Below are 55653 nucleotides of genomic sequence, written 5' to 3' on the forward strand. Positions count from 1 at the left end.
CGATGTCCGGTTGGTCGGTGAGCACCCGGGAGCCCATCGCGTGCAGGGTCTGCTGCAGCGAGAGGCTGTGCGTGTCGGCGAAGGCGGCCAGCAGCGCGGCCCTGGCCCGCCGGTGCGACTCGCCCCAGTCCCGCGCACCGGCGTCGCGGTGCCGCCACTGCGCGGAGACCGCGGTGGCCAGGATGCGGTCCTTGGCTTCGGGCAGGGTGGTGTACTCGTCCTTGGCGTAGCCCCAGAACTCCGAGCCGGTGGAGTTGAGCACGGTGAGGTCGGCCAGGCCGGAGACCACCCAGGCGGTCGAGCCGTCGTAGGTGATGGTGGCGGTGCGGGTGCCGTCGCCGGTGCGGTGGAAGGAGTGCGAGGCGGGCTGACCGTCCACAGTGGTCCGCTGCCAGCCGTACCGCTCGATCCGCACCCTGGCCCGGTGGATGGCGGGCTGGGAGTCCACGAAGTGCCGGGCCAGCCGCAGCCCGAAGTCCTCGATCTCGCCGATCCCGTCCCGGGCGAAGGCGTAGACGGTGTTCTTCTGGCTGTCGGTGGGCAGCACCTTGGCGTTGTCACCGGTCAGGTGGGTGTCCGCGAGGTCCCCGGACAGGGCCACGCTCACATTCAGATCGGTGATGCGGTGCTCGGCGGCGTCCCGGTCGATCCGCACCAGGCGGACCTCGGCCTTGCCGTACTGGTTGGGGCCCAGCACGATGCCCATCTCAGCTCCCCCGATAGGTCGAGTAGGCGAACGGGCTCAGCAGCAACGGCACGTGGTGGTGCGCCTCGGTGTCGGCGACCAGGAAGGTGACCACCACCTCCGGGTAGAACACCGGCCGGTCGGTCGCGGCCAGGTAGGGACCGGTGTGGAAGACCAGCCGGTGCGTGCCCTCGGCCACGGGCAGGTCCTTGAGCCTGCCGTCGCTGTCGGTCACGCCCTCGGCGACCTGGGTCCAGACCGCGCCTGCCAGGTGTTCCAGGTGCACCCGGACCCCGGCGGCCGGGCGGCCCAGCGCCGCGTCCAGCACGTGCGTGGAGATCGCCATCAACCCACCATCTTGTTCAGTCGCAGCCGCACGATCCCGGCCAGTTCGGCCTTGACCACCTCGCGTTCGGCGTAGGGCTCGTTGCCCAGCCGGTGCCGCAGCGCGGAGAGGATCTCGCCTGCCGACTTGCCGGTCGCGCAGATCAGGAAGACGTGCCCGAACCTGGCCTCATAACGCTGGTTGCCCTCGACGAGCTGCCGCTGCACGTCGGCCGCGACGGTCTTGGCCGCGGCCTGCTCGCCCCGGGACCAGCGGGCCTCCTGGCTGTCCCCACCGGCGCGCTGGCCGATCCGCGGGTGCGCGTCCAGGGCCTGCCGGAGCTGGGTCCAGTCGAGGGATTTGAGCGCGTCGGCCGAGGCGGTCTGCAACGCGCGCAGGTCCCGGTAGGGGCGCCCGGCCAGCACCCGGCGCACCCACACCGGGCTGGCGCAGCAGGCGCGCAGCCCTTCGGCGGCCCTGGACTCGGGCAGCTTGTTGAACTCCTCCAGCAACTCCCGGACCCCCGTAACACGGTGCTCACCAGGTGGTGTCGGCCAGTACACCCAGGTTGGCCCGGCTTCGACTAGGTATGAGAAGCATGAAAACGCCGTCTTGTGCGAGCCGGTCTTTTGTGGCTTCCTCCAATGCGGTGGTGAAGTCAGTGGAGGCGACGCGGATGCGGTTGCGCACGGTGCTGGCGGTTTCGGAGCTGAAGCTGGTCCTGCTGACCGGCCGGGAGCACCTGGACCGGCCGGTGCGCTGGGTGTACACCACCGATCAGCGCGACCCGAGCCGGTATCTCTCCGGTGGGGAGCTGGTGCTCACCGGCATGGTGTGGCGGCGCGGCCCGGCGGACGCGGAGGCGTTCGTCTCGGCCATCGCCGCGGCCGGGGTGGCCGGACTGGCCGCGGGCGACGCCGAGTTCGGCTCGGTGCCCGCGGACCTGATCGAGGCGTGCGCGCGGCACGGGGTGCCGCTGTTCGAGGTGCCCATCGACGTCTCCTTCGCCACCATCACCGAGCGGATCGTGCTGACCCTGGCCGCCGACCGGTCGGATGGCGCGGCCCGCGCGCTGGACCGGCACCGCCGCCTGGTCGAGGCGGTGGCCGACGGCGCGGGCCTGACCACGTTGCTGGAACTCGGCTCGACCGGGATCGGCGCGCATTGCTGGGTGCTCTCCCCGACCGGTCGGGTGGTAGCGGGCAGTAGCCGCCCACCGTCACCCGCCCGGCGGGAACTTCTGGTCCGCCAGTTCCTGCAGGCCGACCGGCTGCCGCGGACGGTCCGGCACCGGGACAGTCCGCCATGCACGTTGCTGCCGGTGCCCGGCCGCGGCGGCCAGCGGATGGCGAGCTGGTTCCTGGTGGTCGACGGCGATCAGGAGCAGTGGGATCCGGGGCAGCGCGAGGTGGCGGGCGAGCTGGCCACGCTGATCTCCCTGGACCGCACCCGGCTGGAGGAGCGGCGGCGGGTGGAGAACCGCGCGTTCGCGCCGCTGCTGCACGCGATCACCGCCGGCCGGGCCGGTCCGGGGGAGATCGAGTCCAGGCTGGCCGCGGCCGGGCTGGCGCCGGGCGATCCGGCCTGCGTGCTCTTCGCGGCCACGATCGGCGGCGGACCAGGGCTGGCCGCGCTGGTGCTGGGTGAACTGGCCGCCGAACGCGCCAACCGGGTGCTGCTGGGCACGATTGGCGAGGAGGCGTGCGCGGTGCTCTCGGGGAGCGCGGAGAAGCTGACCGCGGCGCTGCGTGAGCTGCGCACGGCGGTGGAGATCGTGGAGCCCGGTCTCGGGTCGGCCCGGCTGGTGATCGGGATCAGCGGGATCACCGGTGCGGCCGGGCTGGCCGGGGCGGTGGAGGAGGCCCGGCACGCGCGCACGCTGGCCGAGCACCGGGACGGGCGGACCGCGGTGGTGGCGGCGGAGGAGATCGCCTCACACCTGTTGCTGCTGGCCACCGTGCCCGAGGAACTGCGCCGCTCGTTCGCGCAGCGGCTACTCGGCCCGTTGCGTGCCTACGACACCGAACACGGGTCCGACCTGCTGGCCACGCTGCGGGTTTTCCTGGAGTGCTCGGGCTCGCCGACCAAGACGGCGGCCAAGCTGCACGTGCACGTCAACACGTTGCGGTACCGGATCGCCCGGATCGAGGAACTCACCGGTCGCGATCTCGGCTCCTTCCCCGATCGGGTGGATCTTTACCTCGGGCTGAACCTCTCACCCGGCTGACCCCCGGTCGTGGTCGGCTGGGTGGGGGAAACCGGCCTGTCCAAGATCACTCCGGTCCGGTTTTGTGGCACTGTCGAAGGCATGACTCCCACGTCGGTTCTGAGTCCGCAGGGGGATGCCTTCGACGCCGCGGTGGAGACATTGGCGGTGGCCTTCCTCGACGATCCGTTGGTGGCGTGGCTGTTTCCGGAACCGACCGGGAGGTTGCGATTCCAGCGCGGGTTCATCCGGTTCTTACTCGCCACGGGTGAGGCCGAGCTGGACACCACGGGGGATGGCGCGGCGAGCGCGTTGTGGCTGCGGGTGGAGCCGAACGGGGAGTTCGCCGGGCTCAGCGAGGGGGACCTGGACGCGTTGCGGGCGGCGTTCGGGCCCGCGGCGGAGCGGTTGATCTGGGTGGGCGGGGAGTTCAGCCGGCGGCATCCCCGGGGAGAGCGGCATGTGTACCTGGCGTTGCTGGGGGTGTTGCCGGAGGCGCGGGGGCTGGGGCATGGCGGGCGGCTGCTGGCGCATCGGCTGACCGAGGCGAGGTTGCCGGTGTATCTGGAGGCGACCACCGGGCGTAGCGCCGGCTTGTTCGCGCGGCACGGATTCGCGGCGCTGGGCGATCCGATTCACGTGCCCGGCGGGCCGTCCTGCCTGCCGATGTGGCGCGCGGCCCCCTGATCCGGGTCAAGGGCGAACCACTTGGGCCAACTGGTACGCCCACTTGGGCCAAACCGGCGTACCAGTTGGCCCAAGTGGGCGGAAGATTCGGTGTCTCAGTACATCGTGCGGCGGCTGATCTGCTCGGTGAGCCAGGCGAAGCGGGAGCCGAGCAGGGCCTGTAGCGCGTTGAGCGCGTGTGCGTCCGGGCCGATCAGGATGCGGGCCTGGTCGCGCTGGATGCCGCGGATGATGGTCTTGGCCGCGCCGCGTGCGCTGGTGCCCGCGATCCGGTCGAAGGCGGTGCTGAGCGCCTTGCCCGCCTCCGGGGTCTGGTGCCGGGCGTTGTTCACGATGTTGGTCTTGATCCCGCCGGGGTGCACGCAGCTCACGCCGACCGGGTGGCCGTCGATGCGCAGTTCCTGGCGCAGCGACTCGGTGAAGCCGCGCACCGCGTACTTGGCCGCGTGGTAGGCCGTCTGCCTGGGCACGGTCATCAGGCCGAACAGGCTGGAGATGTTGACCAGGTAGCCGTCGCCGGAGTCGATCAGGTGTGGCAGGAACGCCTTGGTGCCGTTGAGCACGCCGCCGAAGTCGATGTTCATCACCCAGTCGAAGTCGGCGATGTCGGTCTCGGTGAAGCTGGAGGTCGCGGTCACCCCGGCGTTGTTGATCACCAGCTCGACCCGGCCGAACTCGGCCAGCACCTCATCCGCGTGCGCCAGCACCGCGGCCCGGTCGGCCACATCCAGGTGGTAGCCCTGGGTTTTGGCGCCGATCCGGGTGCACTGGCGGACCGTCTCACCGAGGCCGTAATCGTCCACATCGGACAGTGCGAGCAGGCTGCCCCGGCTCGCCAGGTCCAGGGCCAGCGCCCGGCCGATACCCGAGCCGGCGCCGGTGATCACCGCTACCCTGCCGCGGAACTCCCGCATGTCAGCGCACCGCCTTGTCGGCCGGGTTCAGCGCGGTCACGTCGGTGGTGGCGCGCAACCGGATCGAGTAGGCGTGCGCGTCGAACTTGCGGGTGAGCTGCCGGTAGGTCCAGGTGAAGGTGGGCCACAGCGTGGTGTTGCGGCCCTTCTGGTCCAGGTACCAGCTTTCGCAGCCGCCGGTCAGCCAGACCGTGCCCTGCATCTGCTTCTGCACCCGGTCGTTGAACTTCTGCACCCGGTCCACCCGCGGGTCGATGTCCACGACCTCCTTGCGCCCCAGCACCTTCAGCGCGTCCATCACGTAGTTGACCTGCGACTCGATCATGAACACGATCGAGTTGTGGCCGAGGCCGGTGTTCGGGCCGACGAGCATGAACAGGTTGGGGAATCCGGCGATCGTGGTGCCCTTGTACGCCTCCATGCCCTCCCGCCACGCCTCGCCGAGCCGGACCCCGCCCTTGCCGTAGACCTTCTCCATCGCGGGCGGGTCGGTGGCGTGGAAGCCGGTGCCGTAGATGATGGTGTCCACCGGGCGCTCGGTGCCGTCCGCGGTGACCACGGAGTTGGCCCGCACCTCGGTGATCCGGTCCGTCACGACGTCCACATTGGACTGCGCCAGGGCCGGGTAGTAGTCGTTGGAGATCAGCACCCGCTTGCAGCCCATGGCGAAGGCAGGCAGCAGCTTTTTGCGCAGTTCCTTGTCCTTGATCGCGCGGAACAGGTTCTTCTTCGCGAACCGCTCACCCATCCGCAGGATCTTGGGCTGCTTGGTGAAGCCGACCACGTAGCTTTCCCGGCCCCAGTAGATCGCCGCGCGCACCAGGCGCTGTAACGGCGGGAAGGCGCGGAACAGGGCGCGCTCGATCGCGGTGATCGGCCGGTCCCGGCGCGGCATCACCCAGGGCGCGGTGCGCTGGAACAGGTGCAGCTCGGCCACCTCGGGCTGGATCTTCGGCACGAACTGGATCGCCGAGGCGCCGGTGCCGATCACCGCCACCCGCTTGCCGGCGAAGTCGTGCTCGTGGTCCCAGCGCGCGGAGTGGAAGGCGTTGCCCTGGAAGGTGTCCAGGCCCTTGATGTCGGGCAGCTGCGGCTCGCACAGCGGGCCCATGCCGGAGACCAGCACCTTGGCCGCGAACGTGGCCTGGCTGGTGCGCACGATCCACCGGCCGCGCTGCTCGTCCCAGTCGGCCCGCTCCACGTCGTGGCCGAACCGGATGTGCGGGTACACGCCCTGGTCCCGCGCGGTGCGGCGCAGGTAGCGCCAGATCTCCGGCTGCGGGGAGAACGAGCGGGTCCAGTCCGGGTTGGGCGCGAAGGAGAAGGAGTACAGGTGCGAGGGCACGTCGCAGGCCGCACCCGGGTAGGTGTTGTCCCGCCAGGTGCCGCCGACCTCCTGCGCGCGTTCGAGCAGGACGAAGTCGGTGATGCCGCGCTGTTTCATCCGGATGGCCATGGCGAGGCCGGCGAATCCGGTGCCGATGACGGCTACGTGCACCTCGTGCATGGGTCCGCCTCCTTATTGAGTGCTATTCAATAAGCTACTGGTGTTGTTGAACCGAAGTCAATAAGCTGGTCGGCGTGGCCCAGCGCACTCGTCTCAGCCCCGACCTCCGGCGGGCTCAGCTGCTCAAACTCGGTGTGGAGCTGCTCAGCACGCGCACCCTGGACGAGCTGTCCATCGACGACCTGGCCGCCGAGGCAGGCATCTCCACCGGCCTGCTGTTCCACTACTTCGGCTCCAAGCGCGAGTTCCACCTGGCCGTGGCCAGGGCCGCCGCCGCCCAGCTGCTGGACTTCCTGGCGCCCGACCCGGCGCTGCCGCCGGTGCCCCGGATGCGGCAGAGCCTGATCGGCTTCGTGGACTACGTGACCCAGAACCGGGACGCCTACACCTCGCTGGTGCGCGGCGCGGCCACCGGCGACGAGGCCATGCGCGCGCTGTTCGAGCAGACCAGGACCGCGATCGCGGAGATCGTGCTGCACAACGTGGACGACCTGGGCATCGAGCCGACCCCGAAGCTGGCCATGACCGTACGCGGCTGGGTCGCCTTCGCCGAGGAGGTCACCATCACCTGGCTGCGGCAGGAGGAGGTCGACCGGGACGGGCTGCTGGAACTCCTCGAACGCGGGTTCTTCCAGCTCGCCATGGTCGCGGTCGGGGTGGACGCGGTCGCGCCGTACCTGCCTGATCTGTCCTGATTCAGCCGGATCCGGGCAACCGGACCGCTCATCCGGTCGGATGAGTCGCGGTGCTACCGTCAATGCCGTGCGCAGCCGGTACCTGAGCCCTGGATGGCTGGCCGGGCATGTCCTGGTGCTGGTGGTCGCGCTGGTGTGCGGCTGGCTCGGCTGGTGGCAGCTCGAACGGGCGCTGTCCAGCACCGGCAGCGGCCTGAACCTGGGTTACGCGTTGCAGTGGCCGCTGTTCGGCATCTTCGGCATCGTCGGCTGGATCCGGTTCCTGCGCATGGAATCCACTCGCGCGGACGAGGACGAGGCCCCCGAAACGTCCGAACCCGCGGCGGAGCAGCCTGCCGAGCCGGTGGCGGAGAAGTGGCTGCCAGGGCGGCCCAAGCCAGCGGCCCAGGACGCGGACATCGACCCCGAGCTGGCGGAGTACAACCGCTACCTCAAGCAGAAGGCGGAACAGTGGCAACAAAGGTGAAGCCCGGAACCCTGTCCCGGTTCCGGATCATGGCCTACATCGTGGGCGTCGGCCTGCTCGCGCTGGTGCTGGTGGCCATGCCGTTGAAGTACTTCGCGGACATGCCGCTGCTGGTCGCCTTCATCGGCCCCATTCACGGCTTCCTCTACGCCGTCTACCTGGTGCTGGCCTTCGACCTGGCGCTCAAGGGCAAGTGGTCGATCGGCGGCACCCTGCTGGTGCTGCTGGCCGGGACGGTGCCGTTCCTGTCCTTCGTGGCCGAGCGCTGGGTGACCCGCAAGGTCCAGGCGGGCGAGAAGATCTAGCCGGGTCGCGGTCTAGCCGGCGGCCCGCTGGCGGACCAGCACCTCGACCCCGTCGAGGACCCTGGCCAGCCCGAACTCGAAGGCGTGCGCCGGGTCGACCGCGCCGCCGTGCTGCATGCCCGCGGCCTGGCCGACCCGGCTGGCCACGGGGTAGCGCGCCGGGTCCAGGACCTTGCTCAGCAGCGGGGCGTGCGCCTGCCACCACTGCTCGTCGGTGACGCCGCTGCGCTGGTTGGCCACCTCGATCTCGGCGGCGTTGCGCACCGCGCTGTGCACGTAGTCCAGGACCAGCCACAGCACCGAGTCCATCTCGACGTCGCTGAGGCCGATGCCGTCGATGGCGCTGAGTTCGTGGTCGTACTTGGCGGTCACGTTCGGGCCCAGCACCGGGCGGCTCATCAGCACGTGCGGCAGCCAGGCGTGCCGCTGGTAGAGGGCCTGGTTCTGCCGGGCCACGTGTTCGAGCCGGTCGCGCCAGCCGCCGTCGGGGTGCGTGTGGGGGAGTTCGCCGAAGACGGTGTCCAGCATGACGTCGATCAGCTCGCCCTTGCCGGGCACGTAGGTGTAGAGCGACATGGTGCCCACGCCCAGTTCCTCGGCCACCCGGCGCATGGACAGCGCGCTCAGGCCCTCGGTGTCGGCGACCTCGATCGCGGTGCGCACGATCCGGTCCACGTTCAGCTCGGGTTTGCCCTTGCGGCTGGCCCGTTCGCTGGTGCGCCACAACAGGGCCAGGCTGCGCGCCGGGTCCCCGTGGCCGCTGTACTCGATGTTCGCCATGGCCGGATCAGCCTAGCCGGAGCCGGGCCGGGCCCGGTTCAGATCGGCGCGGCCAGCGCCTCTTCCAGGGTTTCCCGCAGGTCGAACAGGGTGTTGAGGCCGGTGGTGGCCAGCGGCCGGAACACGGTGCGGTTGCCGGCCACCAGGCGCAGCGCGGTGCCCTTGCCCTGCGCCGCCTCACGTGCTTCGACCAGCGCGGCCAGTCCGCTGGAGCCGAGGAAGGAGACCCCGCTCAGGTCGATCACCAGCAGCGGGCGGCTGGTCGCGAGCTGTTCGTCGATGCCGGACTTGAGCAGCGGGGTGGTCAGCAGGTCGACCTCGCCGCCGACCTTGAGCACCCCGGCTGACTCGGTGGAGGCCGCCGAGTCCAGGTTGATCAGCGCTGCCGCGCGGGCCTGGTCCTCTGGGTACTCGCCGGCCGTCGCCACTGCGTCCTCCACTGAAGCTTCCCGAAGTGAACAGGCGTTTCACTTTTACCGTAGGCAGCTACGGGGTAAGGCACAACATAGCCGGGGCAGGTGCCACCGGTGTGGTCGGTGGGCGAACCGCCGCGCAGGAAGGCCGGGATGGTGACTGGTGAGCGGGTGGGGCGCGAGGACGCCGAGGGTGACCTGCCGCGCGGGCTCCGGCCGGATCTGACCAGGGTCCTGCAGGACAGCCTGCTGCCCACCGCGCTGCCGGTGCTGCCGGGGGCCCGGCTGGCCGCCCGCTACGCCACCGCCGGTTCGGCGCTGAGCGCGGGCGGGGACTGGTACGACGCGATCAGCCTCGGCGACGGCAGGCTGGCGCTCAGTGTCGGCGATGTGGTGGGCAGCGGACCGGCGGCGGCCGCGGTGATGGGCCAGCTGCGCAGCGCGCTGTCGGCCTACCTGCTGGCCGGGATGGAACTGGCCGAGGTGATCACCCGGCTGGGTGAGTTCGCCCGCCGGGTCCCGGGGGCCGCCGGCGCCACCGCCTGTGTGGCCGTGCTCGATCCGGCCCTGGGCGAACTGAGCTACACCAGCGCCGCGCATCCGCCGATCGTGCGGGCCCGGCCGGGTGCCAAGGCCGTTTTCCTGCCCAGGGCCGCGGGCAATCCGCTGGCGCTCGGCGACGGCGATTTCGAGCTGCGCCGGGCCCTGGTCGAACCCGGTGACCTGGTGGTCCTCTACTCCGACGGCGCGGTGGACCGCTCCGGCAGGCCGCCGCAACGCGGCGCGGCCGGACTGCTGGCCTGTGCCGCGGAGATCGCCGCCGACCAGGAGGCCACCGTGGACGCCTGCTGCGACCGGCTGCTGGGCGCGCTGCTGCCCGCCGGCCCGCCGGTCGACGACCTCGCGTTGCTGTTGCTGCGGGTGCGCGAACCGCATGCCCCGCTGAACCGGACCGTGCCCGGCCGTTCCGACCAGCTGGGCGTGCTGCGCCGGGAGCTGCGGGACTGGCTGGCCGAGCGGGAGATCGACGGCGAGGACGCGCTGGCGGTGCAGATCGCGGTCGGCGAGGCCACCGCGAACGCGGTCGAGCACGCCTACACCGGGTCCGAATCCGGCCCGGTCACGCTGACCGCCGAACTGGATCCGGCCGGCACCCTGCTGCTCTCGATCACCGACGCCGGGAGCTGGCGGGTGCCGGAGGAGGACCCGCGCGGGCGGGGCCGCGGACTGCTGCTGATGCAGGCCGCGATGGATTCGGTGCGGGTGCGGCACAGCGAGGCGGGCACCACGGTGGAACTGCGCCGCAGGCTGGGCGCCGGGCCTGGCCGGGAGGTCGAACCCGGCCTGGACGAGCTGGCCGTGGCGATCGAGACCGGCCCGGACGGCCCGGTGGTGCGGCTGCGCGGCGTGGTCGACTCCACCACCGTCGACCTGCTGCAGCCGGTGCTGCGCCGGACCGGCCGGGGCGGCGCGCTGGAGCTGACCGTGGACCTGGCCCAGGTCGGTTACCTGGCCAGCGCCGGGGTCAAGATGTTCTTCGAGCTGGCCGCCGAGGCCGCCGCGGCAGGCGGTCGGCTGGTGCTGTGCGCCCCGCCGGGGACCTCGGCAGGCTACGTCGCCCGGCTCACCGGCCTGGACGCCTACGTCGAGGTGCGGACACGCTGAACGCGACACCGGCCGGCGAGGCCGCATCCAGCGTGCCCACTCCCCGCACCGGCTCAGTCGGTGCCGAAGGTCTGGTCCCCCGGGGTCTGGCTGCTGCGGAAGTCGGTGATGGCCGTCTTGGCCGCGAACACCGCCGCGACCGCCTGCCCCACGGCGACCGCCCCCTTCACGCTGACCAGGTTCTTCTCCTTGGTCAGCCGGATCAGCAGCCGGACCGTGTTGATCGCCGAGACCGCGGCGAAGGCCAGCTTCAGCACACCCTGGAGCAGTTCGAGCTTGTCCACAGTGGACTTGGCCTTGTTTTCCATCCGGCTCCTCCTATGACGACGGCTACAGAAAGCTCGGGTACCCCCATGGCCGGCCCGCACTCCGCTCCGGCACTCGCGTCACCCGCTGCGTATTCTCCGGGGGACGAGGGAGGCAGGCCGGAGGTGGGTGACCCACGGGGCGACGGGCGGCTCTCGATCGTGCTGGTCGAGGACGATCGCGGGGACGCGTTCCTGGTCGAGGAGCTGCTCGCGGAGGCCGGGCTGAGCGTGGACCTGCACTGGGCGCGCAGCGTCACGGACGCACGCCCGTACCTGCGGCCAGGCGTGCACTGCGTGCTGCTGGACCTCAACCTGCCCGACGCCGAGGGACTCCAGGCCCTGCACACCGTGCTGGAGCGGGTGCCGGGCGCGGCCATCCTGGTGCTCACCGGGCACAGCGACGAGCAGCGCGGCGTGCGCGCGGTGGCCGCGGGCGCGCAGGACTACCTGGTCAAGGGGCAGGTCGACGGTGTCCTGCTGGCCAAGGCGATCCGGTTCTCGGTGGAGCGCAAGCGGGTCGAGGAGGGCCTGCGCAAACTGCGCGAGGCCGAACTGCTCGCCCAGGAGAACTCCCGGCTGGAACGCGGTCTGCTGCCCACCCCGTTGCTGGCCGACCCGCGGATCGGCCACCGCACCCGGTACCGGCCCGGCCGCAGTCAGACCCTGGTCGGCGGCGATTTCTACGACCTGGTCGAGGCCGACGACGGCACCCTGTTCGCGCTGATCGGCGATGTCTCCGGGCACGGGCCGGACGAGGCCGCGCTGGGCGTGTGCCTGCGCGCGGGCTGGCGGACCCTGGTGCTGGCCGAGACCCCGCCGGAACGGATGCTGCCCGCGCTCAACCGCAAGATCATCCGGCATCCGTACCCGCGGCTGGTGTTCGCCACCGTGTGCATGCTGGTCATCTCGCCGGACCGGCGGATCGCGCAGCAGTACCTGGCCGGGCACCCGCCGCCGATCGCGCTGGCCGGTGCGGACACCCGGCAGTTGCCGGAGCGGCCGAGCGGGCCCGCGCTGGGCATCTTCGAGCGCGGCGAGTGGCCGGCGCTGCGGCTGGAGCTGCCGCCGGAGTGGACCCTGCTGCTCTACACCGACGGGCTGTTCGAGGGCCGGACCGGGCGGGGCCGGGAACGGCTCGGCGAGGACGGCCTGGTCCGGTTGCTGCGGGCGCGCCCGCGACCCGGCCCCGATCCCGCGCACTGGCTGGACGAGGTGATCAACGAGGTGCAGCAGCTCAACGGCGGCCCGCTCACCGACGACGTGGCGCTGCTGCAACTGTCCTTCCGTCCCGCCGCCGGATGAGCACGGCCGGGGTCACCACGCTGTCCACTGTGGACGAACGTCGGCGGTGGTCGTTGCGGCGGCGGCTCGCGGTGTCCTTCGGCGTGCTGGGCGCGTTGCTGGCCATCGGGGTGCTGGCCGGGGTGCTGGCCGCCTCCCGGCTGTTCGCCGCCAGCACCGAGGTGGTCGATGACGTGTCCCCGGCCCGGATCCGCTCGGCCATGCTGGGCCAGACCTACGGCGCCCAGCAGCTGGCCGTGCGCGACTACGTGCTCAGCGGCACCGAGAACCGCCTGGAGCGTTACCAGGCCGAGCGCAACCAGGAGTTCGTCACGCTGACCCGGCTGCGCGAGCTGCTCGACGGCCGGGCCGAGCTGCTGTCCAAAGTGGACACCGTTGCGGCTGCGGCCCGGCGCTGGCAACGCGAACTGGCCGAACCGGCCATCAACCAGGTCAAGCGGAGCGGCGCCAGCGGGGCGCTGCTGGGCGGCCTGGACTACACCGAGCCGCGATTCGTGGCCCTGCAGGACTCGCTGACCCAGCTCGACGGCGCGGTCGGCGCGCAGCGGCTGGCCAGCAAGGCCGCGATGGAGCGCGCGCTGTGGGTGCTCACCGGCCTTGGCGTGGGGTTCGTGGGCTTCGCGCTGGTGTGCGCGCTGGTGCTGTGGTTCGCGTTGCGGCGCTGGGTGACCGGGCCGCTGCACGTCCTGGGCGAGGAGACCACCAGGGTGGCGCAGGGCGATCTGGCCCGGCAGGTCGGCAGTGACGGGCCGCAGGAGATCGCCGCGCTGGCCGCGGACATCGAGGCCATGCGGGTGCAGATGTTCACCGCGCTGATGACCGCGGTGCGGGTGCAGGAGACCTTGCGGGAACAGGCCCAGCAGCTCGCCGAGTCCGCCGAGGAACTGCGTCGCTCCAACGCCGAACTGGAGCAGTTCGCCTACGTCGCCTCGCACGACCTGCAGGAGCCGCTGCGCAAGGTGGCCAGCTTCTGCCAGCTGCTGCAACGCCGCTACGGCGGGCACCTGGACGCGCGCGCGGACCAGTACATCGAGTTCGCGGTGGACGGCGCCAAGCGGATGCAGCAGCTCATCAACGACATGCTGGCCTTCTCCCGGGTCGGCCGCGCCCTCGGCGAGTTCACCCCGGTCGAGCTGACCGAGGCCCTGGACCGGGCCAGGACCAGCCTGACCGCCGCCCGCGAGGAGACCGGCGCGGTGATCGAGTCCGATCCGCTGCCCAGGGTGCTCGGCAACCTCACCCTGCTGGCCCAGGTGTTGCAGAACCTGCTCGGCAACGCGATCAAGTTCCGCGGTCCGGACACCCCGCTGATCCGGATCACCGTCGAGCGACACGGCGGCGAGTGGCTGTTCCGCTGTGCTGACAACGGGATCGGCATCGAACCGCAGTACGCGGAGAAGATCTTCGTGATGTTCCAGCGGTTGCACGCCAAAGCCGACTACACCGGCACCGGCATCGGCCTGGCGCTCTGCCGCAAGATCATCGAACACCACGGCGGCCGGATCTGGCTGGACACCGAGGTCCGCGCAGGCACTACGGTCAGCTGGACCCTGCCCGCGCTCGCCGAGGAGTCCGTGTGATCGATCCGTCCATCAGCCGCCCCATCGAGGTCCTGCTGGTCGAGGACGATCCCGGTGATGTGCTGATGACCACCGAGGCATTCGAGGAGAACAAGGTCGGCAACCGGCTGCACGTGGTCAGCGACGGCGTGGCCGCGATGGCCTTCCTGCGCCGCGAGGGCGAGTACGCCCAGGCCCCGCGTCCGGATCTGGTGCTGCTGGACCTCAACCTGCCCAAGATGGACGGCAGGGAGGTGCTCTCGGAGATCAAGAACGACCCGGCGCTGCGCCGGATCCCGGTGGTGATCCTGACGACCTCGGAGGCCGAGGAGGACGTGCTGCGCAGCTACCAGCTGCACGCCAACGCCTATGTCACCAAGCCGGTGGACTTCGAGCAGTTCGTGAAGGTGGTCCGGCAGGTGGACGACTTCTTCCTCACCGTGGTCCGGCTGCCCCGCGGCGACTGAGGTTCAGACGCCGAGCACCCGGCGCAGCCCGGCGTCCACATCGCGCATCAGCCCGCTCGGCACCTGACCGACCCCGTCGTCCAGGTCGGTCTTGTTCAGCGTGACCAGCGCGGTCACGTTGACCACGGAGTCCTTGGGCAGCCCGGAGGCGGCCGCGGGCAGGAACACATTGCCTGGAGCCACGGCCAGTTTCGTGTTCGAGCTGACCACCGCGACGAGCACGGTGGCCAGTCTGCTCGCGTTGTAGGGGTCGGACTGCACCACGAGCACCGGGCGGCGCTTGGCCGGGCGGGAGCCCTCGGCCTCGCCCAGATCGGCCCAGTGCACGGTGCCGCGTTCGATCACCACTCGTCGTCCGTCCCGGCCAGGTGGCGGCGACCGGCGGCGACCGCGGCCCCGGTGGCCTCGTCCTCTCCCTGGATCAACCGCAGTGAGCCGTTGATCTGATTGGTCAGTGATTCGTTGTCGAGTTGATCCAGATAAAGGCGTGCGGCTCGGGTGAAGAACTCCGACCGGGTCACACCCAGCCGGTTCGCGTACACCTCTACCTGGAGAAACGTCTCCCGTGGCACAGAGATCGCAGTTTTAGTGCTTAACTTCGTCATGGCACGAGTATAACCAAGTTATACCGCTGATGACACCCCCGTCAGGCTGCGACGGGGGTGCCGCCGATCAGCGTGTCAGCGGGCGAACTGGAACCAGTTCACGTTCACGAAGTTCGCCCCACCGCCACCCGCGGCCACCAGGTACAGCCGCTGCACCCCGGTGGGATTGCCGCTGACGGTGGCCACCCGGCTCTGCCAGGTCTGCCAGCCGCCCGTGCTCGACCCGGACACCGTGGCGACCACCGGGCCGGTCGGCGAGCCGAGCCGGTATTCCAGGGTCCCGGCGCCGGTCGCGCCGGAGGCGACCCGGGTGGTCACCGTGCGCGGGGCGGTGGCGCCGAAGTCGACGTCGGCGTAGGCCAGGTAGTCGCCGGCGGCCAGCCAGCCCACGTTCTGCCCGCAGCCGGAGTCGGTGCAGCGCTGCACATCGGTGCCGCGCTGCTCGTCGTAGTAGGAGGCGCCGACGATGCCGTACGGGCTCTGCGTGGCCGGGAACCGTTCGCCGAAGCCGTAGCCGAACAGCGGGGTCTTGCCGTCGCCGACGTTGACCGGCTGCTGGGCGGCGCTGGCCATCCAGCTCACCGGCAGGGTCGCGATCGGTTTGTGGTCGCCGAAGAGCACGTCGGCCACGCCGTTGCCCTCGGTGCCGGGCAGCCAGGCGGCCACCAGCGCGGTCCAGTCCGGCAGTTGCGGGGCGATGTCCAGCGGGCGGCCGGAGACCAGCACGGTGACCACCGGGATGCCGGCCGCCTTCAGCCGGTTCAGTGTGGCCAGGTCCTCCGCGTCCAAACCGAGACCGCCGGGGCGGTCGCCGTTGAACTCCGCGTATGGGGTTTCGCCGACCACCGCGATGGCCGCCTGGTAGCTGCCGTCCACGCCGTTGCCGCCGCGGTCGTAGGTCACCGTGGTCTGTGGCGAGACCGCGGCCCGGATCCCTTGCAGCACAGTGGTTCCCGGCGTGATATCACCGCTGCTGCCCTGCCAGCCGATCGACCAGCCGCCGCTCTGGTTGCCGATGTCGTTGGCGTTCTTGCCCGCCACGAAGACCTTGCTGGCGGTCTTGGGCAGCGGCAGCACGCCGTTGGCGTTCTTCAGCAGCACCTGGGACTTGCGCACCGCCTCCCTGGCCAGCGCGCGGTGCGCCGGGCTGCCCACGGTGCCGGTGAAGGAGCGGTCGGTGAGCGGCTTCTCGAACAGGCCCAGCTCGAACTTCTTGGTCAGGATGCGCCGGTTGGCGTCGTCGATCCGGGACATCGGCACCCGGCCCGCCTGCACCTCCGCGCGCAGCAGATCGATGAACTTCCGCCACTCCGACGGCACCATCACCATGTCGATGCCCGCGTTGATCGACTGCCGCACCTCGGCCGCGGTGAAACCGGGCTGGCCGTCGATCTGGTCGATGGCGTTGTAGTCGGAGACCACCAGGCCGGCGAAGCCCAGCTCGTTCTTGAGCAGGTCGGTGATCAGGTACTTGTGGCCGTGCAGCTTGGCGCCGTTCCAGCTGCTGTAGGTGATCATCACCGAGCCGACCTTGCGCGCGATGGCCTCGCGGAAGGGCGGCAGGTGCACCGAGCGCAGTTCGGCCTCGGAGATCTGGGTGTCGCCCTGGTCCTTGCCGCCGGTGGTGCCGCCGTCGCCGATCCAGTGCTTGGCGGTGGCCAGCACCGCGCCGGGCTGGTTCAGCGCGCTGCCCTGCAGGCCGGTGATCAGCGAGGTCATCGAGGTGGCGATCTCGGGGTGCTCGCCGAAGGACTCGTAGGTGCGGCCCCAGCGGTCGTTGCGGGCCACGCACAGGCAGGGCGCGAAGTCCCAGTCGATGCCGGTGCCGGAGACCTCCTTGGCGGTGGCCTCGCCGATCCGGCGCACCAGCTCGGGATCGCGGGTCGCGCCCAGGCCGATGTTGTGCGGGAAGAGGGTCGCGCCGCGCACGTTGTTGTGCCCGTGCACCGCGTCCACCCCGTAGATCAGCGGGATGTTCAGCGGGCTGGCCAGTGCGGACCGCTGGTAGTTGTCGTACATGTCGGCCCAGGCGGTGGCCGTGTTCGGGCTGGGCGCGGAACCGCCGCCGGAGAGCAGCGAGCCGAGCCGGTAGGTGGTCACGTCGGCCGCGCTGACCGAGGCGCGTTCGCCCTGGGTCATCTGGCCGATCTTCTCGTTCAGCGACATCCGGGGGAGCAGGTCGTTGACCCGGGCCGGCACGGGCTGCGTCGGATCCTTGTAGATCGGGTCGGCCGCGGCGGCGGGACCAGCGGTGACCAGGGTCGATGCCAGCAGGGCGAGGGTGAGCGCGCCGGTGGTCAGTCTCGCGAGCGACCGGCGTCCGTGAGCGCTCTCACGACGATGTGAAAGAGGCATGGCGGGGCCTTTCGGGAATTCGTTGCGACTCACAACAAGGCGGCGCCCTGACCGTATCCGGTCAACCCCCGTTAGGTCTAGACCAATCAGGCCCCTACTTTCGGGCTGAACCGAGCAGTCTAGAAAATGTCCCTGTTCGGCTTATCGACCCGATGTGGAAATAGAGCTACGCTTTTCTTCCATTTCCTTCGAGAGTGTTTCCGCAACAACCGCGAACGGCGAACTCTCTTTTCTAGCGTACCCCCGCGCGCATGTCCACGGCTGTACGTGAGTGCAAACTGTGAATAGAGTCCGCCCTTACGTTCGCGCGAGCGTGCCTCACTTCCGTTCTGCACTAGAGCCAACCCTGCCCGGTGGCGCCAACAGGTGCCGTCCGGCAGCTCTGCGGGAGAGGAATTATTCGATGAGTGGAACACGGGACTGGCGGGGCAAGGCCGCAGCGGTGACGCTGCTGGCCGCTGCCACCACCGCCATGGCGGCCCTGCCCGCCTTCGCCGCGCCGGAGGCGGCCATCCGCAACGCGGGTGGTGAGGGCGCTGTGCCCAACAGCTTCATCGTGGTTCTGAAGGACAGCGCCGAGGTCAGGGCAACCTCGGTCGCCGCGGTCGCGAGTGACCTCGCGAGCACCTATGGCGCAAAGGTCGGACGAACCTATGACACCGCCCTCCGTGGTTTCTCGGTGACCGCCGGGGAATCGCAGGCGCGGCGTCTGGCGGCCGACCCTAACGTCGCATTTGTGGAACCGAACCGCACGGTGCGTATTTCCGGGACCCAGCCGAATCCGCCATCCTGGGGACTCGACCGAATCGACCAGCGGGCCCTCCCGCTGAATCAGTCGTATACGTATCCGGTCGACGGCACCGGGGTGACGTCCTACGTCATCGACACCGGTATCCGGGTGACGCACCAGGACTTCGGCGGCCGGGCGGCCTCCGGTTACGACTTCATCGACAACGACACCAACGCCGATGACTGCCAGGGGCACGGCACGCACGTCGCGGGCACCGTGGGTGGCACCGCGCACGGCGTGGCCAAGGGCACCAAGCTGGTCGCGGTGCGCGTGCTCAACTGCCAGGGCTCGGGCACGTACGAGCAGGTCATCGCCGGTATCAACTGGGTGGCCAACAACGCGGTCAAGCCGGCCACGGCGAACATGAGCCTGGGTGGCGGGGCCAGTGACGCGGTGGACGCGGCGGTCCGCGGCGGTATCACCAAGGGCGTGACCTTCGCGCTCGCGGCAGGCAACGGCGACGCCTTCGGCCGTCCGCTGGACGCCTGCACGGTGTCCCCGGCGCGTACCCAGGAAGCCATCACCGTCGGCGCCACCGACATCAGCGACAACAAGGCGACCTTCTCCAACTTCGGCACCTGCGTCGACATCTTCGCGCCCGGGGTGAACATCACCTCGGCGTGGAAGGACAACGACACCATCACCCGCACCATCAGCGGCACCTCGATGGCGGCCCCGCACGTCGCGGGCGCGGCGGCGCTGATCCTGCAGGCCAACCCGGCTTACACCCCGCAGCAGGTGCGCGACGCCATGGTCACCGCGGCCACCCCGGACAAGGTGGTCAACCCGGGCACCGGCTCGCCGAACAAGCTGCTGTTCGTGGGTGAGGGCGGCACCGTGCCGCCGCCCACCTGCACCGTCACCAACGACACCGACATCCCGGTGCCGGACCTCGCCACCGTGGAAAGCCCGGTGACCGTGGCCAACTGCGCGGGCAACGCGGCCACCGTGACCGTGGACGTCAACATCAAGCACACCTGGCGCGGTGACCTGGTGATCGACCTGCTGGCTCCGGACGGCACCCCGTACCGGCTGAAGAACTCCAGCGGTTCGGACAGCGCGGACGACGTGGTGGGCTCCTTCACCGCGAACGCCGCGGGCAAGGCCAAGAACGGCGTGTGGAAGCTGCGGGTGCAGGACGTGGCCCGTGCCGACACCGGCACCATCCTGACCTGGACCGTCAAGCTCTGACGCACCCCCGGGGTGGCGGCGTGTTGGGTGAATCTCAACCGCCGCCACACCGGCGCCAGCCGGGTTAGCTTCACCGGGTGCCCACCGTTGTCGCTGGTTTCGTGCCGATCTGGGCGCTGACCGGGGTGGGTTACCTGGTGCGCCGGACGAACCTGTTCGGCCTGGCCGCCGAACGCGCGCTGACCAGGGTGGTCTTCTACCTGGCGATGCCCGCGGTGCTGTTCACCACGCTGAGCCGGGTCTCGCTCGACGGCCTGGCCAGCACCTCGATCCTGGCCTTCGCGGTGAGCACGGTCCTGGTCGGCGCGATCGGCCTGGCCGCCAGCCGCTGGCTGTTCCACCGCAGACTGGCCGATCAGGCCATCGGCGGCATGTCCTCGGCCTATGTGAACGCGGCCAACCTGGGCATCCCGGTGGCCATCACCGTGCTCGGCGATCCGAGTTTCGTGGTGGCCGCGCTGATGTTCCAGCTCCTGTTCGTCATGCCCACGGTGCTCACCCTGATCGACACCGACCTCAACACCGGCGCCACCGGCCGCTTCCGCCGGGTCCTGCTGCTCCCGGTCCGCAACCCGGTGATCCTGGGCGCCGCCTGCGGCCTGGCCATGGCCGCGCTGGGCTGGCAGATCCCACCCCTGCTCGCCCAGCCCCTGGACCTGCTCGGCGCCGCAGGCGTTCCCCTGGCACTGCTGGTGCTGGGCATGTCCCTGTTCGGCCGCGGCCAGTCAGCGGACCTGCCCCGCCGGAGCGAGGTCCTGCTGGTGGTGCTGCTCAAGATCGTGCTGCAACCCCTGGTGTGCTTCCTGATCGGCCACTTCGCCTTCGGCCTCACCGGCCCGCCGCTGCTGGCCGCGGTGCTCTTCGCCGCGCTGCCCACCGCGCAGAACGCCTTCGTCTTCGCCAGCCAGTACGAACTCCGCGCCGGCGCGCTGGCCCGGGACGCGATCCTGCTGACCACCCTGCTGTCGATGGCCAGCCTGACCCTGGTCGCCTACCTGCTGGCCTAGTCGCACTCCCCGGACCACAGCACAAACCGCCGGTTCCGCGGCTGCTGCGCCCGCGCGCTGTCCGCGTGCGCCCGGATGAACCCGCGCAACCGGTCATCGCCCACCGCCACCGGCTCCGGGTACACCACCCAGCTCACGGCCTCGTCGTACTCCGGCGTGGTCAACGACCCCTCATACCGGTAGAAATCGCGCCCCGCGGGCAACAACGCCGCCAGGTCGAAGGCGAACGGCGGCACCTCCACCGGCACCCCCGGCTCCGCCGCGCCCAGGTCGAGGAAGATCGCCACCGCGCACACCCGGAGATCGGTTTCGGCCCGCACATGCACCGCGTGCAGTTCGGCGATGTGCGGCCCGAACGGCACCCCGTCCAGCCAGTGCTCGGTCGGCCGGTGGAAGTGCACGTTCACCATCCGGAACGTCCGCCCGTCCAGCAGCACGGTGTTGTCCACCGCGGGCGCGAACCGGTACCCGTGCTCCTGCTTGCTGACCGAGAAGCTCTGCTCGCCCGCGGCCCACTGCACCCGCACCCGGTCCCGCAGCCCCGGCACGGAAACCGCGTCCCCCAGGCTGATCGGCGACTGCTGATCTCCCATGCCGCCACGCTACCGACGCAGGCACTCGGCGTGCCCGCGCTGTCACCCGGTCGGGAGCGGCACCCGATAGGTCACATGGGTCACCGCCGCACTGCTCTCCACCAGCACCGGCTCCAGCTCCATCCGCGGCCCCTGGTCGAACAGCGAGGTTCCCGCCCCCAGCAACACCGGCGCCACGTGCAACCGCAACTCCTCGACCAGTCCCGCGTGCATGGCCGCCCGGATCACCTGCGCCCCACCGGCCACCACCACATCCCGCCCGCCGGCCGCGGCCCGCGCCCGATCCACCGCCCGCCGCACCCCGTCAGTCACGAACATGAACCGGGTGACCCCCTGGAGGTGATCCCCACGCTCCCGATTGGTGAGCACAAAACAGGGCCGCTGCCAGGCCCCGTCCCCACCCCACTTGCCGATCCCCACGTCGAACAGCCGCCGCCCCATGACAAAGGCCCCGGTATTGGCGAACATCCGCCCGGCGACCTCCAGATCCGCGGCACTGGGCGGCGTGTCGCCGAACCCCAGCCAGTGGTGCAACCGCAGCCCGTGCAACCCCATCGGCTGCGCCGCGCTCACCTCCGGCCCGGCGACAAACCCGTCCACCGACACGGTGATCTCCGCGATGACCCGTCCCACACCATCTCCCAGCCCCGCCGATTAGCGTGTCCGGTATGCCGGGCCGGACCCGGCGCACTGGGAGGAAACCCTATGGCCAGCCACACCCGCCCGATCTGCCGGACCTGCGGCACCCAATACGCGGCCCCCCGCCCCGACTGTCCCATCTGCACCGACGAACGCCAGTACGTCCCCGCCGCCGGCCAGCAATGGACCGACTTCGACGAGCTACGCGCCGACCCGGACCTGTCCGCCCGGATCGAGCCGGAGGGCCCCGGCCTCACCGGCATCGGCACCAACCCACGCTTCGCCATCGGCCAGCGAGCCCTGCTGGTGAACACCCCCAACGGCAACATCCTGTGGGACTGCACCGCCTACCTGACCGAGGACATCATCACCGAGGTCAACAACCAGGGCGGCCTGCACGCCATCGCCATCAGCCACCCGCACTACTACACCACCATGGTCGAGTGGTCGCACACCTTCAACGCCCCCATCCACCTGCATGAGAACGACGCCCAGTGGATCGGCCGCCCAGACCCGAACATCCACCTCTGGTCCGGCACCCACACAACCCTCCTGGACGAGGTCACCCTGATCAACCTGGGCGTGCACTTCGCCGGCGGCACCGTCCTGCACTGGCGCCACACCCTGCTGACCGGCGACATCGTCCAGGTGATCCCGGACCGCTCCCACGTCGCCTTCATGTACAGCTACCCCAACCTGATCCCCGAACGCCCCGCGGTAGTCCGACGAGCAGCGGAACTCCTCAAACCCTTGGACTTCAGCACAATCTACGGCGCCTGGTGGGACTCCAAGATCGAAACCAACGCCCACGAAATCGTCCAACGCTCAGCGGAACGCTACCTCGCCTACACCCGAGAGAACTGACCGCGTTCGCGGAATCCGTTACCGGGCAAGGCTTCTGTCGTCGAGTTGGCCCAAGTGGGACGCCCGGTTGGGCCAACTACGCGTACGACTTGGGCCAACTCGACGCCGGGTCGCTCGCGAGTCCTACTTGGCATCCCCGTAGCACTCGACAACCGCCGCACTCAACGGAAACCGCACCGGCGTGTCCCCGAACAACAACCGGGTGGCCCGCTCCGCGCACTCTCGCACCACCGCCACCACCTCCTCCGCCTCTTCCCGCGGACAATGCACGATCACCTCGTCATGCTGGAAGAACACCAATTCCGCGGACCCCCGCAACCCGGTCCGCAAACAAGCCAGCAACGCGAGAGCCCACTCCGAAGCCGTTGCCTGCACCACGAAATTCCGGGTGAACCGCCCCCGCGCCCGCGCCTGCCGGGCCTGCCCCGTCTCGGTCTCGGCATCCTCCACGATCCCCTGCCACTCCGCCCCCGGCGGCGGACAGGTCCGCCCCAGATGCGACCGGACCAGCCCACCCAGCTCCCCGGTCCTGGCCGCCCGCTCCACGTACTCGATCGCCGCCGGATACCGCTTCCGCAAGGCAGCCAACAACTCCCCGGCGCCGCCCGAGGTCTGCCCATACATCACCCCGAGCATCCCGATCTTGGCCCGATCCCGGTCCCCGTTGAACGCCTCGGCCGCAAGCGCGGAGTACAAATCCCCGCTGGCCCCCGCCGCCGCCAACCGCTGATCCCCGGCCAGCGCCGCCAAAACTCGCGGCTCCAACTGACTCGCGTCCGCCACCACCAGCGCCCACCCCGGATCAGCCACCACCGCCCGCCGCACCGTCTTCGGGATCTGCAACGCACCCCCGCCCCGCGTCGCCCACCGACCGGACACCACACCCCCGGCAACCCACTCCGCCCGGAACCGCCCGCCCCGCACCCAGGCCGACAACCACGACCACCCATGCGCGGTGTAGATCCGGTAAAGCTCCTTGTACTCCAACAACAACGGCACCCCCGGGTGATCAACCCCCTTGATCACCCACGACCGCGTGGACGGCAACGAGAACCCGGCCTTCGCAAAAGCCCGAAGCACCTCAGCCGGCGAATCCGGGTGGAACCGCCGCCCCCCGAACGCCTCGATGATCTGCTCGGTCAACTCCACCAGCCGCGGCGGCGTGGCCCCCAGCGGTGGCCGCGGCCCGAGCAACTCGGTCAGCAGCGCGTCGTGGATGTCCGCCCGCCACGGCACCCCCACATGCCCCAGCTCCGCCGCCGCCAGCCCGCCCGCCGACTCCGCCGCCACCAGCAACCGGAACCGCCCCGGCTGCGGCAGCTCCGCGATCCGCGCCTGCTGATCCCGGTGCACCGCGATCACCGCATCGAGTGGATCCAGATCCACCAGGTCGTTCCGCGCCGTCTCGAACAGCACCGGGTGCTCATCCCGCGGCCGCACCGGCGGATCCGGGAACACCGGCAACCCCGCCTGCCGGGCATACGCCGCCGCCAGCCCCCTCGGCTCACCCCACCGCCCCGCGTGCCCGGACAACAGCGATTCGGTCAGTTCCAGGTCATGGCACCGCTCCAGCCGCACCCCGGCCCGCAGCAGCCGCGGGTACAACTCGGCGCTGCTCGCCAGCACCCAGCGCGGGTGGTGGGCCTGTTCCAGCGCCGCCATGGTGCCCGCAAGGGCAGTGGTGGACGTGACCTCGCTCACGGGCTGCCCGTCCTCGGCCAGCTCGCGCAGCCTCGCCTCCCCATTGGGGCTGGTCACCACCGCGATACGCATCACGAGCGATTCTGCGCCAAGGCACCGACAATCCTGTGTGGACGAGCGATGGGTAGCGTGTCGGGCGCACCCATGCGAGGGAGTTTCTGAGGAGGGAACATGAGTGCGGACGAACGACCTTTGATCGATCTGTCCCGGGATCCGAACCCGGGCAAGCCGGATCACGCGCTGCCGGAGGGGGCGCCGCGGCATCCGCTGATCGACCTGTCCCGCGACCCGAATCCGGGTGTCGCGGACCACGCCCGGCCGGATGACGAGGACTGATCCGGAGCTGGCTCGCGTCGGCGGGGCCTACAACAGGCCCCGCCGGTACGCCTCCCCGACCGCCGCCGCGCGGTCCCGCACGTCCAGTTTCGCGTAGATGTGCAGCAGGTGGGTCTTGATGCTGGCCTCGCTGATGAACAGCCTGCGCGCCGCCTCCCGGTTGGTGGCCCCGCCCGCGACCAGCGTCAGCACCTCCAGCTCGCGCTTGCTCAGCGCCCCGCGCGCGGGCTTGCGCACCTGCCCGATCAACCGCCCGGCCACCGTGGGCGCCAGCACCGACTCACCGCGGCTGGCCGCGCGCACCGCCTTGAGCAGCTCCTCCGGCGGCGCGTCCTTGAGCAGGTAGCCGGTGGCCCCGGCCTCGATCGCGGGCAGCACATCGGAATCGGTGTCGAAGGTGGTCAGCACCAGCACCCGCAGCTCAGGATGCTGCTCGCGCAGCCGCCGGATCGCCTGCACCCCGTCCAGCTCCGGCATCCGCAGGTCCATCAGCGCCACATCGGCGGGCACCCGCGCGGCCAGCTCGACCGCCTCCAGGCCGTTGGCGGCCTCGCCGACCACCTCGATGTCCGGTTCCGCGCCGAAGGCCACGGCCAGCCCGTTCCGCACGATCGGGTGGTCGTCCACGATCAGCAACCTGATCCGGCTCATGCCTCGCCTTCCCTGGCGTCGAACGGGATCGCCGGCACCGCGGCGGCCACCGCGGTGCCCTGGCCCGGACCGCTCTCGATCTCCAGCGTGCCGCCCACCCCGCGCACCCGCTGCCGCATCACGCCGAGGCCGTAACCCCCGACCCCGGGTTCGCAGCCGGTGGACGGCTGGATGCCCACCCCGTCGTCGACCACGTCCAGCAGCACCACATCGTCCTCATAGGACAGTGTCACGCCGACCCTGGTCGCCTTGGCGTGCTTGGCCACGTTGGTCAGGGCCTCCTGCGCCACCCGGAACAGCACCACCTCCACGCCGGTGGCCAGCCGGTCCGGGTCCCCGGTGACCGCCAGCTCCGGGGTGATCCCGTTGGCCTCGGCCCACTTCGCGGTCAGCTCGGCCAGCGCCTCCGGCAGCGGCGAGTCGGTCAGCGCTTCCGGCCGCAGCGCCCGCACCGACCGCCGCGCCTCGGCCAGGCTGTCCGCGGCCAGCGCCCGCACCCGGTCCAGGTGCTCCCGGCGCGCCGCCTCGCCTGGCACCCGGTCGGCCGCGTTGAGCTGGGTGATGATCCCGGTCAGCCCCTGCGCGAGGGTGTCGTGGATCTCCCGCGCCATCCGCTGCCGCTCCTCCCGCACCCCGGCCTCCCTGGCCTGGTTCAGCAGCTGCGCGTGCAGCCCCGCGTTCTCCGCCATGGTCTCCCGCAGCGCGGCGTTGGCCGCGGTCAGCTCGGTCACCATGGCCCGCCGCCGCTCGCTCTCCCTGCCGATCACCCAGCCGCCGAAGGCCAGTGGCAGCAACAGGCCCAGCAGCGCCGAGTACGGCTGGACGTGCTCGGTCAGCCAGTCGGTCTGCGCCGCCAGGTTCACCACCGCGGTCACCCCGACCCCGACCATCGCCCCGCGCGCCGGGAACAACAGGAAGGCGAACGGGTACCCCACCGAGGCGAACGCGGCGTACTGCGGGTGCACCGCCAGCAGGCTGCCGCCGATGGCCACCATCACCGCGTAATAGCCGATCGCCAGCCAGCGCCGCCTGCCGGTCAGCCGCCCGGCCGGGATCCAGAACCGGCCGTCCCGCCGGTTCTCCGCGACCAGGTCCGGCAACCAGGGCAGCCACACCACGGCCAGCCCCAGCAGCACCAGCAGCACGGTCAGCTCGGTCCCGGAAGGCCAGCCGCCGGTGACCCACACCAGGAAGCTGGACAGCGCGAGCGCGCCGTACACCCAGACCAGGTGCACCCACCGGCCCGGCGCCTCCGGCCGCCCGTGCAGCTCCTGGATCACTCCCACCGGAACGTCCGCGCGGCCACGGCGCCGAAGACCACGATCAGTCCAGCCATCGCCACCAGCGGCAGCGTCTCCGGCCACTGCCCGGCCCAGCTGGCCCGCATGGCCTGCATGGACGCCCCGATCGGCAGGTAGGAGCCAATGGCGATCATGAACTTCGGCGAGACCTCGGCCGGCATGAACACCCCGCCGAAGACAATGGACAGGAAGAACACCCCGGCGCCGATCCCACCGGCCACCCGCCCGTTGGGCGCCACCGCGGCCACGCACAGCCCGACCGCGAACAGCGCCCCGGTGCCCAGCAGGAAGGCCAGCGCGAAGCCCAGCGGCTCCTTGGGCAACGGGAAGCCGAGCACGAGCGAGCCGACCACCAGCACCGCGACCAGCGTGGTCAGCGCCATCAGCAGGCTGACCGCGAGCTGCGCGCCGAGCAGCTTGCTCGGGTGCACCGGGGTGGAGGCCATACGACGGAGTATGCCGTTCTCCCGGTAGTTCGCCAGCCCGCTGGGCAGCAGGGTCAGCGCCAGCTGGGCCACGCCGAGGGACAGCGCCATGGCCGGGAAGTAGGTGACGATCGGGTTGGTGTTGGTCCGCGGGTTGGCCGTCAGGCCGAACATGGTGACCAGGACCAGTGGCAGCATCAGCACCAGCAGCCAGGCTGCGGGCTCCCGCAACAGCAGCTTGAGTTCGACGACGAAGAGCTTGCGCAACACGTGCATGTGAGTGTCCTTTGTGGAGAGTCGGGCTCAGTGTTCGGTTCCGGTGAGTGCGACGAAAGCGTCGTCCAGGCCGGTCTGATCGAGGCGTAGGTCCTCGGCCACGATCCCGGCCCTGGCCAGCGTCGCGGTCACCGTGTGCAGCAGGTTCCCGGTGCCGCGCACCGTGATCACCGATCCGCTGCGGTCCACTCCGGACACATCCGGCAGCGATTCCAGGAACCCCGGCGGCAGCGGGATCGAGGGCCGGAACCGGATCCGCACCTCCGCGCGCACGCTGGCGACCAGCCCGCTCGGGGTGTCCAGCGCGACCACCCGGCCCTGGTCGATCACCGCGATCCGGTCGCAGAGCCGTTCCGCCTCGGCCATGAAGTGAGTGACCAGCAGCACCGTGACGCCGTTGTCCCGCACCCGTTCCACCAGTTCCCAGGTGTCCCGGCGGGCCTGTGGGTCCAGGCCGGTGGTCAGTTCGTCCAGCACCGCGATCTTCGGGTTGCCGATGAGGGCCAGCGCGATCAGCAATCGCTGTTTCTGTCCGCCGGAGAGCTTGCGGAAGGCGGTGTTCCGCTTCTCCCGCAGGCCCCATTCCTCGATCAGCCGCTCGGGGCTGGCCGGTTCCGGGTAGAAGGACGCGTAGAGGTCCAGTGCCTCCCAGACAGTGATCTTGTCCGGCAACCGGCCTTGCTGGAGCTGCACCCCCAGGGCAGCCCGCAGTTCCAGGCCGGCGTGCGCCGGGTCCTCGCCGAGCACCCGGACCGTGCCGCCGTCGCGGGCCCGCAGGCCGGTGACGCATTCGACCGTGGTGGTCTTGCCCGCGCCGTTGGGGCCCAGGATCCCGAAGATCTCACCGCGTTCCACGGTGAAGGACACATCGGCCACCGCGGTGTGCTCGCGGTAGCGCTTGTGCAGGTTGGCCACCTCGATAACCGGCATCGCCGCCCGCCTCTCGCTCGTTCCGTTGTCGGAACACAGCTTGCGGCGGACGGCGATGGTCGCGGATCGTCCAGGTGGCAGGTGGAGTGGTGGATGACCGGCATCAGCCGATCGGTTGATGTCAGCCCGCGGTGATCAGGTCCTGGGGCAGTGGGGTGTCGTTCTTGAGCGCGTCGAAGAACCGCTTGGACCTGGCCGGATCCCATTGCACCACCGCGCCGACGCCGGCCACGCTGCGGCTGGCGCCCAGCGGCACCGTGGTGGTCACCAGACCGCCGTCGGCCGCCCCGCGCATCGCCCAGGCCAGTCCGGTCAGGTTGTGCAGGTGGTCGCCCTCGTTGACGGTCAGCGTCTCGACGGTGTTGTTGGCCAACGGGATCGCCCGGAACGGGTTGATGATCGTGGTGAACCCGGTCGCCTTGTCCACCAGCGCGGAGAGGAACTGCCGCTGCCGCGCGATCCGGTCCAGGTCGGCCCGCGGGGTGGCCCTGGTGCGCACGTAACCCAGCGCCTGCGCGCCGTCCAGCTCCTGGCAGCCCGCCTGCAGGTCAAGTCCGGCCTTGGGGTCCTTCATCGGCTTGTCGATGCACATGTCCACCCCGCCGACCGCGTCGACGATGTGCACGAACCCGCCGAAGCCGATCTCGGCGTAGTGGTCGATGTGGATCCCGGTGTTGGTCTCCACCGTGCGCACCAGCAGTTCGGCCCCGCCCAGGGCGAAGGCGGCGTTGAGCTTCTGCTTCTTCTTGCCTGGAATGTCCACAAAGGAGTCCCGGGGCAATGAGACCAAAGTGGACGGTCCGGAGCCGTCGGGGATGTGCAGCAGCATCATGGTGTCGGTCCGCTTGCCCGCGGCGCCACCGGTGGCCAGCTCCTCGCGGTCCTCCTCGCTCAGCCCCTCGCGGCTGTCCGAGCCGACCACCAGCCAGTTGGTGCCCGGGGTGTCCGCTGGCCTGCCGGGGTAGTCCTTGAGCGCGTTGATCCGGTTCAGCTTGGAGTCGAGGTAGAACCAGAAGGCCACCACCCCGATCAGCAGGACCAGCAGCACGATGAGCACGATTCGGCCCCAGCGCCGCTTGCGACGCGGTTTCGCCTGCACCGGAGGAGCCTCCCGGTAGTAATGACCAGACACGACGTCACCATACGCATTTCCGGCGGTCGGTGACCCGGCGGCACCGGTGTTTCACCGTGTGTGCCCACCGGGTACCCGGGGAACAGACCAACACGCGCTGGTCCAGACGGCGAGGATGTGAGTCAGGTGGACGAGAACCTCAACGGGTATGTCGCGTTCCTGGTGCTCGGGGTGATCCTGGTGCTCGTCGACGGCCAGCTCATCCTGCGCAGTGGGAAGGCATACCTCCAGCAGGGCTACCGGGACCAGGAGGCGGCCGCGTCCATGGCCCGCCTGGTCGCGGTGCTGTTCCATCTGGTCGTGCTCGGCCTGTTCATGATCATCTCAACGATGGAGGTCCAGGTCGGCGGCATGGTGCAGACCGTGATCACCAAGCTGGGCATCGTGCTGCTGCTGCTCGGCCTGATGCACGGGGTGACCATGGCGATCCTGAACCGGATCCGGGCCCGCCAGCGCGAGCAGGTGATGGCCGATGAGATGAACGAGCGGATCGAGGAACGGCACGCCCAGCAGAACTCCGGCCAGACTTACCCGCCGGTGCCCGCCCAGGGCCAGGCCACCGTCACCCCTGGCACCAGCCCCTCGCCCGGACCGGTGGTGAGTCCGGCGATCGAGGACCAGCCCGGCGTGGCGCGACGCTGACCGTCGTGCCGTCGGCGCACCGCGCCACGCCACCGTTCGCGGTCTGACCCTCCCCCTCCGGGTCAGGCCGCGAACACCTGGTCGTCATCGGCGAAAGCCTTGAACTCCAGGGCGTTCCCGGCCGGATCGCGCAGGAACATGGTCCACTGCTCGCCCTTCTCCCCGGCGAAGCGCAGGTAGGGCTCGATCACGAACACGGTGCCCGCCGCGCGCAGCCGCTCGGCCAGCTCGTCGAACTGCACGGTGCCCAGCAGCAGCCCGAAGTGCGGCACCGGCACATCGTGCCCGTCCACCGGGTTGTGCGCGTCCGGGTTGCGCGGCGCGAGGTGGGTGACCAGCTGGTGGCCGTAGAAGTTCCAGTCCACCCAGCTGTCCGCGGACCGCCCCTGCGGGCACCCCAGCACCTCGCCGTAGAACCGCCGCGCGGCGCCGAGGTCGTCGACCGGGATCGCCAGGTGGAAACGAGGCACGGACATGCGCACTCCTCAAACAGGGTCACTCAGGACAGCCGAATGTTAACATTCAGACAATCTGCTGACCTGCTGCTGGAGGCCAAGGTGACCGACACCACGCCGCTGCGTCCCGCCGACCGCCGCGGCCTGGCCGACGAGGTCGCCGACCGCATCCGCGCCGCGATCTTCGACGGCGCCTTCCCACCCGGCGCGCCCCTGCGCGAGGTCGACCTGGCCGCCCGCCTGGAGGTCAGCCGCGGCCCGATCCGGGAGGCCCTGGCCAAACTGGAACGCGAGGGCCTGGTCCGCACCCAGTGGCACCGCGGCGCCACCGTCACCACCCTGTCCGCCGAGGACGCCGAGGAGCTGTACACCCTGCGCGAGGCCCTGGAACGCCTGGCCGTGGCCCGCTTCCACAGTCACGCCACCCCGGCCGACCTGGCGGCCCTGGCGGAGATCGTGGACCGGATGCACACCGCCGCCACCGAGCACGACCTGCTGCGCCTGGACCTGGAGTTCCACGACACGGTCTACGCCGCCACCCGCCACGACCGGCTGAACCAGGCCTGGTCGGCCATCCGCGCCCAGATCATCCTGTTCCTGCTCAGCCGGATCGCGATCAGCACCGACTACCGCCACCAGGTCCCCGGCGAGCACCGGTCGCTGGTGGCGGCGTTGCGGGCGGGGGATCCCCGGCACAGCACGGAGTTGTTCGTGGCGCACCTGCGACTGGCCTACGACCGGCTGTCCGGCACTTTCTGAGGCAACCTCCAACCCCGTCCGGCATCTTTAAGGAAGGAACATTGCCAATCGAGGGGAGAACGACGTTGGCGGTTCAGCGGAGTAATCCGGGGTGCTGGGGTCTGTTCACGGTGGGCGCGGTGGGGCTGCTGGCGATCCCGCTGGGTATCGGGGCCGCGGTCGGCGCCGAGCCGAGAATCGTTGCCGGGCAGCTGATCGCGGCCCCGGCCGGGAAGCAGGAGCCGGACTCCTTGCAGCTCTCCCTCCGGCACGAGTTCGGGAGCCTGCGACTCGCGAACCGGTCACAGACGTTCGGCGCGACGCCGGAGCGGGCCGGCGCTTGTCCGGGCAACGCGCGGTTGGCGATCTGCTCGTTCCAGTAGCCTGAACGGCGTGTTCGGCGGACGGCGAGGGATCTTCACGCGAGCGGGTCTCGCGCGGGCTCTCGCCGTCCTCGGCCTGCTGATCGGCCTGGTCCTGACCCAGGAGGCCGCGCACGCCGACGATCCGAGCACCCCCGGCTGCCATTCGCTGTACTCGGTCGCGTTGCTGGTCGCCGACCACTGCGTGCCCGGCCAGCCGGGGCAGGCCGCGCCGCAACACGGTCCGGACCAGCCCGCTGACCTGCTCGGCGCCTGCCTGGCGTTGCTGGTGGCCGTGTTGCTCGTGCTGGCCGCCCTGCCCGGCCCACGGACGTTGATCACCGTGCTCGCCCAGTTCCGCGCACCGCGACCACCCACCGGGCGTCGTCGCTCCGCACCCAGCCTCGCCCAGCTCTGCGTGCTGCGCACGTAGGCCGATCCGCCCGCCCCGCCACGAGGTCGCGCTGACCTCGTGCGCCCGCGCGCGTTCGCGCCTGCCCGCATCCACCCAGAGTTCAGGGGATACCCATGTCTGCCAATGCCAGGATCTCGCTCGTCGTCATCGCGGTGGTCGCCGCGGTGGTCACCGCCTTGTTCGTGTTCAACCGGCCCAACACCCCGGCGCCCGCCGCGCAACCCGGTCCATCGGGCGCGCCCAGCACCGCGCCTGCCGAGGTGCTCGTCCGGCCGGACAGCCACAAGCTCTCCACCGCGCCCGACGGCAAGGTCACCGTGGTGGAGTTCCTCGACCTGGAGTGCGAGGCATGCCGGGCGGCCTACCCCGGTGTGGAGAAACTGCGCGCGGAGTACGCGGGCAAGGTCACCTTCGTGCTGCGCTACTTCCCGATCCCCAGTCACCGCAACGCCGAACTCGCCGCCCGCGCGGTGGAGGCCGCGGGCAAGCAGGGCAAGCTGGAGCCGATGTACCAGGGGCTTTATGAGACCCAGCAGCAGTGGGGTGAGCAGCAGACCGAACAGCGTCCGGCCTTCCTCGACCTCGCCCGCCGGATCGGCCTGGACCTGCCGGCCTTCGAGCGCGATCTGGACGACCCGGCCACCCTGGCCCGGGTGCTGGCCGACCGCACCGACGGCGTCACCCTCGGCGTGCAGGGCACCCCGACCTTCTTCGTCAACGGCGCCAAGTACACCGGCCGACCCAGCTACGAGGGTCTGAAGTCCGCCATCGACGCGGCACTGGCGAAGTGAGCACCGGTGTGGCGGAGCGGGCCCCGTTCCCGCTCCGCCTGCTGCCCTGGCTGCTGACCGCGGGCGGCCTGCTCGGCCTGGCCGCGGCCTTCACGCTGACCGTGGAGAAGATCGTGCTGCTGCGCGATCCGGGCTACCTGCCCAGTTGCAGCATCGACCCGATCCTCAGCTGCGGTTCGGTGATGCGCACCGCCCAGGCCGAGGTCTTCGGCTTCCCCAACCCGCTGCTCGGCGTGGCCGGGTTCGCCGCGATCAGCACCATCGGCGCGGCCCTGCTGGCCGGCGCCCGGTTCCGGCGCTGGTTCTGGCTGGGGGTGCAGGCCGGGGTCACCTTCGGGGTGATCTTCGTGCACTGGCTGATTTTCCAGAGCCTGTACCGGATCGGCGCGCTGTGCCCGTACTGCCTGGTGGTGTGGGCGGTGACGATCCCGATCTTCCTCTACGTCACGCTGCACAACCTGCACCACGGCCACCTGCCGTCCCCGGCAGGGGTGCGGCGGACCCTGCTCACCTTCCACACCGTGGTGCTCACCGGCTGGTTCACCCTGATCCTGGCCGGGGTGCTGCAGGCGTTCTGGACCTACTGGAGCACCGTGTTCTAGGCCCACCGCCGTCGAGTTGGCCCAAGCAGTACGCCCAGATGGGCCAACTACCCGTACGACTTGGGCCAACTCGACGTTGGGTGGGTTACGGACACCTACGCCCGCATGATGATCACGTCGCCGTGTCCGCCGTAGCCCAGCACCGGTTCGGCGTACTGGGTGCCGTCGAAGGTGATCAGCAGCCAGTTCTTGCCCACCGGCACGATCTGCGGGTGCGGGATGTTGGTCTTGTACGGCGCGTCCAGGGTGCCCAGGAACCGCACGTCCAGGTCGTAGACCCGGTACTGCCGCCCGATCCCGTCGCTGGCCAGCAGGTACCACTGCCCGCCGACGCGCTGCAGGATGGTGCCCTCGCACTCCCGCACGGTGGCGTCCCGGCCGCGCAGGGTGAGGCGTTCGTGGTAGTCCGCGCCGCGCGGGGCCACGGCCAGTGCCGGGTGGAAGTTGAACGGGGTCTGGCTGGGGCTTTCCACGAAGCCGACGTGCCAGCGGCCGTCGATCTTGGTGATGGACGGGTCCCAGGAACTGACGTCGGTGGGCACGGCGAGCCGCTTGGTGGGCAGCACATGCACTCCGGCGAGCACGTTTGCCCTGGTCCGCAGGTGCCGGATGTGCACGCCGCGGAAGGCGAAATCGCCCCAGGAACTCATCGCCACGATGAACTCGTCGCCGTCCAGCACGATCTGCCCGGCGTGGTCGCCGACGATCACGCCGTCCTCGCGGCTGAAGTACAGCTGCGCGACCTGGGTGATCTTGCTCGGGTCCTTCAGGTCCAGGGTCCACACACCCCAGTGCGCCTGCTGGAAGAAGCCCAGCCCGGCGCAGGTGGCAGTCAGGTACAACTTGCCGTTGCGCACCAGGGGTTTCCCGTCCGGGGTCTGCACCGCGTGCAGGTCCCGGAGCCCGGCCTGTCCGAAGTACCCGGCCTGCACCCGGCCCAGCACCACCGGGCCGTCCCCGCCCGCCCCGTAGGCGTAGGAGAAGGTGCCCAGGGTGGCCGGGCGGCGCAGGTCGAGCTTGGCGGACACGCCGTCGCGCTCGCTGACCAGGGGCGCCCAGCCGGTGCCGGTGCCGGTGCTGTCGTGCAGTGCGGTGATCGCGTTCTCGTTGACCACGAAGGCGAACCGGAACGGCGCCCGCAACTTCGCCGCCGCCGATTTCACCACGGTGGTGGTCCCGTTGACGGTGACCTCGATGCTGGCGGTGCCGGTGGCCGCGTCGTAGCGGGCGAGCACCCGGTTGGCCGAGTTGGCGGCCAGCCCGGCCACCACCGAGGCGCCCGGGGCCAGTTCGGTGACCTCCACCAGCACCGAGGCGAACGGCGCGCGCGGGCTGATCCCGGTGCGCACCAGGAAGTCCCCACTGGTCCTGGGCAGTGGCGGCGCGGCCGTGTCGTACTGCTCGAACCCGGGCGCCAGCAGCGCGAACGGCCGGAACTGCTCGGCGATCCGGAACCGCAGGTCCATCGGCGTGATCCCGGCCGCCTCGGCCAGCGCGGTCTCCGCCGGGGTGACCTCGGCGGCCGTCGCGGTGCCGGTGCCCACGCCCACCATGGCGGCCGCGCCCAGCGCGCCCAGCCCGGTGAGCAGGTGTCTGCGGTCGATACCGCGTGGCGACTCGGGAATCGTCATTGTTTCCCCCCAGGTTCTCGGGCCGGCGGAACTACTTCGTGAGCTTGAGGATGTCGATGCCGCGCTTGTTGTCCGCCACGTAGGTCAGGCCACGGTGCCACGCAGGTTCCCACGACGCGGCGTCGGCCGGCCGGAAGTAACCGACCTGTGTCGGGTTGGTCGGATCGCTGACATCGATGAACCGGGTGCCCTGGGCGTAGAAGGACTGCACCAGGATGTTGCCGCGGATGTCGAAGTAGTGCGCCGAACAGTCCCCGCTGTCCGGGTTGCTGCCCTCCTGACCGGCCACGCTCCAGGTGCCCACGGTGTTGAGCCGGAACGGTTTCTCCTTGCTGGAGCGCCAGCCCTGGCCGCCGTAGGAGCCCTTGAGCGAGGAGATCACCAGCACGCCGTCGGCGGCGCAGCCAGGGTTGAACGCCTCCTCGGTGGCGAAGAGCAGATCGCCGCCGCCCCAGTGCCACGGGTTCGCGCCGTCCCCGGCCCGCCGGCCGACCTGGCGGTAGCTGTTGTGCATGAACTTGGAGGCCGCGGCCAGCTCGTCGATGCCGCCGCCTGCGTAGGGGATCGGGTCCCACGGGGTGGCCTTGCGGATCCGGTTGGCCACCGGGTCCCAGTGCCAGCCGCCGGTCCGGTACCCGCGCACGCCGCCCCGGCCCGCGGCCCAGGCGATACCGGTGGCGTCGACCTGGACGTCGTGCACGTAGTCGGTCTTGCCGTCGTTGCGGCCGGTGTCGATGGGCTTGGTGAAGACCTTGGGGTTGCGCGGATCCCGGATGTCGGTCACCCACACCGGGCGGCCGCCCCAGTCGGCTGGCATGTCCGCGGCCTTGGCCGGGCCGCCGGTCCACAGGTAGCGGCAGTCCTCGATGCAGCTCGTGGTGTGCCCGGCGGGCAACTCGACGAAGCTGAGCACGGTGAGCTTGGCCGGGTCCTTGGCGTCGACGATGTACACGCCGGACTTGCCGGTCTGCACGTTGCCGCCGAAGGCCCTGGGGTCCCTGGCCAGGAAGACCAGCTTGCGCTTGGGGTCGACCTCGGTGTCCTCGGTCTCCCACAGGCCGGGCATGGACAGCTCGCCGATCTGCACCGGCTTGGCGGGGTCCTTGCTGATGTCGTAGGACTTCAGCCCGAACTGCCCGGAGACCAGCAGCACGTCCTGCCGGCCGTACTGCAGGAAGTCCAGCGCGATCGCGCCCTGCGCGCCCGGCACCGAGCCGACCAGTTCGACGTTCTTGACCGCGCCGGTGTCCTTGCCGCTCTTGCCGTGCGCGTGCCCGGCGGCCGCGGCGGCGGGCGCCTGGAACTCCGGTTGCTCCTCATCACAGGCCCACGCCGGCAACGCGGTGGCGGCCAGCGCCAGCGCGGTGATCATCGCGACCATCCCGGACCGTTTTCCTACCCGAGCCATAACGCCCTCCCGATCGTTCGGCCAGGAACAACCTAGGCTGGGATGCCGTGGGGGACAAGGCATCGACCGCTCGTCCCCAGAAGGAGGAAGCCCGGATGCGCCGCCGCAACACCCTGCTGATGGCCCTGGCGGTCAGCGGCCTGACCGCCTGCACCACCCCGGAGGCCCCGGCGCCCGCCCAACCCGGCACCTTCACCATGGCGGTCACCGAACCCGCCGCGCTGCTGCCAGGACAGGCGCTGGACCAGCCAGGCAAGCTGCTGGTCGGCGCGCTGTGGACACCGCTGATGACCGTCGACAACCCGGGCGCGGCCCCGGTCCCGGCGGCCGCGGAGAAGGTCGAGAGTCCCGACCAACGACGCTGGACGATCCGCCTCCGGCCGGGCTGGCGCTTCCACGACAACACCCCGGTCACCGCCCGCTCCTACGCCCAGACCTGGGCGATGGCCAGACAACAGCGCTGGGCCGCCGCGGGCCTGCTGGACCAGCTCCAGGTCCAGGAGGTGGCCACCCCGGACGACCTGACCGTCGAGGTCACCCTGGCCGCCGCCCAGCGCCACTTCCCGGTCGCGCTCACCAGCACCCTGCTCGCCCCGCTGTCCGAACAGGCCCTGACCCGCCGGGACTGGAAAACCCTGATCGGCAACGGCCCCTACCGCGCCGAAGGCCAGTGGTCCCAGGGCATCCGGCTGACCGCCAACCCGGCCTACGCCGGTGCCACCAAGGCCAAGTCCGAGGCGATCAAGGTCGTGGTCGCCACCGCCGAAGCCCAGTACGCCCAGCTCACCGCGGGCGGGATCGACCTGGCCACCGAGATCCCCGCCGCCGAACACGGCAAACTGACCAGCCAGTTCGCCAACCGCAGCACCACCTGGCCGCAACCGGAGGCCACCTACCTGGCCTTCCCGGCCCGCCCCGAGTACGCCGACCCGGCTCGCCGACACGCCCTGTCCATGGCCGTCGACCGCGAGGCCCTGGCCACCGGCCCCCTCTCCCACCGGGTCACCCCGGCCACCGCGCTGCTGCCCGCGGCCCTGGGCGCCGACCGCAAGGACTCCGCCTGCCGGCCCTGCGTGCACGACGTCCAGGCCGCCGCCCTGCTGGCCCGGCAGAGCGAGCTGCCCAAGAACCTCACCGTGTACTTCAACCAGGACACCGATCAGCGCACCTGGATCGAACCCCTGGCCGCCCAGCTCCGCCTGTCCCTCAACGCCGAGGCCATCACCACCAAGGGCCTGCCCGCCGCCGAGTACACCGACCGGCTCGACCACCACCGCTTCGACGGCCCCTACCTGCTCACCGCCCACGCCACCTACCCCCACCCGACCGCCCTGCTGTCCAGGCTGGCCACCCAGGTCGGCTTCACCCACCCGAGTTTCGCCGAACTCCTGGCCGGCGCGGACACCTCGGAGGCGGCCGACCGGGACCTGCGGCTGGCGGAGAACATCGCCCTGCGCGAGCTGCCACTGGCGCCGTTGTGGTCGCCGCACGGCCACCTGTACTGGTCCACCCGGCTGGCCGACGTCACCCCGGACCCGGTCACCGGCCTCCGCCTGGCGGGCATCCGCGCAGGCTGAGCAGCCCGCCGCCCCGTACCACTTGGGCCAACTGGCACGCCCACTTGGGCCAACCCGGCGTACCAGTTGGCCCAAGTCGCCGGGTGGGTTGGGGTCAGGGCGTCAGGGACAGGTAGACCAGGATGGCCACGCTCAGCGCGAGCATCGTCATGCCCGCGAACAGCAGCCGCGTCCGACGCGGCGGCGGCGCGGTGGTCGGCTTCCGCGGGGGTGGCGAGCCGGCCCGCCCGGCCATGATCCGGCCGAGCTGTTCGCGCAGCTGGTCCGGTCCTGGCCGGTCCACCGGATTCCGCCGCAACAGCGCCGACACCACCGGCCCCAGCACCCCGGCCCGCGAGGTCGTCGGCGGTTCCGCGGTGATCGTCGCGGTCAGCGTGGCGGCCGCGCTTTCCCGCGCGTACGGCGCTTTGCCCTCCACCGCCGTGTACAGCGTCGCGCCCAGCGACCAGAAGTCCGAGGCGGGCCGGGGGAGTTGGCCCTTCAGCCGCTCCGGCGCGATGTAGCCGGGCGAGCCGTGCAGCGCGCCGGTGGTGGCCGCGGTTTCCGCCTCGGTCAGCCGGGCCACCCCGAAATCGGTCAGGAAGATCTGGCCGTCGTCGGCGATCAGGATGTTCGCCGGTTTCACGTCCCGGTGCAGAATCCCGCGGTGGTGCGCGTTGTCCAGGGCCTCCACCACCGCCAGTCCGATCCGGGCGACCAGCATCGGCGGCAATGCGCCGTCCTCATCGACCACCTGTTGCAGTGATCGGCTCGGAATTTGTTCCATGACAATCCACGGCCTGCCGTCCGCACTCACCAGATCGTGGACCCGAACCACGTTCGGGTGGTCCAGTCGGGCGGCGCTGGTGGCCTCCCGGCGGATGCGTTCGTGGTGGGCGGCGGCGGTGGCGGCGGACCAGTCCGGCGGGGTGCGCAGTTCCTTGATCGCGACCTCGCGCTCCAGCACGGTGTCGAATCCGTACCAGACCACGCTCATCCCGCCCCGGGCCAGCTCACCGTCGAGCCGATAGCGGTCGGCGAGCAGGTAGTTCACGCGAGGGCTCGCTTTCTCAAAGCGGAGACAGCGCGTCCGAGTCTAGTCGCGATGTGCGAAAAGTCGGAAATCGAATACTGGTGGTAATGAGGTCACCTGATGGCATTTTCCCGGATGGGTTAATTTTTGCCAGTGAGTATTTATGCGAGTGGCAGCAGTACCCGGAATCGGGAGCCGTGGCCGGTGTGCAGCTCGACCCGCCCGCCGTGCGCGTGCACGATCGCCGCGGTGATCGCCAGCCCCAGCCCCGAACCGCCCCTGGCCCGGCTGCGCCCCGGATCGGCCCGGTAGAACCGGTCGAAGACGTGCGGCGCGTGCTCCGGCGGGATGCCCGGCCCGTCGTCGGCCACCTCCAGCACCGCCACCTCGCCTCCGGTCGGCGGCGCGGTCCCGGCCGCCGCCGCGGGCGCGGACCGTTGGGCCGCGGCGGATTCCCTGGTCAGGGTGATCCGCACCGGGGTGCCCGGCGGGGTGTGCCGCAGCGCGTTGGTCACCAGGTTGGCCAGCACCTGGCGCAGCCGGTACTCATCGCCCAGCACCCGCACCGGACCGTCCTTGGCCACCAGGGTGACCTTGCGGTCGGGGTCGTGCGCCCGCGCGTCGTGCGCGGCGTCCCCGGCCAGCACCAGCAGGTCCTGCTCGGCGAAGTCGAAGTGCCGCTGCTGATCGAGCTGGGCGAGCAGCAGCAGGTCGTCGACCAGCAGGCCCATCCGGCTGGCCTCGGCCTCGATCCGGCTCATGATCCGGTCCACGTCCGCGCGTTCCGGCGCGCCACCCTTGCGGTACAGCTCGGCGAAACCGCGGATCGAGGTCAGCGGGGTGCGCAGCTCGTGCGAGGCGTCCCCGACGAACAACCGCAGCCTGCCCTCGGACTGCTCGCGTTCGCGCAGCGCGTCGCCGAGCCGGCCGAGCATCACGTTCAGCGCCGCGCCCAGCCGTCCGGTCTCGGTGCGCGGATCGCTGTCCGGCACCCGCCGGTCGATCTCGCCGCCCGCGATGCCCTGCGCGGTCTGCTCGATCCGGTTCAGCGGCCGCAACCCGATGCGCACCACCGCGGTCGCCGCCGCGGCCATCAGCCCCAGCACCAGCACGCCGACCACCAGTTCGATCACCAGCAGCTGGTTGAGCGTGGCGTCCAGCCCGGCCAGCGAATGCGCGGTGACCACGGTGTCCCCGGTGGGGGTCACCATCACCCGCACCCGCCAGTCGCTGCCACCGGCCTTGCCCGCCACCACGAACGGCCGGTCGGTCCGGCGTTGCAACTCGGCGCGGTCCAGACCCGACAGATCGGGTCCGCTGAGGTCGCCTGGCAGGTTGCCCAGGGTGTCCCGCAGATCGCCGCCCGCGCTGAAGAACAGCACCCTGGCCTCGGTGGGCAGCTGCCGTTCCGGCCTGCCGTCCGTCGGCCGGTTGCGCGGTGGCGGGCGGTCGTTGCTGAACGGCCGGGCCAGCCCCTGCAACTGTTCGTCCACTTTGGACATCAAGGAGCGGGCGAGCAGGAGCTGACTGGACACCGCGACCACCGCCAGCCCCAGCCCGGACAACAGCAGCATGGTCACCAGCAGCCGGGTGCGCAGGGTCAGTGGCCGCCTCATCGCGCGCCGGACCTGGGCAGCCGCAGGGTGTAGCCGACGCCGCGGATGGTGTGGATCAACGGCGGATCGCAGAAGTCCAGCTTGCGCCGCAGGTAGCTGATGTAGGACTCGACGATCCGGCCGTCCCCGTCGAAGTCGTAGCTCCACACCCGGTCCAGGATCTGCGCCTTGCTGACCACCTTCTCCGCGTTGGTGATCAGGTAGCGGAGCAGGTTGAACTCGGTGGGGGACAACGTGATCAGCGTCCCGGCCCGGCGTACCTCGTGCGCGTCCTCGTCCAGCTCCACATCGGCGTAACGCAGTTTCCCGTTCACCCCGGCCGGTTCGGCCACCGCCCTGGTGCGCCGCAGGATCGCCCGCAACCGCAGCACGACCTCCTCCAGGCTGAACGGTTTGGTCACGTAGTCATCGCCGCCCGCGGTGAGCCCGGCGATCCGGTCGGCCACCCCGTCCCGCGCGGTCAGGAACAGCACCGGCAGCTGTTCCTGGGCCGCCCGCATCCGCCTGGCCAGGGTGAACCCGTCCTGATCGGGCAGCATCACGTCCAGGATCACGATGTCCGGCACCACCTCGCGCGCCACGGTCAGCGCCCTGGCCCCGGTGTCCGCGGCGTGCACCTCGAACCCGCTCAGCCGCAACGCGGCCGAGAGCAGCTCCAGGATGTTGGGCTCGTCGTCGACGACGAGCACCCGGGCCGGGCGGGAGGAGTCAGCGGCGTCCACACCACCAGTCTTCCCGCCCAACCTGGGAGTTTCCTGGGAGCTTGCTGGATGGCCCCGATCAGGTGAGGCAGGAGTACAGCTTCGGCCCGGTGGCCGTCCCGCCGTACGCACCCGGATCCACCAGCTTGCAGTTCTGCTCGATCCAGGTGGCCCGCCCGGTCGCGCCACCCCGGCCACCCCGGCCGCCGGGACCCTCGCTGAGCACAAACGCGAGCTTGCCCTCGGCCTTCCACCGGGTCAGCTGATCGACGCTGGGCGCGGGATCCCCACCGGAGAACCCACCCATGCCGATCACGGTGACCTCGCTGTTGATCAGGAACGCGGACGCGCCCATCGACCCGCCCTCCACCGCCAGCACGATCTGCGCGCCGCGGGAGTGGGCGTTGGCGTAGTCGAGGATCTTCCGCTGCTCCGCGGTCAACTCGGTGCCGCGCCCGCCGAACCCGCCGCCAGTGCCCAGCCGCAGTCCGCCACCGGGCGGCGGACCGCCATTCGGCACCTGCGCACCGCCCTGCGGGCCACCGGGTGGCTGGCCGCCCCCTGACGCGCCGCCCGGCGCCTGCCCACCCGGCCCCAGCCGCAGCCCATCCCGGCCACTCATCCCGGCCGTGGCCGGTCCCGCGGTCGGATTGGTCCCGTTCATCGCCCCGGCCGTGCCCGCGAACGCCTTCTCCGCCGACCACACCGCGGGTGTCAGCAACAACCCGGCCACCGCCGCGACCGCGCCCAGCCGCCGCACCAGCACACCCCGCGGCAGCCGCCCGATCACCAGTGCCAGCACCGCGAACCCGCCGATGCCCGCCACCGCCCACCGGGTCCACCCCTGCCAGCCGGTGTCCCGTGAGGTCAGCGCGAACGCCCAGACCGCGGTCCCGGCCACCGCCCACGGCAGCAACAACCACAGGAACCCCGGAGCCCGGTACCGCTGCCACAACTCCCGCGCGCCCGCCGCCGACACCGCCGCCACCGCGGGCGCCAGCATCGTGGTGTAGTACGGGTGGAAGATCCCCTCGGCGAAGCTGAACACCGCCCCGGTGACCAGCAACCAGCCACCCCACAGCACCCAGCCCGCGCGGACCTGCCCGCTCACCCCGCGCCGGAACACCGTCACCGCGACCACAATCAGCACCACCGCGCACAACGGCAGCAGCCAGCTGATCTGCCCGCCGTTCTGCTCGTTGAACATCCGCAACGGCCCGGCCGTGCCACCGAACCCACCGCCACCCATCATGCCGCTGGGCGCCTCAACCCCCGGTGGCGGCGTGCCGCCGCCCGGTCCGCCGCCGGCGCCACGGCCGAAGATCCGCCCCAAACCGTTGTACCCCAGCACCAGATCCAGCGCGGACCCGTCCGTCGACCCGCCGATGTAGGGCTTCTCGCCCGGCCACAGGTCCACCACCGCGACCCACCAGAACGACGAGACGACCAGCATTCCCGCCGCCGCAACAAGATCCGCGATCCGTCGCCGCACCGTGCCGATCCCGGCGACCAGGTACGCGGCCAGGAACACCGGCACCACGATCCACGCCTGCAACATCTTGGTCAGGAACCCGCAGCCGATCAGGAAGGCCGCCAGCAGCAGCCACCGGGTCGTGCTGCCGGCCGGGATTCCGTGCTGCACCGCCCTGGTGAGCGCGTAGGCCGCGGCCACCAGCAACAGCACCAGCAGGGTGTCCGGGTTGTTGTCCTGGTTGATCGCCACCGTGATCGGCGTCAGCGCGAACACCAGCGCCGCCAGCAGTGCGACATGCTCACCCGCCCAGTGTCGCACCGTGCGGTGCAACAGGAACACCGCCGCCACCCCGGCGATCACCTGCGGCAGCAACACCGCCCAGCCACTGTAACCGAAAATCCACACCGACAGCACCTGCGGCCACAGGCCCATCGGCGGCTTGTCCACGGTGACGACCCCGGCCGGATCGAAGGAGGCGAACAGGAAATGGGTGAAGCTCTGCGACATCGACTTCACCGCGGCCGAGTAGTACGCGTTGCCCCAGCCCGCCGAGCCGAGCGTCCAGCCGTAGAGCACGGCGGCGAGCACACAGATCGCGAGCAACGCCCACGGTCGCCAACGAGTCCTGGTCATGCGGATTTCTCCTTGCCATTACGGAAGATCCAGCTGCGCAGCACCACGAACCGGGCCGCCGTGCCCAGCACCGAGGAGGCCAGCAACACGCTGATCTCCAGCCAGCGCGAAGGATCCGGGTCGGCGGCGTGCAGCGCGAGCAGCGCGCCCGAGGTGAGCGCGTAGTACAACGCGAAGACCAGCAGCCCCTGCAGGTGCACCCGGCGTTTCGACCCGCTCCAGCCGAGGAAGGTGAACCGCCGGTTGGCCTCGGTGTTCAGGATGGTGGTCAGGGTGAGCGCGAACAGGTTGGCCGGCAACGGATCCAGCCAGCCGCGGAACAACGCGTACAGCGCCGCGGTGGCCACAGTGGACAGTGCGCCGATCAGCCCGAAGGACACCAGTTGCCACAGCAACCCGCCGTCCCGCCGCCCGAGCACCGCGTCCGGGTGGACCGGCGCCGGTGCGGGCCGCTGGGGCAGGTTGTCCACGGTGGCTGTTCCCCTCGCCTTGGCCCGTGCCACCCGGAGCAGCCCGCGCACGTCCTCCCAGGCCGTCTTCGCGATCCGCACCCGGCTGTCGGTGTCCTCCACCCAGTCCACCGGCACCTCGTGCACCCGCAACCCGTTGTGCTCGGCCAGCAACAGCAGTTCGGTGTCGAAGAACCAGGAGTTGTCCGCGACCTTGTCCAGCAGCGGCCGGATCACCTCGGCCCGCGCCGCCTTGAACCCGCACTGCGCGTCGGAGAACCGGGCGCCATGCGCGAGCCGGATCAGCGAGTTGTAGCCGCGCGAGATCAATTCCCGTTGTGGCCCGCGCACCGTGCGCGATCCCGCCGCCAGTCGCGAGCCGATGGCCAGGTCGGAGTGCCCGTTCACCAGCGGCGCGACCAGCGGCAGCAGCGCGTCCAGGCCGGTGGAGAGGTCCACGTCCATGTAGACCACCACATCGGCGTCGCTCCAGCCCCACGCGGTGCGCAGTGCCAGCCCGCGGCCCTTCTCCTCCAGTCGCAGCACCCGGATCCGCGCGGATGCCTCGGCCAGCCGCCTGGCCACGGTGAGGGTGCCGTCGGTGCTGGCGTTGTCGGCCACGGTGATGGTCCAGTCGAACGGGAAGTGCGCGCTCAGGTAGGCGTGCAGCACGTGCAGGCAGCCGGGTAACGCCTTCTCCTCGTTGAACACCGGCACCACGATGTCCACGCTCGCGGTCCGTTGCCGCGCCGGACGTTCAGCACGGGGTCCGGCGCCCCTGGTCACGGCCGCACCACCCATGTTGATCACCAACCCTCCACGCCACGGCCGCGTTTCTCGCGACCGGTGTCAGGTATGGCCGCCGGATGTGCGAGAACCCTGGACCGGGCCTGGGAGACAGCTGGGAGCGGCGGAGTTCGATCGATCGGCTTACCCTGTCGGGTGATGAGCACCGAGACCACGCCCGCGAACCCCGCCGCGCCCCGCCGTCTGCCGCTGATCCTGCTGGTGGCCGCGGTGCTGCTGGTGCTGGACCAGCTCACCAAGCTGTGGGCGGTGGACGCGCTCACCGGCCAGGCCCCGATCCCGGTGATCGGGGAGTTCATCCGCTTCCGGCTGCTCTACAACCCGGGCGCGGCCTTCTCCCTGGGCGCCGAGTCGACCTGGGTCTTCGCCATCCTCAGCGGCGTGGCGGTGATCGCGCTGGTGTGGATCGCGCTGCGAGTCCGCTCCACCGGCTGGGCGCTGGCGCTGGGCCTGCTGCTCGGCGGCGCGAGCACACACCTGCTGGACCGGCTCTTCCGCGACCCCGGGTTCGCCCGCGGCCACGTGGTCGACTTCATCGACTACAACGGCTGGTTCGTCGGCAACGTCGCCGACATCGCGTTGTTCTTCGGCGCGGTCGCGCTGCTGGTGCTCAGCTTCCGCGGGATCAACCTGGACGGCAGCCGGGAGAGCGACAAGAAGGCCGAGGACGCCGCGGCCGAGTAGCTCAGCCGCGGCGCGCCTGGCCGAGCTGCTGTCGCCCGTAGAAGGTGGACAGCAGCAACATCGCCGCCCCCGCCGCGACCAGGTCCTCCGCCAGATCGGACACGCTGACCTTGACCGGCTGCCACTCGGGCGAGCGGATCTGGGTGCGCAACGCGCGCTCGATCTCTCGCACGTAATATTCCCGGCCCGCCTCCACCGCGCGCCCGGCCAGCACCACCTGGTCGATGTCGAGGAGGTTCACCAGGTCCGCGATGGCGCCGCCGAGCAGCCGGGCTGCCCTGGTCAGCTCGGCCCGTGCCACCGAGTCGCCGGCCGCCGCGTCCGCGCACAGCCGCTGGAACTCCGGCAGCACCTCGGGGTTTATCGGCGAGGGCGGCCCGCCGGTGCCGCGCCTGCGACGGACCCTGGCCAGCACGGTGGAGGGGGAGCAGAGCACCTCCACGCAGCCGCGCCGCCCGCACGCGCAGTGCGGTCCGGTGGCCTGCAGGGTGGTGTGCCCGAACTCGCCGGCGTTGGTCCGGCTGCCGCGGTGCACCACGCCGTTGAGCACCAGTCCGGCGCCGATGCCGGTGCCGATGTAGACCAGCGCGGCCTCGGCCAGGCCCTCCGCGCGCCAGCCCTCGGCCACGATCGCGGTGTTGGTGTCCTTGTCCAGGATCACCGGCAGCCCGGTCAGCCGGGCCACCCGGTCGCGCAGCGGCACGTCCACCCAGCCCGGCAGGTGGGTGGCCTGGTGCACGACCCCGGCGTGGTGGTCCAGCGGGCCTGGGCAGCCGATGCCCAGGCCGAGCAGTCGTTCCTGGGGCACCGAACCGCTGTTGACGATGCTCAGCGCGTGCTGGGCGAGCAGCGGGATCACCACGTCCGGCGTGGGTTCGGCCGGCATCGGCACCCGGCGGCGTTCCAGCACCGTGCCGGCCAGGTCGACCAGCACGAACCGCAGCTCGTCCCGGTCCACGTGCGCGCCGAGGGCGAACCGGGCCTCGGGCAGCAGCCGTAGCAGCGTGCGTGGTTTGCCCACGGTCGGCGCGGCCTGACCGGACTCGGCGACCAGGCCCTCCTCCATCAGCCTGCCCACGATCTTGGACACCGCCTGCGCGGTCAGCCCGGTGCGCTGGGCGATCTCCACCCGGCTCAGGCCCTCGGTGCCGCGGATGAGGTCGAGCACGAGCGTGCTGTTGTGTCCGCGCAGCGCGCGGAGGTTGGCGCCGCTCGCAGGCGGTCGCGGGGTCGACGGTTCGGACATCAGTTTCAGATCATGACACCTTGCCGTTAATCAACAGTGTTGTTTTAATCAGGTTATGGTCTCCACAGACGACTTGCGTGTCGGGGTGCTGGGCTACGGCATCGCAGGCGCCGTTTTCCACGCCCCACTCATCGCCGCCACCCCCGGTCTGCGGCTGAGCGCCGTGGTCACCGCCAACCCGGAACGCCAGTCCGCACTGCGTGCCCGGCATCCGGAAGCCCGGGTGCTCACCTCCGCCGAGGACCTCTTCGCCGCCAGGGACGAGTTCGACCTGGTGGTCGTGGCCACGCCCAACCGCACCCACGTGCCGCTCACCCTGACCGCGATCGAGGCCGGCCTGCCGGTGGTGGTGGACAAGCCGTTCGCGCCCAGCGCCGAGCAGGCCCGGCTGCTCGCCACCCGCGCCGCGGCGGCCGGGGTGCCGCTCACCGTGTTCCAGAACCGCCGCTGGGACAACGACTTCCTGACCCTGCGCAAGCTCCTGGACCACGGGCGGCTGGGCCGGGTGCACCGGTTCGAGTCCCGGTTCGAGCGCTGGGCGCCGACCCCCTGGGACAACTGGCGCGAGCTGCCCGGCGCGGAGGAGGCCGGCGGCATCCTGTTCGACCTCGGCGCGCACCTCGTCGACCAGGCGCTCCAGCTTTTCGGGCCGGTGACCTCGGTGTATGCCGAAATGGGCCAGGTCCGCGCAGGCGTCCAGGTCGACGACGACGCCTTCGTCGCGCTGACCCACCAGGACGGGACCCGCTCGCACCTGTGGATGAGCGCACTGGCCGCGCAGCTCGGCCCGCGCTTCCGGGTGCTCGGCGACCAGGCCGGCTACACCAAGTTCGGCCTGGACCCGCAGGAGGACGCGATGGCCGCGGGCGGCCGGCCAGGATCACCGGGTTGGGGGACCGAAGTTCAGTCGGCCTGGGGACAGCTCGGCGTCGGCGCGGAGTCGGTCCCGCTGGAGACCGAGCCCGGCGCTTACCAGGACTTCTACGCCGCGGTGGTCGCGGCGCTGCGCGAGGACGCGCCGCTGCCGGTCCAGCCGGCCGAGGCGATCGCCGCACTGGAGATCATCGAGGCGGCCAAGCGGTCCGCCGAAACCCGCGAACCCGTGGTGGTGACCGCATGACCAGCCCCTGGACCCTGGATGAGCTGACCGAGCAGGAACTGGACCTCCAGTTCGACCGCTTCGACAACGACACCGCGTGGGAACTCGGCTCCCAGCTGGTGGCCGCGGCGCGGGCGGCCGGGCTGCCGGTGGTGGTGGCCATCCACCGCAACGGCCAGCGGCTCTTCCACGTCGCGCTGCCCGGCACCTCCGCGGACAACGACGCCTGGGTGGAACGCAAGGCCAGGGTGGTGGCCAGGTTCGGGCACAGCTCGTTCCTCATCGGCGAGCGCTGCCGGGCCAAGGGCAGCACCTTCGAGGAGACCATGCGGCTGGACCAGGACAGCTATGCCGCGCACGGCGGTTCGTTCCCGGTGACGGTGCGTGGTGTCGGCGTGGTGGGTTCGGTGACGGTGTCCGGACTGCCGCAGGTGGAAGACCATCGATTCGTGGTGGCCCAACTCACGGAGTACTCCCGACTGGCGAAAAGTACTCACTCCATGTGACTAGTAGAACGGCGTCCCATCCGTTCGATTGGAGGATGTGCTCCGCCGCGATCCGCGAGCTATAGTTACTGAGTCTCAGCGCGATGGTGGTTCACACCGCCAAGATCATGAGACCTTAGAGCCCCGAGGCCGGACCCCCAGCGGCCTCGGGGCTCTCTCTTGTCTCCGGTCAGCCCGCGATCTTGGCCACCAGCTCGTAGGACCGCAGCCGGTCGGCGTGCTCGGCCACCATGGTGGTCACCATCAGCTCGTCCGCCGCGGTCTCGGCCAGCAGCTTCTCCATCCCGGCGGCCACCTGCTCCGGCCCGCCGATGATCTGACTGGCCAGCCTGGCCTCCACGAACTCCCGCTCCATCGGCGAGTACGGATAGTCCGCGGCCTCCTGTGCGGTCGGGATCAGCCCGGGACGGTCACTGCGCAGCCGCAGGAAGGACAGCCCGCCCGGACCGGCCAGCCAGCGCGCCTGCTCATCGCTCTCGGCGGCGATCACCGAGGCGCAGACCATGGCGTAGGGGCGGTCCAGCTCGGCCGAGGGCCGGAAGTTGTCCCGGTAGAGCCGCAGCGCGGGCAGCGTGTTCTCCGCGCTGAAGTGGTGCGCGAAGGCGAACGGCAGCCCCATCAGCCCGGCCAGCTGGGCCGAGTAGCCACTGGAACCCAGCAGCCACAACGGCGGGCGGTTGCCCGGGGCGGGCACCGCGCGCACCGCGGGCTCCGGCGCACCAGGGCCGATCTCGTCGAAGTAGTGCGTCAGCTCGGTGAGCTGCTCGGGGAAGTCGTCGGCGGACAGCGGCGCGGTGGAGCGGCGCAGCGCGTGCGCGGTCCGCGGGTCGGTGCCCGGCGCGCGGCCGATGCCCAGGTCGATCCGGCCCGGGTAGAGCGCCTCCAGCATGCCGAACTGCTCGGCCACCACCAGCGGCGGGTGGTTGGGCAGCATCACCCCGCCGGAGCCCACCCGCAGGGTCTTGGTGACCGCGGCGACCTGGCCGATCAGCACCGCGGGCGCGCTGCTGGCCACCCCGGGCATGTTGTGGTGCTCGGCCAGCCAGAACCGGTGATAGCCCAGCTTCTCCGTCTGCGCGGCGAGGTCGAGGGTGTTGCGCAACGCGACCGAGGCGGAGGAGCCGTTGGTGACGGTCGCGAGGTCGAGCACGGACAGCGGAACAGAACGAGACAGGGCCATGTTCGACATAACGCGAACGAACCCCGGCTACTTCCCCGGTAATCGGTTCCCTTGGCGTATTTACAGTCACGCCCTGACTGTCTAGACAGTGGGCATGGCCCCTGAGTCGCCCAGCCGACGTACCTTCCTGACGGCCGCCCTCACCACCGCGGCCGCTCCGTTGATCTTCCCCGCGGGCGCCGCCCAGGCCGCCCCGGAGACCTCCGCCGCTGGTGGCGGCCCGGTTGACCGGGAACTGAAGGCCCTGCTTCGGGAGATCGACCCGAAGCGGATCGAGGCGACCGTGCGCGCCCTCGCCGCCTTCGGCACCCGGCACACCCTGTCCAGCCAGGACGACCCGAAGCGCGGCATCGGCGCGGCCAGGGACTGGCTCTTCGCCGAGCTGAACCGCTACGCCGCGGCCGCGGGCGGCAGGCTGACCGTGGAACTCCAGTCCTACATCCAGCCGCCCGACCCGCGCATCCCGGTGCCCACCAAGATCACCAACGTGCTCGGCACCCTGCGCGGCACCGGCAACAGCAAGCGCACCTACGTGGTCGCCGGCCACTACGACTCCCGGGCCTCGGATGTCATGGACGCGGTCAGCGACGCCCCCGGCGCTGACGACGACGCCTCGGGCGTGGCGGTGGTGCTGGAACTGGCCCGGATCATGTCCAAGCGGCCCATCGAGGCCACGGTGATTTTCGCCGCGGTGGCGGGGGAGGAGCAGGGCCTGCACGGCTCCCGGCACCTGGCCAAGCAGCTCAAGGCGGCGGGCGCGGACGTGCAGGGCATGTTCACCAACGACATCGTGGGCAGCAGCACGGCCGATGACGGCAGCAAGGACCCGCGCACGGTCCGGCTCTTCGCCGAGGGCGTGCCCACCTCGGAGACCCCCGAGCAGGCCACCATCCGCCGCTCGGTCGGCGGCGAGAACGACTCGGCCACCCGGCAGCTGGCCAGGTACGTGCGCCAGGTCGCGGGCGAGGACGTCACCGGCATGAACGTCCGGGTGATCCACCGCAGGGACCGGTACCTGCGCGGCGGCGACCACATCCCGTTCCTGGAACTGGGCTTCCCGGCAGCTCGCTTCACCGAGCCGAACGAGGACTTCGCGCACCAGCACCAGGACGTCCGGGTGCAGGACGGCAAGCAGTACGGCGACCTGCCCGAGTTCTGCGACTTCGACTACATCGCCCGCGTGGCCAAGGTGAACCTGGCCACCCTGTGGTCCCTGGCCCAGGCGCCCGGCACCCCCACCGGCGTCGGCATCCTCACCCAGGCCCTGACCAACGACACCGAGCTGGTCTGGCAACGCGGCCCGGAACCGGACCTGGCCGGGTACGAGATCCTCTGGCGGGAGACCACGGACACCTGGTGGACCCATGTGGTGCCGGTAGGCGATGTCACCCGGGCGACGGTCAAGCGGTCGAAGGACAACGTGTTCTTTGGAGTGCGTGCCGTTGATCGCTCCGGACGTCACAGTCCAGTGGCTTTTCCGTTGCCAGTGCGCTAAGTAGGCCCGAAAAACCCACTCGCGGAGCGTGCGGGCACGTACACCCGATGTAAGGACTAATAGGGTGGATGTCGTCAGCTTCCGGTGAAGTGGGGATGGAGGGGTTCGTGGACGCGGTCGTCCAGCTGGTCGGCTCGCTGTTGTCGACGCTGCACCGCCTGTTCGGCTTCGCGGTCTGCCCAGGTGACTGGGCCTGGACCGTCACCGCCGCCGGCGTGGTCTTCGGCCTGCTGCCGCCGCTGGGCGCGGTGTGCGTGGCTCTGCTGCGGCACGGCATCGGCAACCGGTACACCCCCGCGACCACCATCCCGATCGCTCTGTTCGGCCTGCTCGGCACCCTGGTGCTGCCCTGGATGGCGTTCACCGCGACCGACCGGATCATCACCGCCGCCGCCCGCGGCGTCCCCATCGGCGGCCTGTCCGCCGACCTGGGCAGCTTCGGCCGCGACTTCTGCCTGCTGGGCACCCAGGGCCAGTACCTGGCCAACGCCCCGGAGGCGTCGGACGCCCTGTTCAACCCGGGCGGCGCGACCAGCTGGCTGGGCGCCATCGGCTACATCATCCTGCTCGGCGTGCTGCCGGTGCTGATCCTGCTGGCCCTGATCTTCCAGAGCCTGCTCGCCTTCCGCCGCGGCCCCAAGTGGCCGGCCTGGCTGTTCTTCCGCCTGCCCTTCGTGCTGCTCGCGGTCCTGACGGTCCCGCTGAGCGCCAGCATCCTCGGCCACCTGTGGCTCGGCTTCCTGCCGACCTCGATCGCGGGCATCTTCGCCGTGATGCTGATCGGCTCCCCCCGGCGTTCGGTGATCAGCCGCTCCGAACGCGACCCCGAACCAGCCGAAAGGCGCCAGTTGGAACCCCGCAAGCCCCTGCCGCCTCCCAAACCGAAGCCCCTGGCGGAACCGGTACGCCCGGCGTCCAACCAACTGCCCAGAAAACCCAGCACCGCACCCCCCAACCCCACCCGCATCGACCCAGCCGTCCGCCTGGCCGAACCGGTCCCCGCCACCAAAGTGACCACCAACGCCGCCGCGGCTCCAGTCGCCACCCACCGCCCCTCAGCCCAGTCCCCCCAACCCCGCCCCGCCCCTCGCCCGCACCCCGCACCGGCCCCAGGCCGCCAGGGCCTGCCGCACTCCGCGGGCCAGCCCGCGCCCCCCACGGTCGTCACCGGCCAGAGCCCGCCCACAGTGGTCGCGGGCCAGGGCAACTCCACAGGGGTCGCAGGCCAGGAGCCGCCCACCGTGGTCAGGAGCCAGGAGCCCCCCACGGTCGTCCGGGGCCAGGAGCCCCGCACCGTGGTCACCGGCCAGGAGCGCACGGTCATCGCGGGCCACCAGGCCCCTGCCACGGCCGCGGGCCAGCAGCCCCCGCCGACCCTGGTCGCCGGTCAGCCGCCCGCGACAGCCGCAGGCCAGCACCCCAACGCCTCCGGCCAGCAAGGCCCCAACGCCTCCGGCCAGCCCAACCCTGCCGGCCAACTCAACGCCGCAGGCCAGCAGGCCCCGTCTAACGCCCCCGGCCGGCCCCCGCTCCGACCCCCCATGGTCGCCAGCGGCAAGCCCCCGACCCTCAAGGCCCCAGCCGCCGCCCTCGCCAACACCCCCGGCCCCCTGCCCGCCTTCCTGGGCGGCGCGGCCGGAGCTGCCGCCGCCGGCGCGGGCCGGATGCCCTCCGGCGCCACCCGCACCACCCCGGTGCTGCCCCGCGGCGGCGTCTGGCACCCCGCGGGCGGCCGGTTCCGCAGGCTGCGCAAACTCGGCGCCGGCGGCTTCGGCCAGGTCTGGCTCGCCATGGACACCAGCCTGGGCCGCACCGTCGCGGTGAAACTGGCGCACGCCCCCGACGCCGAGACCGAGCAACGCATGCTCCGCGAGGCCCGCGCCCTGGCCGCCGTCCGGCACCCGAACTGCGTCCGGGTCTACGACGTCGTCGAGGAACCCGACGGCCTGGCCATCGTCATGGAGTACATCGAGGGCGGCACCCTGGCCGACGCGGTGCACAACGACGGCGTCATCGACGACGTCTCCGCCGCCCGCCTGTGGGCCACCATGGCCGGCGCCCTGGCCGACGCGCATGACCAGGGCGTGCTGCACCGCGATGTCAAACCGGCGAACGTGGTCCTCGACGAGGGCGGCACCGCCCACCTCATCGACTTCGGCATCGCCCGTTCCAAGGGCGACAGCACCCTGACCGCCACCGGCATGATGATGGGCACCCCGGACTTCATCGCCCCCGAGGTCGCCGCGGGCGCATCAGCCTCCCCGGCCGCCGACGCCTGGCAACTCGCCGCCACGGTCAGCTACGCCCTGGCCGCCCACCCACCCCGAGGCGTCTTCGAAACCCCGGTCTCGGCCCTGATGGCCGCCGCCAAGGGCACGCCCTGCAGCCATCTCCCGCAGCAAAGCGCCCATCGCCACCTGCTCGCGGCGGCCCTGGACCCCGACCCTCGCCGCCGCCCCACCCTGGCCGTGGTGAAAACCGAGGTCTCGGCCTGGCTGATGCGTCACGGCGCGGTCATGGACGGCCCGGTCTCCACCACCGTCATGCCCCGCGCCACCGCAGCCAACACGCCCCCACCCAAGTACAAGCCGTAAGCCCACCCGGACAAACGAGGCTCCACACCTGACCACCAGGTGCGGAGCCCTCGCCCGGTCCACCGCCACGGCGCTGCCCGCCACCACCGCGGCGCTGCCCGCCACCACCACGCTGTCGGCCTCGGCTGTCGCCGCACGTTCTCGCGCAGCGCGGCACTGCGCCGACCGCCGGCCCGCCGAACCCGCTGATCCCGCACTCCACCGACCACCGGCCCGCCGAACCCGCTGATCCCGCACTCCACCGACCACCGGCCCGCTGATCCCGCACAGCAGCGTGCCGCGCCCCCAGCCGGGAACGCGGCACGCGACGCAATGCCTCAGCTCAGGGCACCAACTGCTGGCGGTAGTAGCGCAGCTCCTCCGGGCTGACCACCCGACGCTGCCCAGGCAACGGCCCCGGCAGCGGACCCGGCAACGGTGGCTCGACCACCGGCGGCGCGGGCGATTCCCCGCGCACCACCACGGGCGCGAGCAGCTCGACCGAGCGCAGCAGCGCCGTGACCGCCAGCACGATCAGCACACTCGCCGACTGCGCCGCCGCCATCGCGATCTCCGTCGCCGTCGCGTCCACGTCGTTGTACCGCACCAGGAACCAGCCGATCGCGACCACCGCCGCGACCCAGCCCAGCGCCAGCCCCAGCGGACCCGGCCGGTACGCCGCCCGCCGGGCCTTGCCCAGCGCCAGCAACAGGCCCACCACCAGGCAGCACACCGTGGCCGCGAGCAGACCGGCGCCGAGCGTGTCGCTCAGCCGATGCCAGCCCGCCTGCATGGTCGCCGTCGACACCGACGCCACCCACAGCGCGCCCGGCACCGCCGCCAGCACCCGAAGTCTGCTGGGCAGCACCACCAGCAAGGCCAGCACCAACGCCATGGCCAGGCTGACGTGACCGCTCGGGAAGCTGTTGTGCGAGGGCAACGGCCCGGTCTGCAACCGCGGCCGCTCCAGCAGCGACAGCTTCAGCACCTGGGAGGCGGCCACCGTGAGCCCCATGCCCACGACCGCGGCCAGCCCGGCCCACCAGCGCCGCCCGACCAGCGCCACCAGGATTACGCCGACCACCGCGCCGATCAGCAACGGACGGTCGTCCATCACCTCCAGCAGCCCGGAGTTCCGGTCGCGCAGCCACCCCGTCCCCCGCCCGCCCGCGGCCAGCACCTCGTTCTCCCAGCGTTGACCCTCACGGGTGCGCACGAACTGGAGGTAGGTGGCTATGAAGGCGAACAGGAACAGTGGCACCGACAGTGCGATCCGCCAGGCAGCGGCAGGGCTGGTCGAGGAGGGACGCATGCCTACACCGTCCATCCGCGATGTATCAGCCGTGCCCGTGGCACGTCATGGTTTTGTCACAGACCAATGTCCTCCTACGTCTCTCGCCGGAATACCAGGTACAGCACCCGCAACGCGATCACCGAGCTGATCACCAGCAGGTTGTAGCCGAACACGTGCAGCAGGCTGATCCCGTCGGCCACCATCGGACCGGCTGTGGTGCTCAGCAACAACACCGCCATCACGCCGGTGGTCGCGGTCAGCACGGTGAGCAGCACCTGGTTCAGGAACCCGCGCAGCACTCGCCGATCCCGCTCATCGGCGAACAACCGCACGTTCATCCCGAGCCGCCCGCGTTCCAGCGCGCCGGTGATCCGCTCCAGCCGCCGCGGCAGCCTGCGCAACACCGGCAGCAGCGCCAGCAACTCCTGGCTCGCCGCCTCCTTCACCGAGGACGGGCGCAGCGCCGCACCCACCTTGTCCGTGGCGAAGGAACGCGCCTCCGCCACGATGTTGAACCCGGGCGCCAACGCCGCCAGCGTGCCTTCCATCGTGGCCAGCGCGCGGAACACCGCGGCCACCTCCGGCGGCACCGTCAGGTCATAGGTGGCGATCAGCCGGAACAGATCGGTGAACATCTCCACGTCCGGCCGCATGCCCGGACCCAGGTGCCGGGCCATGAACTGCCCGACCGCGCGCTCCAGCGCGGGCTCGTCGATCTCATCCGGCCGGCTCACCACCTCCAGCAGCGCGTCGGTCATCGCCGCCGGATCGCCGCGGTCGATGGCCAGCAACAGGTTCTGCACCGCGCCCCGCAGCTGACCGTCGAGCCGCCCGACCGACCCGAAGTCCAGCAGTCCGAGCCGGCCGTCGGACAGCGCGAGGATGTTGCCCGGATGCGGATCGGCGTGGAAGACACCGTCCACCATCACCTGCTGCAGCAGGCACCGCAGCAACGCCCTGGCCAGCTCCTCCCGGTCGGTCCGCACCGGCAGCCGCCCGCTCAGCGGCACACCGTCGAGCCGTTCCATCACCAGCACCCGGGTGCTGCACAGCTGTTCGTGCAGCACCGGCAGCCGGATCCCGGGATCGCCGCCACGCACCGCGGCGGCAGCCTCCACCGCGGCCATGTTGCGCGCCTCGATCCGGAAGTCCAGCTCCTCCCGCAGCGCGTCGGCGAACCCCT

General features: G+C 71.0%; 56 protein-coding genes and 1 pseudogene (2 of these 57 cut by a window edge). 25 read left to right on the forward strand and 32 right to left on the reverse strand.

Features of this window, described 5'->3' with window-relative positions; all coding sequences use genetic code 11:
* The 3 genes in view from pucL to uraD are tightly spaced (at most 1 nt apart) and all read right to left on the reverse strand, a layout consistent with a single transcriptional unit that may run on beyond the window.
* Window positions 1-706, reverse strand: partial view of a factor-independent urate hydroxylase gene (gene pucL / locus MZC64_RS36450; RefSeq protein WP_247760162.1) — the 5' portion only. 167 nt of this gene lie to the left of the window's left edge; the window shows 706 of its 873 coding nt (coding positions 1-706); its start codon is at window positions 704-706; its stop codon lies off the left edge, out of view.
* 1 nt (window position 707) lies between these two features.
* Window positions 708-1034, reverse strand: coding sequence for a hydroxyisourate hydrolase (gene uraH / locus MZC64_RS36455; RefSeq protein ID WP_247760155.1), 327 nt, complete (start codon window positions 1032-1034; stop codon window positions 708-710).
* Window positions 1031-1522, reverse strand: a complete 492-nt coding sequence (gene uraD / locus MZC64_RS36460; protein ID WP_247760144.1) for a 2-oxo-4-hydroxy-4-carboxy-5-ureidoimidazoline decarboxylase — start codon at window positions 1520-1522, stop codon at window positions 1031-1033. The genes uraH and uraD overlap by 4 nt, the downstream gene beginning before the upstream one ends.
* 140 nt (window positions 1523-1662) lie before the next feature.
* On the opposite strand from uraD, the gene MZC64_RS36465 reads away from it, so the two are divergent.
* Together MZC64_RS36465 and MZC64_RS36470 are read left to right on the forward strand one after the other, a co-directional pair.
* Window positions 1663-3237 carry a PucR family transcriptional regulator gene (locus tag MZC64_RS36465; RefSeq protein WP_247760127.1) on the forward strand — a complete coding sequence of 525 codons (1575 nt, stop codon included), beginning with the start codon at window positions 1663-1665 and terminating at the stop codon, window positions 3235-3237.
* Between the two features lie 81 nt (window positions 3238-3318).
* Window positions 3319-3903 carry a GNAT family N-acetyltransferase gene (locus MZC64_RS36470; RefSeq protein WP_247760125.1) on the forward strand — a complete coding sequence of 195 codons (585 nt, stop codon included), beginning with the start codon at window positions 3319-3321 and terminating at the stop codon, window positions 3901-3903.
* A 95-nt stretch (window positions 3904-3998) separates the two neighbouring features.
* Here the strand turns inward: MZC64_RS36470 and MZC64_RS36475 are convergent, their stop codons facing one another.
* Both MZC64_RS36475 and MZC64_RS36480 read right to left on the reverse strand, forming a co-directional pair.
* Window positions 3999-4817, reverse strand: a complete 819-nt coding sequence (locus MZC64_RS36475) for an SDR family oxidoreductase (protein ID WP_247760120.1) — start codon at window positions 4815-4817, stop codon at window positions 3999-4001.
* Between the two features lies 1 nt (window position 4818).
* Complete coding sequence (locus MZC64_RS36480) at window positions 4819-6324, reverse strand: NAD(P)/FAD-dependent oxidoreductase (protein WP_247760118.1); 1506 nt, start codon at window positions 6322-6324, stop codon at window positions 4819-4821.
* Window positions 6325-6398: 74 nt separating this feature from the next.
* Between MZC64_RS36480 and MZC64_RS36485 the strand changes: the two genes are divergently transcribed.
* The 3 genes from MZC64_RS36485 (at window position 6399) to MZC64_RS36495 (ending at window position 7790) form a co-directional block, all read left to right on the forward strand.
* Complete coding sequence (locus MZC64_RS36485) at window positions 6399-7019, forward strand: TetR/AcrR family transcriptional regulator (RefSeq protein WP_247760116.1); 621 nt, start codon at window positions 6399-6401, stop codon at window positions 7017-7019.
* A gap of 67 nt (window positions 7020-7086) precedes the next feature.
* On the forward strand, window positions 7087-7485 hold the full coding sequence (locus MZC64_RS36490) for a hypothetical protein (RefSeq protein WP_247760114.1): 399 nt from the start codon (window positions 7087-7089) through the stop codon (window positions 7483-7485).
* On the forward strand, window positions 7470-7790 hold the full coding sequence (locus tag MZC64_RS36495) for a DUF3817 domain-containing protein (protein WP_308301108.1): 321 nt from the start codon (window positions 7470-7472) through the stop codon (window positions 7788-7790). Before MZC64_RS36490 ends, MZC64_RS36495 begins: the two co-directional genes overlap by 16 nt.
* A 12-nt stretch (window positions 7791-7802) precedes the next feature.
* Here the strand turns inward: MZC64_RS36495 and MZC64_RS36500 are convergent, their stop codons facing one another.
* Window positions 7803-8570 carry a TetR/AcrR family transcriptional regulator gene (locus MZC64_RS36500; RefSeq protein WP_247760112.1) on the reverse strand — a complete coding sequence of 256 codons (768 nt, stop codon included), beginning with the start codon at window positions 8568-8570 and terminating at the stop codon, window positions 7803-7805.
* Between the two features lie 38 nt (window positions 8571-8608).
* On the reverse strand, window positions 8609-8998 hold the full coding sequence (locus MZC64_RS36505; RefSeq protein WP_247760107.1) for an STAS domain-containing protein: 390 nt from the start codon (window positions 8996-8998) through the stop codon (window positions 8609-8611).
* A 138-nt stretch (window positions 8999-9136) separates the two neighbouring features.
* On the opposite strand from MZC64_RS36505, the gene MZC64_RS36510 reads away from it, so the two are divergent.
* Window positions 9137-10648 (forward strand): SpoIIE family protein phosphatase, encoded by a 1512-nt coding sequence (locus MZC64_RS36510; protein WP_247760105.1) that lies wholly within the window; start codon window positions 9137-9139, stop codon window positions 10646-10648.
* 53 nt (window positions 10649-10701) lie between these two features.
* Here the strand turns inward: MZC64_RS36510 and MZC64_RS36515 are convergent, their stop codons facing one another.
* Window positions 10702-10956 carry a hypothetical protein gene (locus MZC64_RS36515; protein ID WP_247760103.1) on the reverse strand — a complete coding sequence of 85 codons (255 nt, stop codon included), beginning with the start codon at window positions 10954-10956 and terminating at the stop codon, window positions 10702-10704.
* 123 nt (window positions 10957-11079) lie between these two features.
* Here MZC64_RS36515 and MZC64_RS36520 point away from each other — a divergent pair, with 123 nt between their 5' ends.
* Genes MZC64_RS36520 through MZC64_RS36530 form a run of 3 tightly spaced genes read left to right on the forward strand, consistent with a single transcriptional unit; the run spans window position 11080 to window position 14284 of the window.
* Complete coding sequence (locus tag MZC64_RS36520; protein ID WP_247760096.1) at window positions 11080-12258, forward strand: SpoIIE family protein phosphatase; 1179 nt, start codon at window positions 11080-11082, stop codon at window positions 12256-12258.
* Complete coding sequence (locus MZC64_RS36525) at window positions 12255-13838, forward strand: ATP-binding protein (protein WP_247760094.1); 1584 nt, start codon at window positions 12255-12257, stop codon at window positions 13836-13838. Before MZC64_RS36520 ends, MZC64_RS36525 begins: the two co-directional genes overlap by 4 nt.
* Window positions 13835-14284, forward strand: coding sequence for a response regulator (locus MZC64_RS36530; protein WP_374205828.1), 450 nt, complete (start codon window positions 13835-13837; stop codon window positions 14282-14284). The genes MZC64_RS36525 and MZC64_RS36530 overlap by 4 nt, the downstream gene beginning before the upstream one ends.
* A gap of 3 nt (window positions 14285-14287) precedes the next feature.
* Here the strand turns inward: MZC64_RS36530 and MZC64_RS36535 are convergent, their stop codons facing one another.
* From MZC64_RS36535 to MZC64_RS36550, 4 genes and pseudogenes are all read right to left on the reverse strand, one after another.
* On the reverse strand, window positions 14288-14632 hold the full coding sequence (locus MZC64_RS36535; protein WP_247760088.1) for a type II toxin-antitoxin system PemK/MazF family toxin: 345 nt from the start codon (window positions 14630-14632) through the stop codon (window positions 14288-14290).
* Complete coding sequence (locus MZC64_RS36540) at window positions 14626-14889, reverse strand: CopG family transcriptional regulator (protein ID WP_247760086.1); 264 nt, start codon at window positions 14887-14889, stop codon at window positions 14626-14628. Before MZC64_RS36540 ends, MZC64_RS36535 begins: the two co-directional genes overlap by 7 nt.
* Window positions 14890-14964: 75 nt before the next feature.
* Window positions 14965-15357, reverse strand: coding sequence for a carbohydrate-binding protein (locus MZC64_RS36545; RefSeq protein WP_308301111.1), 393 nt, complete (start codon window positions 15355-15357; stop codon window positions 14965-14967).
* A gap of 24 nt (window positions 15358-15381) precedes the next feature.
* Window positions 15382-17244 (reverse strand): annotated as a pseudogene (locus MZC64_RS36550) (glycoside hydrolase family 3 protein); the annotation flags it as partial.
* Window positions 17245-17647: 403 nt separating this feature from the next.
* On the opposite strand from MZC64_RS36550, the gene MZC64_RS36555 reads away from it, so the two are divergent.
* Window positions 17648-19225, forward strand: coding sequence for a S8 family peptidase (locus MZC64_RS36555; protein ID WP_247760079.1), 1578 nt, complete (start codon window positions 17648-17650; stop codon window positions 19223-19225).
* Window positions 19226-19302: 77 nt separating this feature from the next.
* Window positions 19303-20232, forward strand: coding sequence for an AEC family transporter (locus MZC64_RS48955; RefSeq protein WP_247760077.1), 930 nt, complete (start codon window positions 19303-19305; stop codon window positions 20230-20232).
* Here the strand turns inward: MZC64_RS48955 and MZC64_RS36565 are convergent.
* A complete protein-coding gene (locus tag MZC64_RS36565; RefSeq protein WP_247760075.1) occupies window positions 20229-20825 on the reverse strand; it encodes a carbonic anhydrase family protein in 597 nt (198 codons plus the stop codon). The two genes, MZC64_RS48955 and MZC64_RS36565, sit on opposite strands and share 4 nt — an antisense overlap.
* A gap of 42 nt (window positions 20826-20867) precedes the next feature.
* Window positions 20868-21458 carry a dihydrofolate reductase family protein gene (locus MZC64_RS36570; protein ID WP_247760074.1) on the reverse strand — a complete coding sequence of 197 codons (591 nt, stop codon included), beginning with the start codon at window positions 21456-21458 and terminating at the stop codon, window positions 20868-20870.
* A gap of 72 nt (window positions 21459-21530) precedes the next feature.
* Between MZC64_RS36570 and MZC64_RS36575 the strand changes: the two genes are divergently transcribed.
* On the forward strand, window positions 21531-22328 hold the full coding sequence (locus MZC64_RS36575; RefSeq protein WP_247760072.1) for an MBL fold metallo-hydrolase: 798 nt from the start codon (window positions 21531-21533) through the stop codon (window positions 22326-22328).
* A gap of 123 nt (window positions 22329-22451) precedes the next feature.
* Here the strand turns inward: MZC64_RS36575 and MZC64_RS36580 are convergent, their stop codons facing one another.
* Window positions 22452-24101 carry a bifunctional 3'-5' exonuclease/DNA polymerase gene (locus MZC64_RS36580; protein WP_247760070.1) on the reverse strand — a complete coding sequence of 550 codons (1650 nt, stop codon included), beginning with the start codon at window positions 24099-24101 and terminating at the stop codon, window positions 22452-22454.
* A gap of 99 nt (window positions 24102-24200) precedes the next feature.
* Here MZC64_RS36580 and MZC64_RS36585 point away from each other — a divergent pair, with 99 nt between their 5' ends.
* Window positions 24201-24365, forward strand: coding sequence for a hypothetical protein (locus MZC64_RS36585; RefSeq protein ID WP_247760044.1), 165 nt, complete (start codon window positions 24201-24203; stop codon window positions 24363-24365).
* Window positions 24366-24392: 27 nt separating this feature from the next.
* Here the strand turns inward: MZC64_RS36585 and MZC64_RS36590 are convergent, their stop codons facing one another.
* The 5 genes from MZC64_RS36590 to MZC64_RS36610 all read right to left on the reverse strand — a co-directional run bounded on the left by MZC64_RS36590 (window position 24393) and on the right by MZC64_RS36610 (window position 29080).
* On the reverse strand, window positions 24393-25016 hold the full coding sequence (locus tag MZC64_RS36590; protein WP_247760042.1) for a response regulator transcription factor: 624 nt from the start codon (window positions 25014-25016) through the stop codon (window positions 24393-24395).
* A complete protein-coding gene (locus tag MZC64_RS48960; protein WP_247760034.1) occupies window positions 25013-26302 on the reverse strand; it encodes a sensor histidine kinase in 1290 nt (429 codons plus the stop codon). The genes MZC64_RS36590 and MZC64_RS48960 overlap by 4 nt, the downstream gene beginning before the upstream one ends.
* Window positions 26293-27018: an ABC transporter permease gene (locus MZC64_RS36600; protein ID WP_247760027.1), complete on the reverse strand. Its 726-nt coding sequence runs from the start codon at window positions 27016-27018 to the stop codon at window positions 26293-26295. Before MZC64_RS36600 ends, MZC64_RS48960 begins: the two co-directional genes overlap by 10 nt.
* A gap of 27 nt (window positions 27019-27045) precedes the next feature.
* On the reverse strand, window positions 27046-27948 hold the full coding sequence (locus tag MZC64_RS36605; protein ID WP_247760025.1) for an ABC transporter ATP-binding protein: 903 nt from the start codon (window positions 27946-27948) through the stop codon (window positions 27046-27048).
* A gap of 121 nt (window positions 27949-28069) precedes the next feature.
* Window positions 28070-29080, reverse strand: a complete 1011-nt coding sequence (locus MZC64_RS36610) for an LCP family protein (RefSeq protein ID WP_247760019.1) — start codon at window positions 29078-29080, stop codon at window positions 28070-28072.
* A 126-nt stretch (window positions 29081-29206) separates the two neighbouring features.
* Here MZC64_RS36610 and MZC64_RS36615 point away from each other — a divergent pair, with 126 nt between their 5' ends.
* On the forward strand, window positions 29207-29722 hold the full coding sequence (locus tag MZC64_RS36615; RefSeq protein ID WP_247760013.1) for a hypothetical protein: 516 nt from the start codon (window positions 29207-29209) through the stop codon (window positions 29720-29722).
* 62 nt (window positions 29723-29784) lie between these two features.
* Here the strand turns inward: MZC64_RS36615 and MZC64_RS36620 are convergent, their stop codons facing one another.
* Window positions 29785-30198: a VOC family protein gene (locus tag MZC64_RS36620; protein ID WP_247760011.1), complete on the reverse strand. Its 414-nt coding sequence runs from the start codon at window positions 30196-30198 to the stop codon at window positions 29785-29787.
* Between the two features lie 36 nt (window positions 30199-30234).
* Between MZC64_RS36620 and MZC64_RS36625 the strand changes: the two genes are divergently transcribed.
* The 5 genes from MZC64_RS36625 (at window position 30235) to MZC64_RS36645 (ending at window position 33085) form a co-directional block, all read left to right on the forward strand.
* A complete protein-coding gene (locus MZC64_RS36625) occupies window positions 30235-30936 on the forward strand; it encodes a GntR family transcriptional regulator (protein ID WP_247760009.1) in 702 nt (233 codons plus the stop codon).
* Between the two features lie 119 nt (window positions 30937-31055).
* On the forward strand, window positions 31056-31298 hold the full coding sequence (locus MZC64_RS36630; RefSeq protein WP_247760002.1) for a hypothetical protein: 243 nt from the start codon (window positions 31056-31058) through the stop codon (window positions 31296-31298).
* A gap of 10 nt (window positions 31299-31308) precedes the next feature.
* On the forward strand, window positions 31309-31710 hold the full coding sequence (locus tag MZC64_RS36635) for a hypothetical protein (protein ID WP_247759997.1): 402 nt from the start codon (window positions 31309-31311) through the stop codon (window positions 31708-31710).
* Between the two features lie 95 nt (window positions 31711-31805).
* Window positions 31806-32483 carry a thioredoxin domain-containing protein gene (locus MZC64_RS36640; RefSeq protein ID WP_247759995.1) on the forward strand — a complete coding sequence of 226 codons (678 nt, stop codon included), beginning with the start codon at window positions 31806-31808 and terminating at the stop codon, window positions 32481-32483.
* Window positions 32480-33085 carry a vitamin K epoxide reductase family protein gene (locus tag MZC64_RS36645; RefSeq protein ID WP_247759990.1) on the forward strand — a complete coding sequence of 202 codons (606 nt, stop codon included), beginning with the start codon at window positions 32480-32482 and terminating at the stop codon, window positions 33083-33085. Before MZC64_RS36640 ends, MZC64_RS36645 begins: the two co-directional genes overlap by 4 nt.
* 95 nt (window positions 33086-33180) lie before the next feature.
* Here the strand turns inward: MZC64_RS36645 and MZC64_RS36650 are convergent, their stop codons facing one another.
* Together MZC64_RS36650 and MZC64_RS36655 are read right to left on the reverse strand one after the other, a co-directional pair.
* Entirely contained in the window at window positions 33181-34716 is a 1536-nt protein-coding gene (locus MZC64_RS36650) for a hypothetical protein (RefSeq protein ID WP_247759982.1), read from the reverse strand.
* A 31-nt stretch (window positions 34717-34747) separates the two neighbouring features.
* Window positions 34748-36124: an LVIVD repeat-containing protein gene (locus tag MZC64_RS36655; protein WP_247759972.1), complete on the reverse strand. Its 1377-nt coding sequence runs from the start codon at window positions 36122-36124 to the stop codon at window positions 34748-34750.
* A gap of 47 nt (window positions 36125-36171) precedes the next feature.
* Here MZC64_RS36655 and MZC64_RS36660 point away from each other — a divergent pair, with 47 nt between their 5' ends.
* The gene (locus MZC64_RS36660) at window positions 36172-37701 is read left to right on the forward strand and encodes an ABC transporter substrate-binding protein (protein ID WP_247759970.1); all 1530 of its coding nucleotides are present in this window, start codon (window positions 36172-36174) and stop codon (window positions 37699-37701) included.
* A gap of 94 nt (window positions 37702-37795) precedes the next feature.
* Here the strand turns inward: MZC64_RS36660 and MZC64_RS36665 are convergent, their stop codons facing one another.
* The 5 genes from MZC64_RS36665 to MZC64_RS36685 all read right to left on the reverse strand — a co-directional run bounded on the left by MZC64_RS36665 (window position 37796) and on the right by MZC64_RS36685 (window position 44387).
* The gene (locus MZC64_RS36665; RefSeq protein WP_247759960.1) at window positions 37796-38734 is read right to left on the reverse strand and encodes a serine/threonine-protein kinase; all 939 of its coding nucleotides are present in this window, start codon (window positions 38732-38734) and stop codon (window positions 37796-37798) included.
* 140 nt (window positions 38735-38874) lie between these two features.
* Window positions 38875-40329: a cell wall metabolism sensor histidine kinase WalK gene (locus MZC64_RS36670; protein ID WP_247759959.1), complete on the reverse strand. Its 1455-nt coding sequence runs from the start codon at window positions 40327-40329 to the stop codon at window positions 38875-38877.
* A complete protein-coding gene (locus MZC64_RS36675; RefSeq protein WP_247759953.1) occupies window positions 40326-41051 on the reverse strand; it encodes a response regulator transcription factor in 726 nt (241 codons plus the stop codon). Before MZC64_RS36675 ends, MZC64_RS36670 begins: the two co-directional genes overlap by 4 nt.
* A gap of 58 nt (window positions 41052-41109) precedes the next feature.
* Entirely contained in the window at window positions 41110-43137 is a 2028-nt protein-coding gene (locus tag MZC64_RS36680; RefSeq protein ID WP_247759948.1) for a glycosyltransferase family 39 protein, read from the reverse strand.
* Entirely contained in the window at window positions 43134-44387 is a 1254-nt protein-coding gene (locus MZC64_RS36685) for a bifunctional glycosyltransferase family 2/GtrA family protein (RefSeq protein ID WP_247760844.1), read from the reverse strand. The genes MZC64_RS36680 and MZC64_RS36685 overlap by 4 nt, the downstream gene beginning before the upstream one ends.
* Window positions 44388-44531: 144 nt before the next feature.
* Here MZC64_RS36685 and lspA point away from each other — a divergent pair, with 144 nt between their 5' ends.
* Window positions 44532-45077 (forward strand): signal peptidase II, encoded by a 546-nt coding sequence (lspA, locus tag MZC64_RS36690; protein ID WP_247759947.1) that lies wholly within the window; start codon window positions 44532-44534, stop codon window positions 45075-45077.
* Window position 45078: 1 nt separating this feature from the next.
* Here lspA and MZC64_RS36695 read toward each other — a convergent pair whose 3' ends face one another.
* Window positions 45079-46323: an ROK family protein gene (locus MZC64_RS36695; RefSeq protein ID WP_247759940.1), complete on the reverse strand. Its 1245-nt coding sequence runs from the start codon at window positions 46321-46323 to the stop codon at window positions 45079-45081.
* 55 nt (window positions 46324-46378) lie between these two features.
* Here MZC64_RS36695 and MZC64_RS36700 point away from each other — a divergent pair, with 55 nt between their 5' ends.
* A complete protein-coding gene (locus MZC64_RS36700; protein WP_247759938.1) occupies window positions 46379-47443 on the forward strand; it encodes a Gfo/Idh/MocA family oxidoreductase in 1065 nt (354 codons plus the stop codon).
* Entirely contained in the window at window positions 47440-47928 is a 489-nt protein-coding gene (locus MZC64_RS36705) for a heme-degrading domain-containing protein (RefSeq protein WP_247759937.1), read from the forward strand. Before MZC64_RS36700 ends, MZC64_RS36705 begins: the two co-directional genes overlap by 4 nt.
* A gap of 169 nt (window positions 47929-48097) precedes the next feature.
* Here the strand turns inward: MZC64_RS36705 and MZC64_RS36710 are convergent, their stop codons facing one another.
* Entirely contained in the window at window positions 48098-49117 is a 1020-nt protein-coding gene (locus MZC64_RS36710) for an LLM class flavin-dependent oxidoreductase (protein ID WP_247759935.1), read from the reverse strand.
* An 85-nt stretch (window positions 49118-49202) separates the two neighbouring features.
* Here MZC64_RS36710 and MZC64_RS36715 point away from each other — a divergent pair, with 85 nt between their 5' ends.
* Both MZC64_RS36715 and MZC64_RS36720 read left to right on the forward strand, forming a co-directional pair.
* The gene (locus MZC64_RS36715) at window positions 49203-50603 is read left to right on the forward strand and encodes a M20/M25/M40 family metallo-hydrolase (protein ID WP_247759933.1); all 1401 of its coding nucleotides are present in this window, start codon (window positions 49203-49205) and stop codon (window positions 50601-50603) included.
* Window positions 50604-50710: 107 nt separating this feature from the next.
* Entirely contained in the window at window positions 50711-53197 is a 2487-nt protein-coding gene (locus MZC64_RS36720; protein WP_308301109.1) for a protein kinase, read from the forward strand.
* A gap of 322 nt (window positions 53198-53519) precedes the next feature.
* On the opposite strand, the gene MZC64_RS36725 is transcribed toward MZC64_RS36720, so the two are convergent.
* Both MZC64_RS36725 and MZC64_RS36730 read right to left on the reverse strand, forming a co-directional pair.
* Complete coding sequence (locus MZC64_RS36725; protein ID WP_247759931.1) at window positions 53520-54488, reverse strand: phosphatase PAP2 family protein; 969 nt, start codon at window positions 54486-54488, stop codon at window positions 53520-53522.
* A 74-nt stretch (window positions 54489-54562) separates the two neighbouring features.
* Window positions 54563-55653, reverse strand: partial view of an AarF/ABC1/UbiB kinase family protein gene (locus tag MZC64_RS36730; RefSeq protein WP_247759925.1) — the 3' portion only. Its footprint extends 850 nt past the window's final position; the window shows 1091 of its 1941 coding nt (coding positions 851-1941); its start codon lies beyond the right edge, outside the window; its stop codon occupies window positions 54563-54565.

This window comes from Crossiella sp. S99.2, assembly GCF_023094165.1.
GTDB lineage: Bacteria > Actinomycetota > Actinomycetes > Mycobacteriales > Pseudonocardiaceae > Crossiella.

What these genes read in the sequence shown, in the direction of transcription:
- MZC64_RS36470 (WP_247760125.1), top strand. Translation starts at nt 3,319, where the DNA reads ATGACTCCCACGTCGGTTCTGAGTCCGCAGGGGGATGCCTTCGACGCC.
- MZC64_RS36475 (WP_247760120.1), bottom strand. Translation starts at nt 4,817, where the DNA reads ATGCGGGAGTTCCGCGGCAGGGTAGCGGTGATCACCGGCGCCGGCTCG.
- MZC64_RS36480 (WP_247760118.1), bottom strand. Translation starts at nt 6,324, where the DNA reads ATGCACGAGGTGCACGTAGCCGTCATCGGCACCGGATTCGCCGGCCTC.
- MZC64_RS36500 (WP_247760112.1), bottom strand. Translation starts at nt 8,570, where the DNA reads ATGGCGAACATCGAGTACAGCGGCCACGGGGACCCGGCGCGCAGCCTG.
- MZC64_RS36510 (WP_247760105.1), top strand. Translation starts at nt 9,137, where the DNA reads ATGGTGACTGGTGAGCGGGTGGGGCGCGAGGACGCCGAGGGTGACCTG.
- MZC64_RS36515 (WP_247760103.1), bottom strand. Translation starts at nt 10,956, where the DNA reads ATGGAAAACAAGGCCAAGTCCACTGTGGACAAGCTCGAACTGCTCCAG.
- MZC64_RS36525 (WP_247760094.1), top strand. Translation starts at nt 12,255, where the DNA reads ATGAGCACGGCCGGGGTCACCACGCTGTCCACTGTGGACGAACGTCGG.
- MZC64_RS36540 (WP_247760086.1), bottom strand. Translation starts at nt 14,889, where the DNA reads ATGACGAAGTTAAGCACTAAAACTGCGATCTCTGTGCCACGGGAGACG.
- MZC64_RS36555 (WP_247760079.1), top strand. Translation starts at nt 17,648, where the DNA reads ATGAGTGGAACACGGGACTGGCGGGGCAAGGCCGCAGCGGTGACGCTG.
- MZC64_RS36565 (WP_247760075.1), bottom strand. Translation starts at nt 20,825, where the DNA reads ATGGGAGATCAGCAGTCGCCGATCAGCCTGGGGGACGCGGTTTCCGTG.
- MZC64_RS36575 (WP_247760072.1), top strand. Translation starts at nt 21,531, where the DNA reads ATGGCCAGCCACACCCGCCCGATCTGCCGGACCTGCGGCACCCAATAC.
- MZC64_RS36580 (WP_247760070.1), bottom strand. Translation starts at nt 24,101, where the DNA reads ATGCGTATCGCGGTGGTGACCAGCCCCAATGGGGAGGCGAGGCTGCGC.
- MZC64_RS36585 (WP_247760044.1), top strand. Translation starts at nt 24,201, where the DNA reads ATGAGTGCGGACGAACGACCTTTGATCGATCTGTCCCGGGATCCGAAC.
- MZC64_RS36590 (WP_247760042.1), bottom strand. Translation starts at nt 25,016, where the DNA reads ATGAGCCGGATCAGGTTGCTGATCGTGGACGACCACCCGATCGTGCGG.
- MZC64_RS36600 (WP_247760027.1), bottom strand. Translation starts at nt 27,018, where the DNA reads ATGCACGTGTTGCGCAAGCTCTTCGTCGTCGAACTCAAGCTGCTGTTG.
- MZC64_RS36605 (WP_247760025.1), bottom strand. Translation starts at nt 27,948, where the DNA reads ATGCCGGTTATCGAGGTGGCCAACCTGCACAAGCGCTACCGCGAGCAC.
- MZC64_RS36620 (WP_247760011.1), bottom strand. Translation starts at nt 30,198, where the DNA reads ATGTCCGTGCCTCGTTTCCACCTGGCGATCCCGGTCGACGACCTCGGC.
- MZC64_RS36625 (WP_247760009.1), top strand. Translation starts at nt 30,235, where the DNA reads ATGTTAACATTCAGACAATCTGCTGACCTGCTGCTGGAGGCCAAGGTG.
- MZC64_RS36640 (WP_247759995.1), top strand. Translation starts at nt 31,806, where the DNA reads ATGTCTGCCAATGCCAGGATCTCGCTCGTCGTCATCGCGGTGGTCGCC.
- MZC64_RS36650 (WP_247759982.1), bottom strand. Translation starts at nt 34,716, where the DNA reads ATGACGATTCCCGAGTCGCCACGCGGTATCGACCGCAGACACCTGCTC.
- MZC64_RS36655 (WP_247759972.1), bottom strand. Translation starts at nt 36,124, where the DNA reads ATGGCTCGGGTAGGAAAACGGTCCGGGATGGTCGCGATGATCACCGCG.
- MZC64_RS36670 (WP_247759959.1), bottom strand. Translation starts at nt 40,329, where the DNA reads ATGAGGCGGCCACTGACCCTGCGCACCCGGCTGCTGGTGACCATGCTG.
- MZC64_RS36680 (WP_247759948.1), bottom strand. Translation starts at nt 43,137, where the DNA reads ATGACCAGGACTCGTTGGCGACCGTGGGCGTTGCTCGCGATCTGTGTG.
- MZC64_RS36685 (WP_247760844.1), bottom strand. Translation starts at nt 44,387, where the DNA reads ATGGGTGGTGCGGCCGTGACCAGGGGCGCCGGACCCCGTGCTGAACGT.
- lspA (WP_247759947.1), top strand. Translation starts at nt 44,532, where the DNA reads ATGAGCACCGAGACCACGCCCGCGAACCCCGCCGCGCCCCGCCGTCTG.
- MZC64_RS36695 (WP_247759940.1), bottom strand. Translation starts at nt 46,323, where the DNA reads ATGTCCGAACCGTCGACCCCGCGACCGCCTGCGAGCGGCGCCAACCTC.
- MZC64_RS36700 (WP_247759938.1), top strand. Translation starts at nt 46,379, where the DNA reads ATGGTCTCCACAGACGACTTGCGTGTCGGGGTGCTGGGCTACGGCATC.
- MZC64_RS36705 (WP_247759937.1), top strand. Translation starts at nt 47,440, where the DNA reads ATGACCAGCCCCTGGACCCTGGATGAGCTGACCGAGCAGGAACTGGAC.
- MZC64_RS36710 (WP_247759935.1), bottom strand. Translation starts at nt 49,117, where the DNA reads ATGTCGAACATGGCCCTGTCTCGTTCTGTTCCGCTGTCCGTGCTCGAC.
- MZC64_RS36715 (WP_247759933.1), top strand. Translation starts at nt 49,203, where the DNA reads ATGGCCCCTGAGTCGCCCAGCCGACGTACCTTCCTGACGGCCGCCCTC.
- MZC64_RS36725 (WP_247759931.1), bottom strand. Translation starts at nt 54,488, where the DNA reads ATGCGTCCCTCCTCGACCAGCCCTGCCGCTGCCTGGCGGATCGCACTG.